Raw genomic sequence first — 57671 nt, 5'->3', positions numbered from 1 at the left:
ATTGAAAGCCCTGCTGTTTATATGCGTGGCGTATCTATTATGTTGGATGGGGTATGTTCAATGGCAGTCCACCATTGCGACCTATACTCAGGAAATCAATATTTCTTTAAAACAATACAGCTTATTGTGGACCATCAATGGAGCACTGATCGTTCTTGCCCAGCCGCTATTATCAAAGGCGATTAAGCGTTTTGAAAACAATTTAAAGCTTCAAATCATGATCGGAACCATTATCTTCATGATCTCGTTCGGCGTTGCGTCGATTTCAGATCAATTTCAATGGTTTGCGGTTGCCATGATCATTTTGACCATCGGTGAAATGCTCATCTGGCCGGCGGTTCCGACCATCGCGAACTCACTGGCTCCCAAGGGCAGAGAAGGGTTTTATCAGGGGATAGTCAACAGCACGGCAACGGGTGGAAGAATGATCGGACCGTTCATAGGAGGAGTGCTGGTGGATCTTTTCAGCATGCAGGTGCTGTTTATGACACTCATTGGGTTCTTCGTCGTATCATTATTGATCACCAGTCAATATGACAGACCTTTGAGAAAGAAAGGTGCTGTACCCGTTTCGGTTCAACAATAAAGAAACCCCCGGCGAGAAATCACCGGGGGTTTTCTCCATATAAAAAGGGCTCCCATTTCCTATGGAAGCCCACTTGCAAAAAATTGAGGCGGATAATCAGCAAACGCCACATCGTTTGTTGTCACAAGGACGTGATCACCGACTTACACAATTCAGCTCATCGCTTTAATAGAATAGCACAGGACTTAAAAGAAAACAAGCCAATTGTTATAAATAATCATTATCTTCATAATGAATGGTTTAAAAAAAGTAAGGATAGCTGTTTCTGAGAAGTATTGCTAAAGAGAAATAGGAATGAATTACCTTTCACTTAATAGGACGCAGAACAGGATTGAATCATTTCTTCAGCCAGTACTTCATCAACGGTCCACTATCTCCAAACACTGGATCTGAAGATGGAAGGGGAACGTTTTTGATTTCAATGAGCACGCTCGGCCGTTCGCGCATGGAACCTTTTTTCAAATTATAGTCATCTCCGTTGGGATAGGCGCCGGCTACTTTAAAGTCAGAGCTTGCACTCAATTTCTTATGTCCTGTTCCCGCTGGCAGGATCATCACATCGCCTTGATGGACCGTCACTTCTTCTCCAAGCTCCCCGCCTAATTGGACGGTTGCTTCACCCTGCATGACACCCAATGCTTCATGGGCGTTACTATGGTAATGATGATAATCATAAATGCCGTTCGTCCAGCTATTCAGCCATAGATTTCGATTAAATAACCTTTCAGCTTCACTTCCCTGATCCAGGGCGTTCCGATAGATGAGTACAGGCAGATCCGGATTATTCGGGATGATTCCATCGTCTTCGAAATAAAATAGTTTCAATTCTGCGATTTTCATCCTTTCATTCCTCCATTCATTGTTAAGAAGATTCCCTAATACTGCTGGCATTAAACCGATTATGAACTGGTAATTGAAATTATTGGGAGAAGTGATTTCTTTTCATAAAGGTATGGAATGAATGTGCTAATATGAAAGTATATGTTCTCTAGTAAACACGGGAGGCAATGCAAAATGAGCAGCTTATTGAAAAAAGTATCGGTAGAAATGATTGAAATCATTCTTGAGAACGCTTTCGAATGGTTAGTCGTTGTTGATAATGAAGGAATCATCATTTACATAAATGATAATTATTGTCGCTTCCTCGAGGTGGAACGGGATAAAGCGATAGGTAAACATGTGACAAACGTGATTGAAAACACAAGAATGCATCTGGTTGCAGGCAGTGGAAAAGAAGAAGTAGCCGATCTTCAATACATTAAGGGAAATTATATGATAGCGAATCGCATCCCCATTTCTGTCGATGGCAAGGTGATCGGGGCATTCGGGTCCGTCATTTTCCGGGACACAAGTGAATGGATGCAAATGAGTTCACATGTAAAGAATATGATGTCGAAGATTCAAAGTTACATACAGGATATCAATACCGGGGTGAAATACTCACTGAATGATATTATCGGAGAATCACCCGGAATGAATGAATTGAAAGACAAAGCCCAAATGATCGCTCCAAGTGACATTTCAATCCTCATTCGGGGCGAAAGTGGAACGGGAAAAGAACTGTTCGCTCACAGCATACACCAGCTGAGTGAAAGAAGCGGTCAGCCATTCATTAAAGTGAACTGCGCGGCGATTCCGGAACATCTTCTGGAATCAGAACTTTTTGGTTACGAAGAAGGTGCATTCACAGGGGCTAAAAAGGGTGGGAAAAAAGGGAAGTTCCAGCTTGCCCACAAAGGGACTCTGTTTCTTGATGAAATCGGGGACATGCCCCTCAATATGCAGGCTAAGCTGCTCAGAGTGTTGCAGGAAGGGGAAGTCGAGTCCGTCGGTTCAACACGCATCCAGCATGTGGATGTACGGATCATTGCCGCCACAAACCGTCCCCTTGAAAAAATGATGGAAGAAAAGCGATTTCGAAGTGATTTGTATTACCGTATTAACGTCGTCCCTTTTCAAATCCCTCCCCTCCGTGAACGGAAAGAAGATATAGAAACCCTGGCTTCTTTTTTTCTGGAGAAATCCACAAAATCTTCAGGAAAACGAATTCAAGGGTTTGAAAACGAAGTGATGCAGATTTTTCTTTCCTACAGTTGGCCGGGGAATTTACGTGAATTGGAGAATGTCATCAACGCATCGACGTATCTGTCCAACGGAAATGAGATTTCCCTCACATCGCTTCCTTCATATATGAAAGCTGGTAATGTATATGGTGTAGGCTCCAAAACGTTAAAGGAGATCCTCGAAGAAACAGAGAAATCGGTTTTGACTCAGAGTCTGCAGACCCATCAACACGATAAGAGAAAGGCAGCCGAGTCCCTGGGAATAAGTAAATCAAGCATCTATGAAAAGTTAAATAAATATGAGTTGCTGTAAGGTTATTTAACAGTCCGGAAATGTGGAAAGTAGTCCAGAATTCTGGACTGTTTTTCTTTGAGAGGAATTATGAACGTTTCGTGTCTAAAATCATCCGTCTGTCCAGAATCTCGGAATATCATGGTGAAAAAGGCTGACTGAGCAGTAATCTGAAAGTTGGCACAACTTTTGCATGTATGATGAATGAACGTAAAATTTTTGAAAGGGGAACAACCAGATAAAAATGTAAGCGTCATCATCTTCAGAGAACAAAGGGGGAATTATCATGTTAAGCATGATCGGTCTTATTGGAGGACTCATTTTATTGATCTTTTTAACGATGAGGGGCATGAACATCCTGATTGTTGGTCCCATATCGGCATTATTCGTCGCCGTTTTAAGCGGCATGCCTCTCTTCCCGCAATTAGCCGGTGAAGGGGAAGCGGATCTCGTCACGAACTATATGTCAGGATTCACAAGCTTTGTTGCTGCCTGGTATCTGATGTTCTTATTGGGTGCTGTATTCGGGAAGGTAATGGAAGACAGTGGTGCAGCAGATAGTGTATCCCGTTTTGTAGTTGAAAAACTAGGGATGAAATACGCTGTGTTCGCCATCGTGCTTGCTTGTGCGGTGTTGACATACGGGGGAGTCAGTCTCTTCGTAGTAGCATTCTCTGTATATCCAATGGCTGTCAGCTTATTTAAGCAAGCCGATTTGCCGCGTCGCTTTATCCCGGCGGCACTAGCTTTCGGGTCCGTCACGTTTACAATGACCTCGGCCGGTTCACCGGAGATCCAAAACTGGATACCGATTGAATACTTAGGAACAACACCTTATGCAGGCTGGGAAGTCAGCTTGATCGTAGCCGTGTTCATGGCTGTGTTCGGTTACTGGTGGTTAAAGCGAATGATCACCAAAGCGGTGAACAAAGGAGAAAAATTCCGTTCACGTGAAGAGGATCCGGTCATTGATGAAGGAAGACCGTTACCCAATCCATTCATGGGCTTGATTCCATTATTAGTTGTACTCATTCTGGCTTTTTCATTCCACGATTCTTTAAAGCAATCGGCTCTGATCATTGCCCTTTTAGGTGGAGTGATTTCAGCCTATGTGTTAAATCGTAAATATTTTAAAGGCTTCTGGGGTGCTGTTTCCGAAGGGACTGTCGGTGCCTTGATCGCCATCGGTAACACTGCGGCAGTTGTCGGATTCGGTGGAGTGGCGAAAGCAGTTCCAGCCTTTACGACAGCTGTTGACGTCATGACGAATATCCCGGGATCTCCATTAATAGGAGGTGCAATCGCCGTCAGTGTGATTGCCGGTATGACCGGTTCCGCATCGGGTGGTCAGGCAATTGCACTGCCGATTCTTGCCCCGCACTATGTGGATATGGGTGTGAATCCTGAAGCCCTTCACCGGGTAGTCGCGATTTCTTCCGGAGCGCTGGATTCACTGCCGCATAATGGATATGTGGTAACGACGATTCGTTCAATCTGTAATGAAACCCATGGTGAAGCGTATGGAGCTGTCGGTGCGTTGACCGTCATCGTACCGCTACTCGGATTGGCATTGGCAATTCTATTATTCACCTTGGGAGTAGGGATTTAAGAAAGGAGTCATCATGGTAGAAAAAAAAGTGGTGTTCATAACAGGGGCAGCTCAGGGAATCGGCTACCAAATCGGCAGGGAATTTGCCGCAGGAGGAGCAAAGGTCGTATTAACCGATCTGAAGGAAGATACCGTTCAAGAAGCAGCAGATGCCCTGAATGCAGAAGGATTTGAAGTTCTTGGTTTGCGATGTGACGTAACCTCCGAAACGGAACTAAAAAACAGTATCGCCAAAGCAGTGGATCACTACGGAAAGATAGACGTATTGATTAACAACGCCGGGCTCCAACATGTATCACATATTGAAGAATTTCCGACTGAAAAGTTTGAGCTGCTTGTAAAAGTCATGCTGACCGCTCCGTTTATTGCGATCAAACATGCTCTCCCGCATATGAAAGAACAAGGATGGGGACGGATCATCAATATGGCGTCCATCAATGGGTTAGTCGGCTTCTCCGGAAAAGCGGCCTATAATTCTGCGAAGCATGGAGTCATTGGACTGACGAAAGTGGCAGCACTGGAAGCGGCAGAGTATGGCATCACCGTCAATGCGGTGTGTCCGGGCTATGTGGATACGCCATTAGTACGGAATCAACTGGCGGATCTAGCCAAGACTCGAAATGTACCTTTTGAGAAAGTGATTGAAGAAGTCATCTATCCTCTCGTCCCGCAACGAAGATTGTTGGATGTGAAAGAGATTGCTGACTATACCATGTTCCTGTGCAGTGATGCAGCGAAAGGAATCACGGGTCAGGCAGTCGTACTGGACGGAGGGTATACGGTTCAATAGATTGGGGGGACGGCCTTTTAGGGGGCCGTTTCTTTTTTTTGTGTGTGGGATTGATATGATGTAGGGACCAGTGTGTATTTGGTATAAAATGTTAAATGGCTGGATTTTTGCCTGGAACGGCCGTATTATCTCCTAAATTGGCTGGATTTTTCGTCAGAACGGCTGGATTTTTATCGAAAACGGCTCGATTTTCGATAAAAACGGCTGGATTCTGTTCGAACAAAATCGGAAATCCCATCCATATGACAAGAATCTCTTTCAGAAACCAATAATTAGGCTTGCGCTTCTGTATATTTTTCACTAAAATAGTGAATACATATAATGTTTCCCTATATTAGAACGTTGATCGGGAGTAGTAATGAGTGTTTTCTGTCTTAGAGAGTTGACGGGTGGTGAAAGTCAATCAGAAGCATCATGAACTCGCCTGCTGAGTTGCAAGTGTGAACCAATTTAGTAAGACTTGCCGTTTTCCGCGTTAAGGATGAATGAAGCTGAGTGCGCGTACACTAATGTGGGTGGTACCGCGGGAGAATGTACATACAAACTCTCGTCCCAAATATTTATTTGGGATGAGAGTTTTTTTGTTTTTTATGAAAAGGTAAAGGAGGATCTCAATATGAGTTTTAATCATAAAAGTGTTGAGACAAAATGGCAGCAGTATTGGGAAGAAAACAAAACGTTCAAGGCAACGGAAGACGAAGGGAAATCCAATTTCTACGCGCTGGATATGTTCCCGTATCCATCAGGTGCAGGTCTTCACGTAGGACATCCGGAAGGGTTTACAGCGACTGACATCCTTTCCCGCATGAAGCGCATGCAGGGATACAATGTCCTTCATCCGATGGGCTGGGATGCATTCGGTTTACCGGCAGAGCAATATGCCCTTGATACAGGGAATGATCCGGCAGAATTCACTCAAAAAAATATCGATACGTTCCGTCGTCAAATCAAATCACTAGGATTTTCGTATGATTGGGACCGTGAAGTCAATACGACAGATCCAGGCTATTACAAATGGACGCAATGGATTTTCACGAAACTTTATGAAAAAGGATTAGCTTATGTGGATGAGGTTGCTGTGAACTGGTGTCCAGCCCTTGGAACCGTTCTTGCAAATGAAGAAGTCATCGACGGGAAGAGTGAACGCGGAGGTCATCCTGTAGAACGCCGTCCGATGAAACAGTGGATGCTTAAGATCACGGCTTATGCCGATCGCCTTGTGGAAGACCTTGAAGAAGTTGACTGGCCGGAAAGCATCAAAGATATGCAGCGTAACTGGATCGGCCGTTCTGAAGGGGCAGAAGTGAATTTTGCCATCGATGGTCATGACAAATCATTCGATGTGTTCACGACGCGTCCTGATACGATCTTCGGTGCGACATACGCAGTTCTTGCCCCTGAGCATCCGTTCGTTGCGGAAATCACGACAGACGAACAACGCTCGAAAGTGAATGAGTACATCGACAAGATCAAGTCAAAAAGCGATCTTGAGCGTACAGACCTTGCGAAAGAAAAAACGGGTGTTTTCACGGGAGCTTATGCGATCAATCCGGCTAACGGCGAGAAAATGCCGATCTGGATCGCCGATTACGTTCTAATGAGCTACGGTTCCGGTGCCATCATGGCTGTTCCTGCCCATGACGAACGTGATTACGAGTTTGCAAAAGAATTCAATCTTCCAATTCTAGAAGTCGTCGCTGGCGGCAATGTGGAGGAAGAAGCATACACAGGTGACGGAGATCATGTAAATTCCGGCTTCCTTGATGGACTTGGAAAGGAAGAAGCGATTGCCAAAGCTATTTCCTGGTTAGAGGAAAAGAATATCGGAACGAAGAAAGTGACATACCGCCTTCGCGACTGGCTATTCAGCCGTCAACGTTATTGGGGTGAGCCGATTCCAGTTATCCATTGGGAAGACGGTTCGACAACGACTGTTCCTGAAAGTGATCTTCCTCTTGTGCTTCCAAAGACGACGGAAATCAAACCGTCCGGAACAGGTGAATCTCCACTTGCGAACATCAGTGAATGGGTGAACGTCGAGGACCCTGAAACAGGTAAAAAAGGCCGTCGTGAAACGAACACGATGCCACAGTGGGCGGGAAGCTGCTGGTACTACATCCGTTATATCGACCCACATAATGAAGATGCCCTTGCCGATGCGAAGAAAATGCAGGAGTGGCTGCCGGTCGATACGTATATCGGAGGAGCCGAGCATGCGGTACTTCACTTGCTGTATGCGCGTTTCTGGCATAAGTTCCTTTATGATATCGGCGTAGTTCCGACGAAGGAGCCGTTCCAGAAGCTATTCAACCAAGGAATGATCCTTGGGGAAAACAACGAAAAAATGAGTAAATCTAAAGGGAATGTCGTGAACCCGGATGAAGTTGTTGAATCTCACGGTGCCGATACCCTTCGCCTATATGAAATGTTCATGGGGCCACTGGAAGCGTCCATTGCATGGAGCACAAACGGTCTTGATGGAGCACGTCGTTTCCTTGATCGTGTCTGGCGTCTTCTTGTTGAAGAGGATGGTTCATTATCCTCTAAAGTGACGGATGCACCGAACAGTGATCTTGATAAAACGTATAACCAAACCGTTAAGAAAGTGACGGAAGACTATGAAGGTCTTCGTTTCAATACAGGGATTTCCCAGCTGATGGTATTCATCAATGATGCCTACAAAGCGGAAACTCTACCGAAGGAATACGTAGAAGGATTCATCAAGCTTCTTGCGCCGATCGCTCCTCATATGACAGAGGAACTTTGGAGCAAGCTTGGTCACGAAGGAACGATTTCCTACGAAGCATGGCCGACATTCGACGAATCGAAGCTTGTGGACAACGAAGTCGAAATCGTCCTTCAAGTAAACGGTAAAGTGAAAGCCAAAGTCATGATCCCACGAGACATGACCAAAGATGACCTAGAAAAAACAGCGATGGAAAACGATGAAATCAAAACACAAATCGAAGGCAAAACCATCCGCAAAGTCATCGCCGTACCAGGCAAACTAGTCAACATCGTCGCCAACTAATAAATGGGAGGGACGGACCTCGAAATGGGCTTGATTTAAAGCGGAAATCGCTTTAAATCAGCATTTCGATGAGGTCCGTCCCTCTTTTTGAGTCTGATATTTTTGTTTGGGGGACAGGCTTTGGTATAATCGTGTTGAATAATGATTGAATGTGGAAAGGAAGTTGTGAAGGATGGATAGTATTAAAATGATTACGACGGATGAGCTGGAGCAAAAGTTGAAGAACGGTGAGGATCTGCTTTTGGTGGATGTCCGTGAAGATGAAGAAGTGGCAGAAGGTATGATTCCAGGAGCGAAGCATATCAAAATGGGTGAGATCCCTGAGTCATTGGATCAATTTGATAAGGACAAAGAATATATCTTCATCTGCCGTTCAGGCAACCGCAGTGGAAATGTTGCCCACTATATGCAAGAACAAGGGTATAAAGTGGTGAACATGGAAGGCGGCATGATGAACTGGGCTGGGGAGACTGCAGCGAAGAAATAATGGGTTTTTTAGTAGGGAAGCACATCCTTAATGAAGGGTGTGCTTTTTTATGTTTAATGGAAAACGGGTGGCGATTGACCCATCTTTTAAGCGGGATATGGATTTTGAAGGGGATTTATCAGCGAAATTTTTATTTTATCGGCCAAACACCAAAACACACCTACACCTCAACTCCTCCAATGAAAATAACCCACCCTTGTTTAAAAATCCAATATTCTGACAATACTACTACCAACTATTAATCCAGGAGGGGACACCATGATCCAGGTAAAAGTATTCGACTACGAGCATGAAAAAGATTTAGAGAAAGATATGAACCATTTTCTCAGTAAAATGGATGATAAGAAGATCGTCGATATTAAATATCACGTAGCGGCGATGTCGGAGGAAGTGGAGGATCAGATCTACTGTTTCTCGGCTATGGTGGTATACAGGAAATAAAAAAGGTTGATCACTCTCAAATGAGGATCAACCTTTCTTTTTGCCTATCAGACCTTCGCGGCATTGTATCCGGCAAGTCGTCCGGTGACGAGTGCAGAGGTAATATTGTATCCTCCCGTGTATCCGTGGATATCCAATACCTCACCGCAGAAGAACAAACCGTTCATTTTCTTGGAAGCCATCGTTTTCGGTTCGATTTCTTTGACGGAAACCCCGCCGCCGGTTACGAACGCCTTGTCGATGGATAATGTCCCGTTCACATTGAAGGTGAACTGCTTCAATAGTCTAGCAAAATCGCGGATCTTCTCGGATGAAATGTGATCGCCTTTTTCATCGTGATCGATTTCCGCACGGTCGAGTAAAAATAATAGATATCTTTCAGGTACAAGACCTTTAAAGATATTCTTCGCCGCTTTCTTACCCTCGTCCTTCACCTGTTTATGGAGGGACTGGAACAGCTGCTCCTCATTTTGATCAGGCATGGAGTCGATCTGCATGGCCACATGTGTCAGATTCCATTTTTTCATGGCCTTCACCACATATTGACTGCAGCGTAGAACAGCAGGTCCGGAAATGCCCAGATGAGTGAAAATCATATCCATCCGATGGGTGATGATCTTTTTCCCTTTCGGATTCAGTACGCTCAAATCGACACTCCTCAAAGAAAGGCCCTGCAGCTCTTTCTTCTTCACGAAAGGTTCGTCCGAAGTAAGAGGAACTTCTGTCGGAAACAGATCCGTGATCGTGTGCCCTGCATTCGTTGCCCACGGATACCCGTCTCCCGTCGATCCCGTGTGAGGGACGGACTTCCCGCCGACTGCAATCACCACAGCGTTAGCAAGAATGGTTTCTCCATCTTTTAAAAGAATTCCCACGGTTTCGCCGTTTTCGTATAAAACGTCTTCAACGCTTGTGCTTGTCCTTGTGTCGACATTCAATTCCTTCATTCGCCTCAATAGAGCTTCCACGACATCCATGGCCCTGTTCGAGACAGGGAACATCCGTCCGTGGTCTTCCTCTTTCAACTGGATGCCCAGGTTTTCAAAGAAAGAAATAATATCTTCATTATTAAACTCAGAAAAAGCGCTGTATAAAAAACGTCCGTTCCCAGGGATATGCTTGATGATTTCCTCTACAGGGAGACGGTTGGTCACGTTGCATCGGCCGCCTCCCGAGATGGCGAGCTTTCTGCCTAGTTTTGTACCTTTATCTACAAGGAGGACTTTCGCACCGTTTTCACCGGCTGCGATACTGGCCATTAAGCCCGATGGTCCTCCGCCTATGACGATGACGTCGTATTTTTTCACCATTTTCCCACCAACTTTTAATATTCGCTTCTCAAAAGAAGTTTCACCTTATTTTAAAGGGGATGGGATTTAAATACAACATTCGAAAAAAATTGTCATTCGATTCGTACAGTAGTAAACTACGTATAGTGTGTAAATTTCTTAGTTCATATTTATTTTGTTTGTTTATAGGGCAACAAGATATATAGAGAGGGATACTATGTCATCTAAATTAATAAGAGGAACGTTTATCTTAACGTTAGGGACCTTTATATCGAAGTTTTTGGGTCTTTTTTATGTTATACCGTTTGATGATTTATTGAAAGGTCATGAAGAGGGCGCATCCCTTTATCAATATGGGTATGTACCTTATACGATCTTTCTGACCGTAGCGACTGCGGGAGTGCCGCTGGCCGTTTCAAAATTCGTTTCAAAATATAATGCCATCGGGGAATATGCCGTAGGGCGGAAGTTATTTAAGTCGGGGCTCTTGCTGATGACGCTGACGGGGGTCGTGTCCTTCCTCATCATGTATGCATTCGCACCGATTTTCGCCGAGATGACGATCAAAAGTGATGAACAGGTCATTTCCGTCGCACAGGTGACAACTGTTATCAGGGCCGTGAGCTTTGCCTTGATTATCATACCATTCATGAGCTTGATCCGCGGATTCTTCCAGGGACACCAGTCTATGGGACCGACGGCGGTTTCACAGGTCATTGAACAAATCGTCCGGATCGTCTTCCTGCTTGGCGGGATTTATGTTGTATTGAACATACTGGACGGCACCGTGACGACGGCGATTTCCGTTGCGACATTCGCGGCGTTCGTAGGGGGACTTGCTAGTCTTGGAGCCCTGATCTGGTATTGGTATAAGCGGAAGCCTCATTTAGATGAGCTTCTTGAAGAGGATCGCGGCAACGAAGAAGTTTCGTTAAAAGCGATGTACAAAGAAATCATTGCTTATTCGATTCCGTTCATTTTCGTGGGTCTCGCCAATCCATTGTTCCAACTGGTGGATCAGATCACTTTCAATACCGCCATGGCGGATATCGGGAACGCGAAAATCTCGGATCATGCGTTTGCCGTATTGAATTTCTATACACATAAGCTTGTTATCATCCCAGTGTCATTGGCTACAGCCTTTTCCATGACGCTCATTCCGTTGATCACGACGTCGTACACAAGTGGCGACCGGAAAACGATGCGCAGGAACATTGATCAGACGTTTCAGATTTTATTGTTCCTGACCGTGCCGGCAGCACTCGGACTGGCCCTTCTAGCCGAGCCGATGTATACGCTGTTCTACCACAGTGACGCTCTCGGAACATCCATTTTACGTTCCTATGCACCGGTTGCGATCCTTTTTGCTTTATTTGCTGTTACAGCAGCAATCCTTCAAGGGATTGATGAGCAGAAGTTCACGATTTTCAGCCTTCTTGTCGGCCTGCTTCTGAAGCTTGTCCTGAATATTCCGCTCATCCGCCTGCTTGAAACCCAGGGAGCGGTACTGGCGACAACGATCGGATATGCTGTGGCGATCCTGATCAATCTGTATGTGATCAAGAAATATGCAAAATATCAATTCCGATTGATCATGAGGAGAACGATGTTTATCGGAGCGCTGAATGCCGTCATGGCCGGTGTCGTATTGGTTCTGTATGGCATCCTGGTTAAATTCCTCAGTCCGGAGACAGGCTTTCAGTCAATCATCCTTGTCGCCATCTGTGGCGGTGTGGGTGCTCTCGTATACTTCTACCTGAGTTTAAGAAGTAAGCTTGCAGACCGGCTGTTTGGTGATAAGATAACGAAAATCCGCAGTAAGCTGCGTATTGGATAGGAATAAAAAAGGGATGAATCATGTTGATCATCCCTTTTTTTATTGCGAAGGCACTAATTATTGTAATATCCCAGCTGTCTTTCGAGACGTTCTACTTTACGTTCCAGGCGGTCCACTTTGCGGTCGAGGCGTTCATACTGCCTTTCGAGCCGGTCTAATCGATCATTGATACCGCCACCATAACCTTGCCCTGGATAGCCTGGGTATTGCCCCTGTCCACCGCCGGGAAGTGGAATCGGGATCAAAATTCCTCCCGTACCTTGCTGCCGATAAGGATACATAGGTTCACCTCATTCGTATTGATCAAAGTTGCTTATCAATAGTAGCCTATGTTAAGAATAGAAAGATGAATGGGTAATAGCCCAGAAAGAGTCCGAACGATTGAAAAGTATCATAGAAAGAAAAACTGACGGAGTGTGAATGAAATGAGAATAGATAAAATGCTAGCGAATATGGGCTATGGAAGCCGTAAGGAAGTAAAGAAACTATTAAAGGATGGCGGTCTTCAAGTGAATGGGGAAGTCATCAAGGATGGGAAGGTCCATATCGATACGGAAAAGGATACGGTCATGCTTTACGGTGAACAGGTGGAGTACCGTGAATACATCTATCTTCTGATGAATAAGCCGCCAGGTGTCATCTCCGCCACTGAAGACGCACAGGATGAAACCGTGATTGACTTACTGCAGCTGGAGGACCAAATTTTCAATCCATTTCCTGTAGGGAGACTTGATAAGGATACTGAAGGTTTCCTCCTGATCACCAATGACGGCCAACTATCCCACCAGCTTCTTTCACCGAAGCGCCATGTGCCGAAAACGTATTTTGCCGTGATTGAAGGGGAAGTGACGGAAGCGGATGTGGAAGCATTCAAAAATGGTGTTACACTGGATGACGGGTATGAAACGAAGCCGGGAGATTTAACAATCTTAAAGTCGGGACAGACTTCAGACATCGAGCTGACCATCACAGAAGGGAAATTCCATCAGGTGAAGAGAATGTTTGAAAGTGTCGGGAAGCGTGTGATCTATCTGAAACGCCTGACAATGGGACCGCTCGAACTTGACGAAGATTTAGAGCTTGGTGAGTACCGTGAATTGACAGAAGAGGAAGTAACCCTTCTTAAAGAATATAAGCCGGAATAACAAACGGGGCGGCACCTTTATGATAAAGGTGCCGCCCTGTTTTATTGTGTTTTATTCATTTAAGTCTGTTATTCGTTCTTTTTCGTTTAGGCGGTAGCCGACGTTGTCTATTTAAGACGTCATCTTTACTTTCTTCTCCGTAGTTGTCCACTGACCCCGACTCGGGCTTTGTACCAAGTCATTATAGGCTAACACGTTGAGATCTCTTTGTATGGTTCGAGGAGTAATGCCAAATTCGTCTACAAGATCTTGAGTTGTTACAGTACCCTTCTGTTTGATGTACATGTATACAGCTTTGATTCTAGTGAGCATACGATTGGTTGAAGGTTTCAAAAAACCACTCCCTCATCATTTTTCCAAAGGCAAAAGACTGCAAGCGTCGTTTGTGCACCTCACGTGCTACCATATGTACTATGCGCTTTAGACAACCCCTTTTCTACATATAAAGTTATTCTAGATGTCAGACAATTACATTGTACCCCTAATCCGACAAAATTTCTAGAATATTGTCCAAATTTACAAACTATTTACGTAGTAACTTGGTACCTCTATTCCTAGAATATGAAGAAAATGCTAATATTATGTATTTTTTCTATAGTCACCATTTAGTCGTCCTGCAGGTGAGAGATTGTGTTCATCTTTGCGGGTGTCCCTGTTTGGATTTCCCTGCAAAACAGTATAAAATGGGAGGGGAAGAAAATACATATAAAGCAGGTGGAAGTGTATGAGTATCAATTGGACAAACGAAGTCGAGAAACGGAAAGATGAGTTGCTTAAAGACTTGCAGAAATTCCTTCAGATTAAAAGTGTACTGGATGAAGAGAATGCGACAGAAGATGCACCTCTCGGCAAAGGTGTGAAGGAAGCTCTTTCCTACCTGTTGGCCCTTGGGGAAAAGGACGGTTTCATTCCTAAGAACGTCGATCACCTTGCCGGTCATTTAGAATTCGGGGAAGGGACGGACCTCCTCGGTATCCTCTGCCACGTGGACGTCGTGCCTGAAGGGGACGGCTGGAGTGTCGATCCTTATGGCGGCGAGATCAAGGACGGAAAGATCTATGCACGTGGAGCAATCGATGATAAAGGGCCGACAATGGCTGCCTATTATGCCATGAAAATCGTAAAAGATCTTGACCCGACCTTCAACAAGCGGATCCGCATGATCATCGGGACCGATGAAGAAAGCGACTGGAGATGCGTGGACCATTACTTCAAGAACGAAGAAATGCCGACGATGGGATTTGCACCGGATGCCGACTTCCCGATCATTCATGCTGAAAAGGGAATAGCGGATTATGACCTCGTACAGGCAAAACACGAGGAGTCTGAGAAATCAGGGATTAAGGTCCTTTCCTTCGAGTCAGGTCGCCGCTACAACATGGTTCCCGACTATGCAAAAGCGATACTGGTGGTGGATGAGGATCATACGAAATGGGTGCAGAACTTTGAAATCTTCACAAAAGAAGAAGGTGTCAAAGGAAGCTATTATATTGAAAACGGCGAGCTTGTATTCCAGGTGGAAGGCGTGTCATCACACGGGATGGAGCCCGACAATGGGAAGAATGCCGGACTTTATTTAGCGGCTTTCCTTTCCATGCTGCCATTATCCTCTCAAGGGAAAGAATTCTTTGACTTTACGACAAAGAACTTCTTCAAGGATTCCCGGGGGATACAGCTCGGCGTCAGTTACACGGATGACATTACGGGGGATCTTACCATCAACGTCGGAAAGCTTCGTTATACAGAAGCGGACGGAGGACGCTTAGGTTTGAACATGCGTTATCCCGTGACGTTTGATATGGTAAAAGGAAAGAGCATCATTGAGAACATTGTGGGGTATTCCATTGAGAACTTCACAGACAGCAAGCCTCATCATGTGTCCAAGGATGATGAACTCGTACAGACCCTCAAGAAAGTATATGAAGATCAGACAGGTGAAAGAGGCGAGTTATTAAGCATCGGTGGAGGGACTTATGCAAGAAGTCTTGAAGCAGGAGTCGCCTTTGGGGCGTTGTTCCCGGGCCGTGAGGATATTGCCCATCAGAAAGATGAATATATGTATATCGAGGATCTCCTTAAAGCTACGGCCATTTACGCTCAGGCCATTTTTGAATTGGCATGTGAATCTTAAGGGATACAAGGGGGAGAGCAGAGGATGAACACAGTATTTGTAAACGGGGAACTGATCGATCGTGACAAGGCAAAGATCGACATTGAGGATCGGGGCTATCAATTCGGTGACGGTATCTATGAAGTGATCCGGGTATACAACGGAAAGACCTTCACCATGAAAGAACATATGGAAAGATTGTATCAAAGCGCTGAAAAGATGAAGCTTTCCATTCCGTATAATGAAGAGGAATTCACTGCAACACTTCTTCGCTTGATTGAAATGAACGGGGTGCAAGACGGAATCGTGTATTTACAGGTGACGCGCGGCGTCTCTGCACGTCAGCATCACTTCCCTTCACAGGATGTGGTGGGAAGTGTCGTTGCTTATACGAAGGATTTCCCCGTTCCCAAAGGACAAATGGAGGATGGCGTGACGGCCAAGCTCGTGGAAGATATCCGTTGGCTCCGCTGTGATATTAAGAGCCTGAATCTCCTGGGGAACCTTCTGGCAAAACAGGAGGCGGCATCAGAGGGACACTTTGAAGCGATCTTGCACCGTGGCGATACGGTTACGGAAGGCTCTTCTTCCAATGCCTTTATGGTGAAAGACGGAGTCATCTATACACATCCCGCTACAAATCTGATTCTTAATGGAATTACGAGAAGAGTCATTGAAGATCTGTCCAGGAAAAATGGTATCACGTTCCAGGAAAAGACATTCTCCGTTCCTGAGCTGTTGGCAGCGGATGAGGTATTCATTGCGAGTACCACTTCAGAAGTGATGCCTGTCACCGGGATCGATGGAAAGGTAATCGGCGAAGGAAGACCGGGTGCTGTCACGAAAAGGCTTCAGGCACTGTTCGGCGATAGAAAAGAAATCGAAGCCCGTTAATTTAGTTGGAGGCATTACATGTTGATTTGTTCACAACCATTCATGAAAACAGAACGAAGAATAGAAGACAACCAGCAATTCACGGTAGAGACGGAGGAGAATCTATACTTGTACAGTGACCGTATTGTCACTCCTACAAGAACCTTCATCATGAAAGAGGTGTTGGACATGACGAGTAAGCCTTTGTCCGCTTACTATACGTTTTTATACCTGCACACCATCGAAGGGGTCCGGACGTTTGTCGTAAAGTCTTCTCCCGAACGCTTCATCTCTCACTATCATCAGGTCAAGTGAACATAAGAAGAGGCTGCCCGTTTCTTGGGTCAGCCTCTTTTCCTTTGCCTATCATTAGAATCTGAACAAGTCACTTGATAAATAGCGTTCTCCTGTATCGCATGCTATGCATACCACTACATCCCCAGGTGATAATGTCTTCGCCACTTCAATGGCAGCGTAACAGGCAGCACCTGAAGAAGGTCCCACTAAGATACCTTCCTCGCTTGCCATTCTCCGGGCGATATCGTAAGCCTGCTCGTCTTCAATCTTATGGATTTCATCATACACACTTGTATTCAGTATGTCCGGCACAAAGCCGGGGCTCGTCCCCACAAGCTTGTGCTTGCCGGGTTTTCCTCCTGAAAGTACGGGAGAGCCCGCCGGCTCGACGACATGGACCGCCAGTTCGGGATAATTCTCTTTCAACACTTCACCCGTTCCAGTAATCGTTCCACCCGTTCCTGCGGTTGCCACAAATGCCGATAAAGGTTTTCCAAGTTCCTTCATGGCTTCAACGATCTCAAGGGCCGTTGTTTTCCGGTGGGCATTCGGGTTCGCATCGTTTTCAAATTGCATAGGCATGAAACTGTTGGGGATTTTCTCCGTCAGTTCCTTGGCTTTTTCGATGGCACCAGGCATTTTCTCGTCCCCTGGCGTCAATACTACTTCTGCTCCATACGCCTTGAGAAGATTGATACGCTCTTGCGTCATCGTATCAGGCATCACGAGGATGGCACGGTAACCCCTTGCCGCAGCATTCATGGCAAGTCCGATACCCGTGTTCCCGCTCGTTGGCTCGATGATGGTCGAACCTTCTTTCAATAAGCCTTCTTTTTCTGCTTCCACGATCATCTCATAGGCCGCTCTGTCTTTGACGCTTTTGCTCGGATTATAAAATTCCAGTTTCACATACACGTCCGCCCCGTCAGCAGGGTTCAATCGATTTAATTTTACGAGGGGGGTATCCCCGATCAGATCTGCGATATTCTGTACAACTTTCATGGTCAACTTCCTTTCAGAAAACATTCTCTTTCTATCGTACTAATTCAAATAAATCTTATCAAATAAATAAGCTTTGTATTTCATTTTTGTTGCAATTCTCACTAGTCATTCTTTCTGATGACACATTTTGCTAAAATAAAGTAATAATAGAAAGGAAAGGTGATATGTTGAACACTCACTATTTCTTTGCCCTTTCCCTGCCAATTGAAACAAAACGATATTTAGATGAATGCATGCAGCCGTTGAAGGCTCAAGGTGCATTTAAGAAGTGGGTACATCCAGAGGACTATCACTTGACCCTCGCCTTTTTAGGGAGTGCGGATGAACTCGGGCCGGTACTCGATAAAGTCGGCAGTCTGCAGTTCACGGCTTTTCCCCTGACACTGGACAGGTTCGGTACGTTTGGGAAGAGTGATTCTCCAAGAATCCTGTGGATGGGTGTAGACTATTCAGACATGCTGCACAAAGTCAGGAACCATGTGTATGGTGCATGTGAAGAGGCGGGATTTCTATTGGATAAAAGGCCATTTTCTCCTCATATCACAGTAGGGCGGAAATGGAATGAGCAATCTCCCTTTACCAGTGAGGTGCTGGACGGATTCCAACCTGCCGAGGGCCATACGTTCACAGCAACAGAAATGGTTTTGTATCAAACTCACATTGACTGGATGCCTAAGTATGAAGCCATATACACCATACCGTTTCAGGCAAATTGACCGTCACGAAAGGATCGATTCATATGGCACAGCTGATTAAACTTCAAGATTACGTTTCACGATACGAAACGGATTTATATAGATATCCTTCCCAATTTGTCCGATTAAAAAAGCAGCAATGGGAAAAAATGAAACAACATTGGGAAAACGGGGATCTGCCCCCGGCGCCTCCATCCGTAAAGGAGGAGGAAGAGAAGGATTCCGTGAAGGAAAAGCTCTTCTCCCTTTTCAAAAAGAAAGACGCTCAAGAAGAAGAACCTGTGCTTCAGCCCAGTGATGAAGAAATGGTTTTTGAGATGGAGAGAAATCAGGATATCCACTCAGAAGAAGAGTTGAAGGTTTCTTTTTTAAATCTATTATTTGATTTTCAACTGAAGTGGGCGAGCTCTACAATCATGGAGAAATCGTATGTGGATAACAGTTATCGGTATGATGAGCGATTACGCTATCTACTCCAACGCTTCCCTGATAATATATTCGTGATGTACAACCCTGTCCTGAAAATAAAAAATGCACCAGTTGAACTTGAAACCATCCTGATCACCCCGACAGGCATATGGTGTTTAACCTTTCTTGAATTCGAGGAGGGAACAGCCTATATAGGTTCAGGAGAACGATTCTGGGTAAAAAAATGGGGGGACATGGAATCAAAGGTGTTAAACCCTCTCATCGGTTTGAAAAGGATGGAGCGCATCATCCATCAAATCATCCGGTATGCGGGAGTGGAGCTTCCCATTTATCAAGCCGTCATCAGCAGGAACGGTTACATAGATTACCCTCAGTCGCCGGCAGGGATCCAGTTTTTAGATAAACGAATCCATAATGAGTGGTTCCAGCAGCAGAGGTCAAGCTCTTCCCCTATTAAAAGTGTGCAGTTGAAAGCAGCTCAGGCGATTATGGAGTATTGTCAAATCACTTCCTTCAAAAGGCTACAATGGGAAGAGGAACAAGAAGTAGCAGAAGGTGATCAAGCGTAACCGACTGTATCAGCTGGTTTTGGCCAGGGGGTTACAGGGTATAATCCCACCATGAATGGAACGTCTTTGGCCTAACCATCGTGAAACAAGCATATACCTTACTATAGAAGCGATAAATGAACTGTTTGTCAGTGGGGTAATGAAGGCTTCTTTCCCATAAATGGCGGACCAAATGGGCCTTCAATGAATAATATAAGAACAGGATTGCGGCTCCCTTCAAGCTTGTTGAAAACGGAGATTGGCTTAAATAGGGTCCTCCCGAGTCGGAAAATGTTAAACAGAAGTAGGTGGCAGAAGTGTTAGTCATTAGCAGGCAGTATGATGCATTTTTGGATACGTTCAATACAATCACCATGATCCTTCCATATCATTATCATGATGGGAATTCGAGCCACTTCACCCTGGTCAGGGGAGAGGAAAAGATCGCTCTTCACATTGAAGAAAAGATTCCCCTTCATGATGCCATGAAATATGTAACGACCGTTGTAAGCGAGAAGATCGTGTTAGGGGAGATCTATGAGATTATCGATGAACATGATACAAAGACGGATCTTCAGACAGGGGCTGTCATACGAACGGAAGAATTTGATCAACGATACTACTACGATGGCAATGACCTGGGTGTTACATACCAGGATGGGACTACAGTCTTTAAAGTATGGTCACCAACTGCAACCGAGATGCGTTTGAAGCTCAAGTCACCAGACGATGAAGAAATACAGTACCCGTTTATAAGAATGGAAAACGGAGTGTGGGAATGCCGGGTGAATACGGATGTTGAAGGGTATCTTTACACCATCCTTCCGTGTATCAATCTGGTGTGGGATGAGCTGATCGATCCTTATGCGAAAGCTGTCTCATTGAACAGTGAATGGGGATGTGTCATCAACCTTGGAAACACGGTTGGGAAGCCGCTACCTCCGCTTTCCTCTCCCACAGATGCAGTCATTTACGAATTGAATATCAGGGATTTCTCCGCCCAACAGGAAAGTGGAATGAAGTTCAGGGGGAAATACCGCGCCTTTACGGAAAAAGGAACCTATACACCGAAAGGATCCTCAACAGGGGTCCAGTATTTAAAGGAGCTGGGTGTCACCCATGTCGAACTGCTTCCTGTAAATGATTTTGATGGCGTGACGGATAGTCCTTCAGATACCAGTTATAATTGGGGGTACAATCCACTATTCTTCAATGCGCCTGAAGGGAGCTACAGCCTAAAGCCCGAAGATCCATATGAGCGGATACGGGAATTGAAAGCCGTGATACAGAGTCTGCATGATGAAAATATCAGGGTCATTCAAGATGTGGTGTACAACCACGTCTTCATCCGCGAGGATTCGTCGTTTGAAAAGCTCGTGCCGGGCTATTTCTTCCGTCATGATGAAAACGGCTTACCCTCAAACGGCACAGGAGTAGGGAATGATTTCGCCTCAGAACGCCTCATGGCAAGGAAATTCATCGTCGATTCGGTCCTTTACTGGTTGAATGAATACGGAGTTGACGGCTTCCGTTTCGATTTAATGGGAATCCTTGACGTCAAAACCATGACCATGATCCGTGAAGAAGTGGATAAAGTATTACCCGGGGCAATCTTGATTGGAGAAGGGTGGGATCTGAATACGCCGCTTCCTCCACATCAAAAAGCCAATCTGCGAAATGCACATCAGCTTCAGGGCATCGGCCAATTCAATGATTGGTTCAGGGACACAATTAAAGGCAGTACATTTAATTTATATGATAAAGGGTTCGCTCTCGGGCATGGCCATTTGGAACAGAAGGTGGAGCTTGTCCTTACTGGCAGCATAGGTGTAAAGAGTGGGGAACGGGGGCTATTTAAAGAGCCTTCCCAATCGGTCAATTATGTGGAGTCCCATGATAACCATACGCTTTGGGATAAAATGAAGGCGTGTTTGAATGAGGATGAGGAGACCCTGAAAGCCCGTCATAAATTGGCGACCACAATGGTCATCTTGTCTCAGGGAATTCCGTTCCTCCACGCCGGGCAGGAATTCTTCAGAACCAAAAAGGGGATCGAGAACAGCTATAACTCCCCAATTGAAATCAATCAAATGGACTGGATCAGAAGAGAACAGTACGATGATGTGGTTCAATACGTGAAAGCACTGATCCAGATCAGGAAAAGTCACGGGGCCTTACGGTTTCATACGAGTGAGCTGATCCGTGAGCATGTAAACGTGTCACACAGCCAGGCAAACCTGATACATGTTTCCTATCAGAATGTCCATCCATACGGGCCGTGGGATGAAATCCACCTGGTCTTTCATTCGGATACGCAAGCATGTGAGTACCGACTGCCTGAAGGGAAACAATGGAATTGTTTATCCAATGGCCATCAGGCAAGTGTAAGCGGCCTGTATGATGTAAAGGAGCCTTCGATCACCCTTGAACCGGTCTCTTCGTATGTATTTGTAAGGTGACAGTTCATTCCAGTGCTTGACGAAAACGCAAGATGACGATAAAATCGTAAACAGATGGCTATTGATTTGTATTGCCCAATAGCTGTCTTTTTTATTTTATTTGATCTTTTTACACATTGAAATAAATGATACACATGAAAATATAAACATGACAAAGGACCAATAGAAGGTGAATATATTGGAACACTTATTTGACCAAGATTGGGAAATCGTCCCCGCAGGCGGTGCAACCGGAGAAGCGTTCTTTGCTCAATACCAGGAGCAGAGATTATTTCTAAAGCGCAATTCTTCCCCTTTTGTAGCTGTATTATCAGCAGAGGGAATTGTACCCAAGCTTGTTTGGACCAAACGGATGGAAAACGGGGACGTCATCACTGCACAACACTGGTTAAATGGGAGAGAATTAAAGCCCGAAGAGATGAAGGATGAGCGGGTGGCGAGGCTGTTGAACAAGATTCATTCCTCGAAACCTCTTTCCACCATGCTTGAGAGATTGGGGAAAGAGCCGTTCCAACCGGAGCATATGCTGACGGAAGTGGAGACGGGACTCGAGTTCGATCTTCTTTCACTGCCTGTCATCCGTGAGGCGCTTTTGTTTCTTCAAAAAGAACTCATGGAAGTTCAGCAGGAAGAATATGTAGTATGTCACGGAGACGTCAACCATAACAACTGGCTGTTATCCGACTACAACCAGCTGTATTTAATTGACTGGGATGGAGCGATGATTGCAGACCCTGCATTCGATGTAGGATTACTGTTATACTGGTACATCCCTGAAGATCAGTGGGAAAGCTGGCTGACTCAATATGGAGCCGAGCTGACCGATAACTTGAAGCTGCGAATGAAATGGTATGTCGTGGCACAAACGATTTTATCCATCCAGTGGCATAAGGGGAAAGCCCGTTTTCACGAGATGAACCACTGGATTCAATACTTGCATAAGGTGATATGAATCAAGAGTAACTGTTCATATCTGTGACCCATTGGGACAGGTTATCCTTGTTCGTTGTAATATGGTTGGAAAGATCCGGCGATGAGATCCCGCTTTGGCTGTACTGATAAATCTCCTGTAAAACGGGTTTGACGTTTTCGTGGATATCAGCATTGACCATCAGCGACTTGACCAACCGTTCAACCTGCTCGCATTCTGAAACCGATCCACAGCAATCCGTTGAATGATTGCTTAATATATCAGATAATAACTGCATTTGATTCTGTGAATTTAAAGGCATGAAGTACACCCTTTCATTTTCGTAAGTTTAATGGAACCGCGTCGGACATCCCTCTAAATGACCAGACCTTAAAAAAAGGAATTCACTAATAGTGTGTGAATTCCTTTTTCATTTATGCGCCTTTTTTGAGGGACGGACCTCTCAAGTCGCATTTCACTATTTGGCTCTTGCATAGGACCGAGAGTCATGGTATGTTTTTTTCGATAATAAAAAATGAGGTGTCTACATGCGTTTACGTCATAAACCATGGGCTTCTGAGAAGATCAGTGATCATCCACAGTATGTTGTGGCAGAACCCCAGGAGAAAAAAGGTCATTGGAACAAAGAATTTGGCAACGATAACCCCCTCCATATCGAGGTCGGAACAGGAAAAGGTCAATTCGTCACGGAAATGGCAAGAGCCAATCCGGACGTTAATTATATTGGAATCGAGCTGTATGAAAGTGTCATCGTCACCGCTCTCGACCGTCTGATTGAAGCTGAGCTTCCGAATGTCAAGCTGTTGAACGTCGATGCAAGGAATCTGACGGAGTATTTCGATTCGGGGGAAGTGGACAGGGTATACCTGAACTTCTCGGATCCATGGCCAAAAAATCGTCATGAAAAACGCCGCCTGACATATAAGGACTTCTTGTCCATGTATGAACAGATCCTGGTTGAAAATGGGGAAATCCACTTCAAGACAGATAATCAGGGACTATTCGAATACTCATTACAGAGCTTCTCGTGGTACGGGCTGCATCTGAACTTCCTAAGCCTCGATCTCCATAACAGCGACTTCGAAGGCAACATCATGACCGAATACGAAGAAAAATTCTCTGCCAAAGGCCAGAGGATTTACCGTGTCGAAGCACAGTTTCAAAGTAAATAAAAAATGGACCTGACAGCCCTGATATTTGAAGGGCTGTTTTTTTACTGATCAGGCATTCACCTACAAGTTGTCCACCTATTCTGATAAAATGAAAGGGTATGAACAAAGGAGGAATAAAGATGGAAACGTTGAGAGTTGGAGATCTAACGATACACTGGCTGAATGGAGGCGTGACCCATATGGATGGGGGAGCGATGTTTGGGGTCGTTCCAAAGCCTCTTTGGTCAAAAAAATATGCCGTGAATGAACTGAACCAGATCGAATTACGGACCGATCCGATGTACTTTAAATGGCAAGGGAAAAATGTGTTAATCGAATCAGGTATCGGCAAAGGCAAGCTGAATGACAAGCAAAAGCGCAATTACGGAGTCCATGAAGAATCGGATGTCGAAGCTTCCCTTGCTGCCCTTGATATCTCACCAAACGATATCGATGTGATCCTGATGACTCACATGCATTTCGATCATGCGTGCGGATTGACAAAATATGAGGGGGATGAGCTCGTATCAGTCTTTCCCAATGCCACCATTTATACTTCACAGGTGGAATGGGATGAAATGAGGAATCCCAATGTTCGTTCCCGCAATACATACTGGAAAGAAAACTGGGAGAGCATCGGGTCCCAAGTGACAACCTATAAAGAAGAAATGGAAGTCCTCCCCGGAATCAAGATGGTGCACACCGGCGGGCATAGTGACGGACATTCGATCATTATCATGGAGCATAATGGAGAGAAGTTCATTCACATGGCAGACATCATGCCGACTCACGCCCATAAAAATCCACTCTGGGTACTTGCCTACGATGATTATCCGATGACGTCCATCGGAGCAAAAGAAAAATGGATCACTCAGGCAGTCGAAGGAGAGTATTGGTTCCTCTTTTATCATGACGCAGAGTATAGAGGGATCAAGTGGAATAGAGATGGAGAAATCATCGATAAAGTAATCAGGGAAAAATAAAAAGCAGGATGGTCCCGGAAATAGTGGGATCATCCTGCTTTTATTAAGTTAAAGGGTACACATCCACAACGGTTCCGGTATAAGCGTCGGCTATGAATTCATATTGCTCAAGTTCCCCGTCTTTTCGCCTTGATATGCCGCCTTTATATACCTTCGTGTTCATGGAGTGTTTCCGGTAGTCTTCAGGTTTCATACCGATCCATGATCCATCGATGTTTCCTTCTCTTTTGAAAGATAGTTTGACGTCTTTTAACACCTTCTCGGCAGATACTAGGCGTGAATCGTCCAGTTTCCCTTTAAGAAGGTAACCGCCGGCTGCTCCGACTCCCAGTCCAAATATGAATGATTTCCAGTTCATCTGTTATTCCCTCCAAAGGCCATTTTTGCATGCCGGCACTCAGGATCCGTTCATCCGGTCCTGACAAATTCCCGGCCATGGTCGATAATTTTTTATCCTTAGGTACATTCTATCAAAGAAAACATCAAAAAGAGAAATGCTTTTATCTCAATTGGTGGTAAGAGGTGCGAAAGTTCTGTAAAATAAGATTATACATACTCTAGATTTTATATAAAAGGGGCATAAGACATGAAACAAGATACGTTGGAATTATTTAAGACATTGACGGAATTGCCTGGAGCGCCAGGTAATGAACATGGTGTACGAAAGTTTATGAAAGAACAATTATCCCAATACTCTGATGAGATCGTACAGGATCGATTAGGCGGGATATTCGGATTGAGAAAAGGCAGTGAACAGGATCCAGTCGTCATGGTGGCCGGTCATATGGACGAAGTAGGCTTCATGGTTACATCGATTACGGATAATGGCATGATCCGCTTCCAGACCCTTGGAGGATGGTGGAGCCAGGTGCTCTTGGCCCAGCGGGTTCAAATCATCACAGACAACGGTCCGATAACCGGTGTGATCGGCAGTATCCCTCCTCACCTGCTTGGGGAAGAACAGCGCAGGAAACCGATGGATATTAAGAATATGCTCATTGATATCGGTGCCGATGACCGGGAAAATGCACGTGAGATCGGAATTAAACCGGGTCAGCAGATTGTACCGATCTGCCCGTTCACTCCTATGGCAAATGAGAAGAAGATCCTTGCCAAAGCCTGGGACAACCGTTATGGATGCGGATTATCCATTGAATTATTAAAAGAGCTTCAAGGTGTGAGCCTTCCGAATACCCTTTATTCCGGGGCGACGGTTCAGGAGGAAGTCGGGTTACGCGGTGCCCAGACGGCAGCCAACATGATTAATCCCGATATCTTCTTTGCATTGGATGCGAGTCCTGCCAATGATATGTCAGGTGATAAAAATGAATTTGGACAGCTTGGAAAAGGAGCACTTCTTCGGATCCTCGACCGTTCCATGGTGACTCACAGGGGCATTAGGGAATTCGTACTGGATACAGCTGAATCCAATGACATTCCTTATCAGTACTTTGTTTCGCAAGGCGGTACAGACGCCGGACGAGTGCATATGTCCAATGAAGGGGTTCCGAGTGCCGTAGTGGGTATTTGTTCGAGGTATATCCATACTCATGCGTCCATGATCCATGTAGACGATTATGCAGCTGCGAAAGAGCTGATCGTCAAGTTAGTGAAGCAATGTGACCGCACGACCATCGAAACGATCAAATCGAATAGCTGATGAAGAATAAATAGAGAAAAGCTGTCTCATTCAATTGCTGAGACAGCTTTTTTATAAAGAGATAAGGGGGCAAAAAGTGCTCCCGACGAGAAAAGAGGTATGATGTTGTTGAAAGTAGCAATCGGAACGACCAACCCCGCAAAAGTACAGGCCATAAAAAAAGCCTTTCAGGAGCAATACGTCGAGGTTCACTTCGAGTGCCTCAAAACCGAGTCGCATGTAAGTGAGCAGCCCATGTCCGACCAGGAAACGATAGAAGGAGCACTAAATCGCGCCAAAATTGTCCTGAAGTCCACGGGTAGTGATGTGGGAATAGGGCTTGAAGGTGGAGTGAGTGAGTCCCTCTATGGGATGTTCGTATGTAACTGGGGGGCACTTGTAGACCGGAATGGGACTGAAATCATCGGTGGTGGAGCGAGGATTTCCCTCCCGAATGAAATCAGCAATGAAATAAGAGCAGGGAAAGAACTCGGCCCCCTCATGGATGAGTATACTCAAAGAACGGGAATCCGAAAGAAAGAAGGCGCCATCGGTGTGTTTACAAACGGTCTCTTGACGAGAGAGGAAATGTTCCGTCACGTGGTCGGTCTTTTGATCGGTCAGTGGCAATTCAAAACAAAATAATCTTAAGATGATTTGCCCCGGGAGGGTACTTGGCCCATACCAATTATACCGGTCCTTCATAGGATGGAGTATATCAGACTTTCTTTTATCTGATAAATTCTTTCTAAGGAGGTTAGAATTTATGGGATGCAACTATTGTAACGACCGAGTTGGGGGGCGTCGCGATGATGATCGTCGTGATGATCGCCGTGACAACCGCTTCTGTTGCGACTGGGATAAATTCCTATTTGGGGACAGAAGAAGATGCAACTTATTTGGGGCAAATGATGATCGCAGAAGAAGTGGATGCGGTAGAGACAACGTCAGAGGTGCTGAAGACCGGAACAGAGGATGCAGAGGCAGAAGAGGCGATGAAGATAATCGCAGACGATGCGGATGCAAAAGACATAGACGCTGCGGATGTGGACTTTTCTGGTAAGAGTAATGGAACCCCGTGTTGAATGGGGTTCTTTTTTTAACTAAAAAATCCCCTGAATCATTTCAGGGGATTCGAACAATTATTTTACACCTTTCATCGCTCTTTGGATCATAGGTGAAATCAAGAATAGAATAACGGCTAATGCAATCGCCATTCCACCGATAGAACCAAAGTAAAGTGTTTCATTTTCTGGTGAATAGAAGCGGACAAGCTGCGCGTTAAGAGCTTGTGCACCGGCAGATGCCAAGAACCAAAGACTCATGGTTTGAGCAGAGAATGCTTCTGGTGCAAGCTTCGTTGTAGCTGAAAGACCGACTGGTGATAAGCATAGTTCACCAAGAACAACGATGAAGTAACTTAGCACGAGCCAAAGTGGATTAACAAGTGAATCTTCTCCTCCCATTTGGGCAGGTAACAGAATCACTAAGAAAGATAAACCGGCAAACAATAGACCGAATGAGAATTTCTTCGGAATGGATGGCTGACGGTCACCTAATTTCACCCACATCCAAGCAAATACAGGAGCTAATAGGATGATGAATAATGGATTCAGTGACTGGAACCATGCAGGAGAGATGGAAATCCCCATGAAATCAAGCTGTGTACGCTTGTCTGCATATGCGGCAAGAATAGTAGATCCTTGTTCCTGAATCGACCAGAACATAACGGCTGAAATAAATAATGGAATATAAGCAATGACCCTTGAACGTTCCGTTGCTGTCGTCTTTGGACTATAGTACATCACAATAAAGTAGATGGTTGGAACGACGATACCAAAGATTCCGACAATATTGATGAATACGTCCAGTGTAAATAAACCTGCTGGAATTGTAGTACCTAAGATGATAGCCAAAGCAACTGCGACTGCACCTACGATTAAACCGTATTTCTTCTTCTCACGTGCTGAAAGCGGGTTTGGTACATACGTACCTGCAAGACCCAGGTTGTTCTTCTTCGTTAGCATGAATACGACAAGACCTAAGAACATACCGATAGCGGCAGCTGCGAATCCCCAGTGGAAACCTTTCGATTCCATAAGACTACCGACGATCAGTGGCGCAATGAAAGCACCTAAGTTGATACCCATATAGAAGATACTGAATGCCGCATCACGGCGGGTATCATTTTCACTGTACATTTCACCTACAACTGTAGAAACATTCGGTTTTAATAAACCTGTTCCGACAACAATCAATACCATTGAAACAAAGAACAGAGATAAGCTCCCTGGAAATGATAAAGCAATGTGACCAAACATGATGAATATTCCACCGTAGAAAACGGCTTTCGAAGTACCGAATACCCTATCAGCTAACCAGCCCCCGATAACCCCTGACATATACACAAGTGAACCATAAATGGACATGATCGCTAAAGCTGTATTTTGCTCTAGACCCAGTCCACCTTTTGATACCTCATAGTACATGTAGAATACGAGGATGGCACGCATTCCGTAGTAGGAAAAGCGCTCCCAAAATTCTGTGAAGAATAAAGTGAATAATCCCTTTGGATGACCGAAGAATCCTTTTTGAGGGACACTATCCACAATTTTCTGTTTATTCATTGATGACATGTTACTACCTCCCTTATTCTTTTACTATAATATTTTAATATTTTCTTAAAGTCAAAAAAAGTTTGCAAATGGTTAATAATAACATAAAATGACTATACATTGCCAATATTATGTTATTTTTAAATAGTGAAAAATTTTAGGTCTTTTTAACTTATACGTTTTTTCGCATAAAGAAATCCTGCAGCATTGATGCTGCAGGATTTCTTTGGAATATCGTTATTCCTCTTCGAAAACATACGAAAGGGTCTTTAGTGCCTGATCAATCGACGAAACGGTGACATTCGCCTTATTTGAAAGCTCTTTCAATGGATGATGGAGTTTTTCCGGACGAATGAGGATCAGGGGCTTTTGTAATGCAAGGGCTGTGCTGGCATCCATTGCCGTGTTCCATTGCTTATATTCTTCGCCGAATAGAGCAACGACCACATCCGATTTTTTCAAGAGCAGTTCTGTGCGGAAGTTATTGATCTGTGAGGCAGCTTCATCACGGAAGATCTTATTTGGCTGCTCACCAAGGATTTCTTCCCCGATTGAATCCGAGCGGTCATGATTTTCCATGGGACCCACAAAATGTAGTGGAAGTCTCAGCGCTTTTGCTTTATCTTTCAGTTCGTTCCTCCAGGAGCTATGTATCTCTCCGGCTAAATACACGGTAAATTCCATTTTATTCACCTTCCTGTTTTTAGTCATCTTATCATAAATACCCTATGGATGATAATGTAACCACTTTTCCCATGAAAAAGGCATAATTTCTTATTGGAAGGGTTGTCAATCGGGACTTTGTGAGGGTATCATAAGCGTAGGTCCTAGGCATGAAGGGAGGAAATATGAGGATGAAGACGAAAGCATCGATCATTTTCTTTATTCTTATGCTTTTATTAGCAGGATGCAATACGACAATCGATCAAGAAAAAGAGGAGACTGCAAGTGCGGTGAAGGGTGCTTTGAATTCAAGTGAAGCAGCTGATGAACAGGCTGGAAATATCAGCTTCTATCTGCCGTTCGGTGCCGAAATAGAAAAAGAATCTCCTAATAATATCATTATTTCAAAAGATTCTGATACGTTTATACTTTTCACGAACCCTCAAGAGGATAAGGATAGTGAACTTCTATATAAAATGGCCATTAATGACAAAGAAAGTCTCGTGAAGAATGGGACGTTCAAAGAAGACGACCGCTTAGGATACTACGTCATTAAGGAATTACCTGATACAGAAGAATATGAACTTACCGTTGGAGTGGGTGGAACGAAAGTAACGACTCAATCACAAATGAAAGACTTGGCGGATAACGCCGAAATGATGATGAAAATGGCAGCATCAGTTAAACATAAATAGATCGTAGCAGACCGGATCTTTTCTGAATGGAGAATCGGTCTTTTTTTGGCTGTTTTCGTAAACATTGTTGCTTTTGGATGTAGCGAGTAGCGGTTGATTTCCGCTACAGGTGCTCGCTTTCCGCGGGGCTGGCGGTGAGCCTCCTCGGCTTCGCCTGCGGGGTCTCACCTGTCCAGCTACGGCGGCTAGCCCCTCGAGGTCATAAGCTAAATGGCCCAAGAAGGCAAAAGAACGCCTTCTTAGCCCATTCATCATATGCTTGTCGGGGCTAAACAAGCCGCCTCCGCTTTTCGTACTGTCCAGCGTTTCCTGCAGGAGTCGAGCACCTGCAACGAGAATCAACTGACAAAAATTTGACTATCACAGAGGGAATGTGGAGATACGTATGCCACTGTTTCTTCATTCTTAACAGTAATTGATTTTATTTAATAGTCCTTTACTCTTACTAAACGGCTGGTCACAAACCATTTTGCTCTGTCAACTACTGACTACTTTAGAGGGTGAAGGGAACTGCGTAGACTCCTACGGAAAACGGGCGTGCCGAGACCCCGGAAGCGGTTTTTGCTGAGGAGGCTCGGTCGAACGTCCGTGGAAAGCGGAGCAGTTCCCTTCACCCTCCTGCACCATAACTTAAATGACAGAGCATCGTATATCTTAGTTTGTATGCGAATAGCAAGACTCTTTGCGAAAACAGCCTTTTTTCTATGGATAGGAATAAACGGTCATGCATGCATGGAAAATAAATATACATATCCTCTTCAGAACAAAAATGATAGACAAAACAAACATGTGTCTTTACACTAGTAAAAGGAAATGTACACAGAGGAGTGAAGTGCATGAAAACATATTTAGAGAAGAAAGGCATTACGTTGTCTGCCAGAACGTATTTTATAGATGCATTAAGCTATATGGCACTGGGTTTGTTCAGTTCATTGATCATCGGATTGATTATCAAGACGATTGGGGAACAACTTCCCCTTCCCTCGGGGTTAAGTGAATTCTTCGTAGACATGGGTGGGCTTGCCATCAGCTTGATGGGCCCGGCCATTGGAGTAGCGATTGCCTTTGGTCTCGGTGCACCGCCGCTTGTTTTATTCGCTGCCGTGGTTACCGGTGCTGCGGGGGCAAGTCTTGGAGGACCTGCCGGAGCTTATGTAGCGGCAGTCCTTTCCACGGAGATTGGAAAACTTGTCAGCAAGACAACAAAAGTAGATATTATTGTTACACCATTTGTGACGATCCTTGCAGGGTTTACGACGGCCTATTTGATCGGACCGGGAATCGCTGATTTCATGAGCATGTTCGGAGGCTGGATCAGCTGGGCAACGGAACAGAGACCGATCATCATGGGGATCCTTGTTGCGGCCCTCATGGGTCTTGCGCTGACGGCACCGATTTCGAGCGCAGCCATCGCCCTCATGCTTGACTTGAGCGGAGTAGCTGCCGGGGCAGCGACAATCGGCTGTGCGGCGCAAATGGTAGGCTTCGCCGTCATCAGCTATCGCGAGAACAGGGTGGGCGGATTATTTGCCCAAGGTATCGGGACCTCCATGCTTCAAGTCCCGAATATAGTCCGTAACCCCCTTATCCTCATTCCGCCGACAGTGGCGGGGATGATCCTAGCTCCCATCGGCACGACCATCTGGCTGATGGAAAACAATGCAGCCGGAGCAGGGATGGGGACCAGCGGATTCGTCGGTCAAATCATGACATTCAAAACAATGGGGTTCAGCTGGGATGTCACAATGAAAATCCTACTGTTGCATTTTGTTGGACCTGCATTCATAAGCCTGTTACTATCTGAATATATGCGTAAACTAGGTTGGATCAAACCTAATCAAATGACGATAGAAACAGGGGGCAAATAATATGCGTAAACTGGAATCAGTAGAAGAATTCCATGAGTTGAAAGAAAGCGGAAAGCATGTATTCATGTTCTCGGCAGACTGGTGTCCTGATTGCCGGATCATTGAACCGATCCTGCCGGAAATCGAGAGTCAATATTCAGACTATACATTCCTATATGTAGATCGGGATCAATTCATCGACCTGTGCATTGAGCTCGATATCTTTGGAATCCCGAGCTTTATTGCATACGGAGACGGCCGTGAACTGGGGCGCTTCGTAAGCAAAGACCGGAAATCAAAAGAACAAATCGAGGAATTTATGAACACGCTGGCTTCATAACAAAGCAAAAGGGTTCCCTTCGTTAACGGGATCCCTTTTCTTTTTGCCCGAAATGAACAGGATCCTTTTGTAATCTCGCCGTTTTGATGTAAAATGTTATAAGTGAATGAATAGCGAAAAAATAGTATCAGTACTTTCTATATAAATGTATCACCAAAGGAGGATCAGATTTGGACATAAAAAAGCTAAAAGGCATACTCCAGGAACGATTAAACAAACCAAATCGTACGTTTACATATGACCGTGACAAAGATTCACTGAGGATTGAAAACGCGGAAACGAAAAAAGGCATCACTGTTGCCCTTCCCCCGATCGTATCCAAATGGAAGGAAAATAATAAATCCATCATCGATGAAGTGGTTTATTATGTAGAAGAAGCCTTGAACGTCATGGGGACCGATGCGGATCTTGGCAGCAAGCAGAAAAAGGTTTTTCCTGTCATCCGTTCCACCTCGTTTGCAACTGAATCCAATGAAGGGCTTGCCCTTGTGACAGATGACCATACAGCAGAAACGCGTATCTACTATGCCGTTGACTTAGGGAAAACCTATCGTCTATTGGATGAGAATATGTTAAAGGCCGAAGGATGGACACACGAGCAAATGAAGGAAACGGCCCTGTTCAATGTCAGAAGCCTGCCAACAGGAATGAAAAAGGATGAAGTAGCAGGGAACGTCTTCTATTTTCTGAACAATAATGATGGATATGATGCAAGTCGCATTTTGAATGACGCCTTCTTAAAACAAGTAAGCAAGGATATTCAAGGTGAGATGACCGTATCCGTTCCGCACCAGGATGTATTAATCATCGGAGATATCCGTAACGAAACAGGTTACGATGTACTCGCTCAGATGACGATGAGTTTCTTTACGACAGGAAATGTCCCGATTACGGCATTATCCTTTGTATATGAAGATGGGGAGCTTGAACCGATCTTCATTTTGGCAAAAAATCGCAAGAAGGAAAGGGAGAAGAAATAATGAACGTATTTTACAACTTGGAAGGCATTGGTGATACCCTGATCGTTACACTCGATCCAGGATTCGAGGGAGAAGTTCTTCACGAAAGAAAAGAAGACGCTGTGCGTTTATTCGATGAGAAAACAGGGAAAACACTTGGATATAACCTATTCCATGCATCAAAGTATATGAATGTAAGCGAAGTGGGACCTGTCGACATGAATGATGAAAAGCTTCAATCGATCAATGAAGCCATCAAGAAGAACGGTTTCGATGAAGTACTGGAAGCAGACTTCTCACCGAAATTCGTTGTCGGCTTTGTATCAGAAAAAGAAAAGCATCCAAATGCAGACAAATTGAACATTTGTACAGTTGATGTTGGGGATGAAACACTCCAAATCGTATGTGGTGCACCTAACGTTGACAAAGGACAAAAAGTCGTTGTCGCAAAAGTAGGAGCAGTCATGCCAAGCGGAATGGTCATCAAGGATGCAGAGCTTCGCGGAGTGGCATCATCAGGCATGATCTGCTCTGCCAAAGAACTGGCACTTCCGGATGCCCCGCAAGAAAAAGGGATCCTTGTCCTTGAAGATACATACCAAGTGGGTCAACCCTTCACAGCATAAAACGTATACCTGGGTCCGGAGTATGGACTCAGGTTTTTTTGTTTTTTTAATTTTAATGTTAGAGATGTTGGGATTGAGAATGATTGAAAACTTATCCGTAGGTTAGAATAAGTTTTTTGACGGGGTTTGTTATTTGATACGATAATTTATAAGTTGATTGAAGCGGAAAGCGAGCACCTGGAGCGGAATCAACCAGCACTCACCCATATGATAAACCAACGTATTACAATCTCTTTACACCTATGTTTATTTCGACACAATCCTTTAACAATTCTCTTAATCTATCGAAATGACTCGAATTTTTCTCTTTAACTGATAAAATAAATAGTAAGTATGAAAGAAAGAGTGATGTTTGTGAGCTGGATTAAAAAAATATTTGGTAAATTATCAGATAATGATGAACAATTTGAAGAGTACTATGACGAAAATGATCATGATGTTCAGCAAATCGATCCGCCAAAGTCTGAACGTAAACATATAGCAGGGCCCAATCATTCACGGGACATAGAAGCCAGGATGACATACCAATATCCAAAAGGAAATTTCCGATTTCCCCTAATATCCGATGGAGAGACGAGAGAACGTCCTCGCAGGGAACGGAGAAATCAGGAAAAAGAAGAGAAACCAAAGGAACAAAAGACGAAGAGTCAAAACCAATTGACCGGTAAACGAAAGTGGAAAGAAGAAAGCCCGACGCCTACCGTCAACACAAAGAAAACGTCAAAAGTGGAAAAAGGAAACAGCCGACCGTTTACACCGACGGAAATTCCGTCTCCCATTTATGGTTTTAAAAATAGACCGATCAAAAAAGCAGAAAATGTCGAATACGAGCTAAAGAAATTTTTACATAACGAAGAAGAGAAAAAAGAAGCAGTCACCGACCATAAAGCCTTTGAAATAGTGAAGGGATCCATTCCATTGGAGAAGGCAACAGCTACACCTGAGGAATCCGAAGTTCAAGGGATGCGAAAAGAACCACAAGTTACCCCTTCGATTCAGGATTCATCAGTGCAAAGCACCCATGTAAAGGAAACGAACAATGAGGATACAGTCCTGCAGGATAACGACATGAAGAAAACAGAATACCAGGAACCAGTTGTTCAGGAAAACAACGTGGGGGCAAGTGAATACCAGAATCCAGAGTTACTTGAAAACAGTATGGAAGAAATGGATGATCAGGACTCAGAATTATTTCAAGAAAATCACGATAAGGAAGATGAATATCTGGATCTCAAGATTCAAGAAACTCAACAATCAAAAGAGAAGGAACATCAGAATCTAGATGTGCAAGGAAATACCACGGAAGAAACGGAACAAGTCGATCACAATGTGAAAGCCGTAGGAAACATTCCACAAAACTCAAGTGAACGAATTTCCCTCATTACAGAAATGACGGAAGAAGAGCCTGATGTGGCTTTGGACCATGAGCAGGTACATGAGGTTGATTCATCGGTTGGGACAGGCACAGACTCGGAACCAACAGAGGGTGTTATCGAAGGTCCTGCCCCGGACAAGAAGAACGTTGTTGTAGAACCTCTCGTGGAAGAAAGCTCTCTAGAGACAGAGAAAGAAGTATCCGCACCTAAGGAACCAGCCAAGGAAGAACCGCAAAGACGTAAGAGATCACATCTTCCTTTTAATGTACTTATGCTGAAGCAAGATAAGCGGCAGATGGATACTCGTAAAGCACCAGCTTCCCGGTCGATGGAGAAGCAGGGAGCTGCTGTTGCTGAATCGGTACAGAAATCACCAGTTCAAGAAGCTCTCCGGGAAAACACCGTTGAGGCACCTCGTCAATCGGACGACAAACCGACTCAACCAAGTCAGGTCCAGGGAGAAGAAGCGGTCAAGAGCTATAGTGCATTGAGCTCCTCACCTAAGAAAACGAAAGACTATGTCTATCCGGCAATGGACTATCTGACGCCGCCCGTTTCTAAGGAAATGAGTGGAGAGTGGATGGATTCCCAAAGACTGTTACTGGATGAGACCCTTCATAACTTCAACGTCAGGGCCAAAGTGGTGAATGTCACGCAGGGGCCATCCGTCACGAGATTCGAAGTTCAACCGGAACCTGGGGTGAAGGTCAATAAAATTACGAATCTGACAGATGATATAAAGTTGAGCCTCGCTGCCAAGGACATCCGGATGGAGGCACCGATCCCTGGTAAGCATACGATCGGTATCGAGGTTCCGAATAGGGAGAGCCGTCCGGTATGCATCAGTGAAGTCATTGCAAGTCCCCAGTTCCAGGAGCCGTCTTCTCCTTTGACCGCCGCACTTGGACTGGATATCTCAGGCCAGCCCATCGTGACGGATCTGAGTAAGATGCCACATGGTCTCATTGCAGGGGCTACGGGATCTGGTAAAAGTGTGTGTATCAACTCGATTCTCGTCAGCCTTTTGTACAAGGCATCACCGGATGAGCTGAAGATGCTTCTCATCGATCCAAAGATGGTGGAGCTTGCACCGTATAATCGGATCCCTCACCTTGTAAGTCCCGTGATCACAGATGTGAAAGCGGCAACTGCCGCCCTGAAATGGGCCGTGGAGGAAATGGAAAGGCGATACGAACTGTTCGCCCATACAGGCGTGCGGGATATAAAGCGTTTCAATGAACTCGCTAAGCGTAATGGACAGTATAGCGATATGCTTCCTTATCTGGTGATTGTCATCGATGAGCTCGCTGATTTAATGATGATGTCTCCAGCTGACGTGGAAGAAGCCATCTGTCGGATCGCACAGAAGGCACGTGCCTGCGGGATACACTTGATCATTGCCACTCAGCGTCCGTCAGTCGATGTCATTACAGGCCTGATCAAGGCGAATGTTCCGACAAGGGTCGCATTCTCTGTCTCTTCAAGCGTCGATTCAAGAACGATCATCGATGGAAGCGGGGCAGAAAGGCTGCTTGGTAAAGGGGATATGCTCTTCCTTGAAAACGGCTCATCAAAGCCGGTCCGCCTGCAAGGTACCTTCGTATCCGATGATGAAATTGATGAAATCATCCGTCATGTAAGAGAGCAAAGAGAACCGGATTATCTATTCCAGCAGGATGAATTGATCAAGAAAGCCCAGGTCACAGAAGAAGAAGACGAACTATTTTTGGAAGCGTGCGAGTTTGTCGTCGATCAGGGAGGAGCATCGGCCTCAAGCCTGCAGCGCCGATTCAGAATCGGCTATAACCGGGCGGCAAGATTGATGGAAATGATGGAGAGTAATGGAATCATTTCTGAGTCAAGAGGCAGTAAACCAAGGGATGTCCTCATTTCCGAGAGTGAATTGGAGACATTGGCATAGACTAGTACAAACATTTAATACATGGTATTCTGTTTATATCTGTCCAACTCTGGACGCATAAACAGAATACCTATTATTTTTGTGTAGGAAGAGCCATAAGGAGCACTAGAGATGAAAGAAATAGAATTGAAACTTCAAGGAAAACTCAACAGGTTGACCAATCATACATTCAAGTTTGACGAAAGAATCAAGGATGGCTGGTTTTCAGCTGTTTATTTTTTGAAAACGAAGGAAATCGCCAAGAAGAAAAAGCCGGATGCTTATGTCACCATGCAATTCTTCCAAAAGACCCACGCCGTGATATGCGGGACCGATGAAGTCATCGCCCTTTTGCACACGTTCGCTGATAACCCGGAGAAGCTTGAAATCCATTCCTTAAAGGATGGAGATCAGATCGCCCCGTTTGAAACCGTGCTGACCATCAAGGGCCGTTATCAGGACTTTGGTTATTTAGAAGGCATCATCGACGGAATCCTGGCGAGAAGGACGTCTGTTGCGACGAGCGTTTACAATGTCATGAAAGCAGCCTCCCTGTCAGGGAAACAGAAGCCCGTCATCTTCATGGGGGATCGGGATGATCATTTCACCCAGCAGGCGGGAGACGGATATGCAGCCTTCATCGGGGGATCCACGGCCCAGGCGACCCATGCCATGAACGAGTGGTGGGGAAAGAAAGGGATGGGAACGATGCCCCATGCCCTCATCCAATTATTCAATGGCGATATCGTTGAGGCGACGAAAGCGTATAAGGAAACATTCCCCGAAGACGAGCTCATCGCCCTTGTGGACTACAATAATGACGTCATCACCGACTCCCTGAAGGTCGCAAGAGAGTTTGGCCAGGAATTAAAAGGGGTAAGGGTAGATACATCAAGAATGATGATCGATAAATATTTCCTCAGGAATCAACACGTACTTGGAACCTTTGATCCGCGCGGGGTTAACATGCAACTGATCAATGCATTGAGGGACGCTTTGGATGAAGAAGGCTACAATCACGTCAAGATTGTTGTATCCGGCGGATTTAACGAAGACCGCATCCGCCAGTTTGAGGAAAATCAGGTTCCCGTCGATATGTATGGGGTCGGAAGCAGCCTTCTTAAGATCCATGTCGGGTTTACAGGAGACAATGTCGTCATAGATGGTTCTCCTGAAGCAAAGGCAGGTCGAAAGCTTCGTCCCAATCCCCGTCTGGAAAAAGTAGAATTTGAATAGGTGAGAACATGCAAGAGCAGGAAAGAACACTGGATCTTGAACAGTTCAGGCAGAAAAAACAGAATATAGCAGAGGGACACATCGAAGATCTCTACCGGAAAGCGTTTGAATACGCGTTGAAGGAAACCAATATAAGAGAAAAAGTACGGGCAAAGATGATATTCACTAAACGCTTTCTTCACAACGATGAAGCAAGGATGAGCCCAGGAGTGGAAAAGTTGTTTCAAGAATGGTTTCTGTTCGATTATAAAACCATCACGGGACAAACCTTATTCTTTCAATTCCTTCAGAATCATCCGTTGCATGAATCGACTAAGTTCCTTGGTGCCGTCATGTTGACAGCTGCCTGGGAACCGATTCAAGTGGTGAAAAAAGGCGGGCGGATTCTAAATTGCCGAACGTTGATCCAAGGTGATGAGTCTTTGGTTAAAATGAACCACCTTTGTATGGAAATGGAAATAAAGGAAGAGCATGCGTATTTCGTGAGAAAAGTCCCACTGGTGACACACCAGTGGATCATAGGTCCTGTATTTTCCATGGAATCAATGAATGTGACAGAAAATCTGAAATCACGTTTTAGTCAAATGAATCAAAAAACTGGGGTATTATGGAGAACATTTCTAAAAGAAGAAGCCCCTCACTTTATTCTCCAAAGTCTTTCGTAGCTTGTGCATGGTCAGGGATTTTAAAAAATGATATAATGTTTCAAGTTGAAGAAAGTTCGCTTTCTTCTATACTCAAAATATCGAAAGCTAAAGACCGATGGCAAAATAAATATTCATTTCATATAATGCTTTTAGATAGACGATTGTTGGAGGTTCTATTATGACGATATATCATTTCGTAGGAATAAAGGGGTCGGGCATGAGTGCGTTAGCCCAAATACTCCACGATATGGACTACGAGGTCCAAGGATCTGACGTAGATAAATATTTCTTTACACAGAAAGCCCTGGATGATTCAAATATCAAAATACTCCCTTTCCAGAAAGAAAACATTGGAGGGGATATGCACGTGATTGCAGGGAATGCATTCCCTGATACACATGAAGAAATCCAAGAAGCAGTGGAACAGGGTCTCCCTGTAACCAGGTACCATAAATTCCTTGGTGACTTTATGCAAAAATTCACAAGCGTAGCGGTAACCGGTGCACACGGAAAAACGTCCACAACCGGATTACTGGCACATGTCATCAGCGGTGCAAAGCCAACTTCCTTCCTGATTGGGGATGGAACGGGTAAAGGTGAAGTCGATGCACAATATTTTGTATTCGAAGCATGCGAATACCGTCGTCACTTCCTGTCTTATTTCCCTGACTACGCCATCATGACGAACATCGATTTCGATCATCCAGACTATTTTGCCAATGTGGATGACGTCTTTTCTGCGTTCCAGGAGATGGCCATGCAGGTGAAAAAAGGAATCATCGCTTGCGGTGATGACGAGCAATTACAAAAAATCCAGGCTCAGGTTCCGGTCGTGTTCTACGGCTTTGCCGAGGAAAATGACTTCCAGGCACGTAACGTATCAAGGGACTCGACAGGTACTTCATTTGATGTGTTCGTGCGCAATGAATTTTATGCTGCATTCAAAATCCCGACGTTCGGTGACCATAACATCATGAATGCCTTGTCCGTCATTGCCATTTGTCACTACGAGGAACTCGATACAGCTGTTGTCCAGGATCGATTAAGCACCTTCAAAGGTGTCAAACGCCGCTTCTCCGAAAAAGAAGCGGGTTCACAGATCCTGATCGATGACTACGCGCATCACCCGACTGAAATCAAGGCTACCGTAGACTCGGCAAGACAGAAATATCCCGATAAGGAAATCATCGCTGTCTTCCAGCCGCACACATTTACACGTACGCAAACCTTCTTGACGGAATTCGCAGAAACATTGAGTCTCGCCGACAAAGTGTATCTTTGTGAAATCTTCGGTTCTGCACGTGAAAACCATGGCAAACTTTCCATCAACGATCTTGCAAGCAAAATCGAAGGATGCGAAATCATAGATGAACAAGACACATCTGCCTTACTCAAACATGAAAATGCAGTGCTCATTTTCATGGGGGCAGGAGACGTTCAAAAGTTCCAACAGGCATATGAAGAGACGCTTGGGGAGCAAGTGAAAGAAGAAAATTAAAGTGAAGGACCGGTTCTTTAGGGAACCGGTTTTTTTGTGTTTGGAGTAGGTTGGACTGGGGGATTGATGGGGGAATTTGGATTAAGCAGGAGAAAACAAGCGAAAAGTCAGCAGGTGAAAATAAGCCAGAATTCAGCAGGTGAACATAGCCCATCACCCCAAAAAAAAACCACCGTCCAAACCTGACGGTGGTTCAATATTTCTTACTTCAAATTCTCCGGATTCAACACTTCAAGCTCTTCAATCACAAACCTGCCATCTTTTCGAATCAAGACATCATCGAAATAGATTTCTCCACCACCGTATTCCGGGCGCTGGATCATCACCATATCCCAGTGGATGTTTGAGTGGTTTCCGTTATAGGCCTCTTCGTAACATTCTCCCGGTGTAAAGTGGAAGCTGCCGTCGATCTTTTCATCGAATAGAATATCCTGCATCGGATGCTGGATGAACGGATTCACACCGATGGCGAATTCCCCTACATATCTTGCTCCTTCATCCGTATCGAAGATTTTGTTGATTCGGTCTGTGTCGTTTGCCGTAGCTTCGACGATCTTACCTTCCTTGAATGTCAATTTCACATTTTCGAAGGTGAATCCATTGTATGGAGATGGTGTATTGTACGAAATCACACCATTCACTGAATCCTTCACTGGTGCGCTGTACACTTCACCATCAGGGATGTTCAGGCGGCCAGCACATTTCACGGCCGGGATATCCTTGATGGAGAAAGTAAGGTCCGTCCCTTCACCGACAAGGCGGACTTTGTCTGTGATGTTCATGAGTTCAACGAGGTTGTCCATGGCTTTGTCCATTTTGCTGTAGTCCAGGTTACAGACGTCAAAGTAGAAGTCTTCGAAGCCTTCTGTGCTCATGTTGGCAAGCTGTGCCATGGATGACGTCGGATAACGAAGGACGACCCACTTCTTCTTTGGAACGCGAATTTCTCTATGTACTTTCTTTCCAATTGTATTGCCGTGGATCTTCATCTTTTCGTCAGGGACATCGGATTGTTCGCTGATGTTGTCACCTGCACGCAAACCGATGTAGGCATCCATCTGTTCCATGACATTCGCTTCGAAGCTTGCGATCATATCATATTGTTCTTCCTGTGCCCCCATCAATAATGCACGATCGACTGCGTGATCTTTGATGGATACGAATGGATATCCTCCTGCTGCATATGCTTCCTTCACAAGTGCAGTCACGAGCTCCCGCTGCAAGCCGAAGTTTTCGATCAATACTTTTTCTCCAGGCTGTAATTGAACGGAATATTGAATTAAATTTTTTGCCAGTTTTTCAATGCGTGGATCTTTCATTGTTTCTCCCCCTTGTCTTTGGTCTATTTTATTGTACCCTAAAATGTAAACGGATGAGAGAATCATACAGACAAATGATAAAATAATAAATAAATTTTTTTATTTTTTCATGCAGGATTATTCCTGGCGAGGGAGAAATACTAGTATAATGTTTAATTGTTCATCAGAAGGGTAAAGAATTTTTATACATGGAGGTGTGGCATATGGAAATTATTCTTTATCTGAGCGTTGCTGTAATAGCCGTTGCATTTTTTATTTTAGTTTTGAGCGTCATGAAGACTTTGAAGTCCCTTGGTTCGACCCTGGACAGTGTATCGACTACATTGACAGGTCTTGAGAGCCAGCTTCAAGGAGTTACAAAGGAATCTACAGAACTACTACATAAAACAAATTTATTGGCTGAGGATATCCAGAAGAAATCCGAGGATCTTAACACTGTTGTTTATGCGGTTAGAGATGTAGGGCATTCCATCCAGAACCTTAATAACTCGGTGAAGAAGGTGAGCACGTCCATTTCAACTGAATTGGAGCGCAACCAGGGCAAGATTTCACAGGTGGTTCAATGGGGAAATGCATTTATTGAGTTAAAGGACAAATGGAAACAAAAACAGGAAAAACAGCCAACACAACCTGATGTTGCTGATGTAGCTGTTCCAAACCAAGCATCCAAGGAAGTTCGATCTCGAGAAAAATTAGTTAAAAGAGCAAGATCTTATAACAATTAGAGAGGGGAATTTTTACATGACTCAACAGTACAATCAAAACCAAAACCAGAACCAAAATCAGGCAAACGACAGCAATAACATCAATTCAAAGGATTTCATGATCGGGACACTGATCGGGGGAATCGTGGGTGCGGCAACGGCCCTGTTACTCGCTCCGAAATCCGGTAAAGATCTTCGCCATGATATCAATGAGCAGGCTGGCGTTATCAAGGAAAAAACAGGTCAGTGGAAAGACACGGCCGTTGAAAAGAGCAATGAGCTGGCAGCGGTGGCAAAAGAAAAGTCATCCGCCCTTACAAAATCAGTACAGGAGCAATCCAACAATGTGGTTGGTAAGCTGAAAACATACCGTTCCAATAATAAAGAGCTGCAGGAAACAAATGATGAACTGCAAGCTGTTTCAGTAGGGGAGACAACACCTGCAGTAGAAACAGAAAATGTGAATCAAAAGCTCGAAGAAACGAAAAAAGCGTTTGATGAGACTGAAAAAACATATAATCAATAATAATTGATTCCAGGGACGGTGAAGTGATATGATTACTTCACCGTTTTTTTGTTGAGAAAAAAGCCGGGTTTTTTCGGCTGAAAATATCAAACATCTTTAGGAAAGGTAGATGGATTGTATGAATAAGATTGACACCGTTCAAGAATTTGAACAGCTTTCTGAATCAAACCCACGGTTCTTCTTCATGAAGCACAGCTTGACTTGTCCCGTGAGCTCAAATGCTTTCAGTGAGTACCAGGCATTTTTAAGCAAACATGAAGAGGAAGACGGCTACTACTTAGCCGTGCAAGAGGCAAGGGAACTATCCCAGCATATCGCCGAAAAATACGGCATCAAGCATGAATCGCCCCAAGCCTTCCTATTTATCGACGGGAAGCCGGGCTGGAATGCTTCCCACTGGAAGATCACAGAAAGTGAATTGGATAAGCTGTAAGACATTGGACTCTGATTATGTCAGGGTCTTTTTTATGTTTGTTTCATCTGAGTACTATTCATCACAACCATTTGATAATTTCTGGTAATTCCCTTCTGCACGTTTATTCCTCCTCTCACCGGGAAGGTAATAGATAAGAATAAAAAACAAATTAATGGAGGAACGATTCATGACACAACCTGTACCTTATGAAACTGTGACGAGAAATAATACACAAGTGAAAGGGAAAAGAAATGGGAAATTGGTAAAAGGAATGGTAGTGGGAGCCGTCGTGGGTGGAGCCATCGCCATGCTGGATAAGACGACTCGAAAGAACGTGACATCCCGAACATCAAATATGAAGGATTCCACTATGGATATGGTAGCAAAGGTGAAAGAAGATCCATCAGGAGTTGTAAATGAAATGCAAGACCGCATCAAAACAGCGTCGGGGGTGTTAAAGGAAGCCATCAACGATGCACAGAGCCTGTATGAAAAGGTAAATGATGATGTCATTGATCAAGTCAATCAAATTAAAGATGATTCAACCGAAATGATTGCTACGACGAAAGAAGCGGCAGAGGAATTAAAGGATATTGGAGGCAAGGTGAAAGAGGCGGGAGAAGAAGTGACGGGAGAGTCCACTTCCACTCCAACACAGCAGACAAGTTCCGTATCCACAGAGGATCAACATATCCATCCAACCAACCGTACGAGCAGTATCCCCGGTCAAGTTGGATCATAATAAAAAAACTGGCGTAAATGCCAGTTTTTTTGCATTCTATTCAGCTGGTGGTTTGTGGCCAGACGATTTCCAGCTCGTCACCCTGTTGAATTTCTTCATAAAAGGTCGTTTCCATACCATTTTTCAAAAGGACGAAGTTTCCGTTTGAATGAGGTGGCATATTGATTTCCACTTCGTTGAATAAGTCTTGGAAAATAAACGAGCCCGCTTGAAGTTCTGCTATATCTATCGAGTCGCCATGGAATACTTGGTCGTCCATTTCGAGCTTGCTGCCGTTTCGTGTGATCCGGGAGCCTTCTTTCTTTAGAAAAACCTCTTCGCCGTTAAACGTGATGCGAATCCCGGCTTCCATATTGATCTGCTTTTTGATGAGAAGATCCTTTACGGTAGGAGTGACGGCGGACTTGAATGAAATGATATCCCCCTCCTGGATTTTCGCAGAGAGCTTAGCCTCGACTCCGTGTATGAATAACTTCCCACTATAAGCCGGGAAGAATGTATCTACACCATTAATGGAGATGCGGAATGGCTTCGTGCTCTCCAACCAATGTAGATAGCCCGTGTGGGTAAGAAGGTCCATCAGGGTATCAATCAATTGTATTCGGATCACATCCCGGTCCTGGATGAATTCGTCCACTGATCCGGTCTGATTGTTTCGGAAGACAAGGGGTGTGAGCAGATACGGGTTTCCGTCTATCACAATCTGTTTTGAAGAAGAAGTATCTACAAGTTCTCCAATCGTAACGTGAGGAGAAGAGCCGTCCTTCCCTTTCTGAACCGTAATTCTGTCATGATTCTGAATGGGTTGATCAAGTGCACCCGGCTGACCGTTCTTCTCAATGAGTGGCGGTTCGCCATGGCCACCGGGTAAGGTGATATCCTGTCCATTCACGTTGACAAAGTAACCTCGCCCCGGGGTACCATGCCATTTGGTTAACTTCAGGCCGGCAGCAAGGATGCAGTCACCGACAGTCAGGTCTTTTACTTCAAATAATCGGACAGGCTGATCATTCACATATGCTGTTACGTATTGAACAGGTGCCTGTTTCGCAGCGATGGCGATTCCAATCGGAGTGACAAGCTCTGGACCCTTCGTCACTTCATCGGATAAGGTCACATTCTGAATAGCATCAACGCCTCTTACAGCTACACGATTATGCGGAAGCTCCAGAGATGAAGCGAGTCTCTGGGGAAGTTCCGGCGTCAAGCTGCCTCCCCCTACGAGCATGACCGCCTGAGGGGGCTTCCCATTATTTAATCGAAGAATTTCCTTCGAGATCTCTCCGGACAATCGATCCACAGCAGGTGAGATTTTTTCGATTACTTCTTGTGTTGTGACACTCGTTTCAAATCCGAGAATATCGGTAACCGTCATCTCCCCAGAGGAATGGAGCTGTCTTTTGGCCTGCTCTGCCAATGGAAAGTCGAGGAGCAATTCATTGCTGATGCTTTCCGTTATTTCGTCTCCTGCTGTCGGGACCATCCCATAAGCGATGACGGTCCCCATGTTGGTAATGGCAATATCGGATGTTCCCGCTCCAATATCCACGAGAGCGACGTTCAGGCGCCGCATGGACTCAGGGATGAGCACATTGATTGCGGCAATCGGTTCCAGGGTCAGGGCTTCCATTTCCAGATCGGCACGGTTCAGTGCAGCAATCAGGGACTCCACGACAACACGGGGAAGGAATGTGGCGATGATTTCCACGCTCGCTTCATCGCCCTGCTGATCGATCAGACTGCCGATCTCCTCTCCATCCAACCGGTAAAAGAGGACGGAATAGCCTACACAATAGTAATGATAGCCTTTCGCATTCTCTTGATGTTCTGCTGCTAGTGCCTGTGCCTGTTGAACGGCGCTCAGCTCCAGATGCAGGATATCGTTCTTCCGAAGAAGGGGTTTTCCCTTTATAGTGGATGTGGATAGAGCCGTTTCTGTTTTAAGGGCCCGTCCGGCTGCAGCGACGCACACTTTGTGAAGGGGGCCGTGTTTCTTCTCCAACTGTCCCTTAATGGAGGAGATGACCTCTGCAACCGCAGGAACGTCATGAATCTGCCCATCCAGCATGGCTCTCTTCTTATGTTCTTCTATCAATATATCTGAAACTTGAAATATTCCGTCTATTTCTTCTAAAATAATACCCACAACGGATCGGGTACCGATGTCTAATGCAAAGATTTTTTGCTTTTTTTTCAATTCGTGTTCACCCACTTTAGCCTATTCTCATACTATACTAAATGCTTTAGCGCTTAAAAGCGTCTAATTAATAAAGAATTTTGTCGTGACATTTTAGATCTGTTCTATTATAATAAGTTTCAATATCAAAAATGTATCATACTTTCTTAAAACTATAACAGTTTTTACGTATGAACAGGATAAAAAAAGAAAGGGTGCTGTATTGTGAGTAATCAAGAGCTCGATCAATTACGAAAACAAGTCGACGAGATGAACTTAAAACTATTAGAGACCATCAATGAACGTGCTAAACTAGTTCAGGAAATCGGGCGTGTCAAGGAGACTCAAGGAGTATACCGCTATGATCCTGTTCGTGAAAGAGGTATGCTTGACTTGATCAAGGAAAATAATAACGGTCCATTCGAACATTCGACCATTGAACATATTTTCAAAGAGATCTTTAAAGCCGGTTTGGAGCTGCAAAAAGACGATCATCGTAAAGCATTGCTCGTTTCCCGTAAAAAGAAACCTGAGGATACAATTGTCAACATTAATGGAGAAGCCATTGGAGATGGAAAACCTCATTTCGTCTTCGGTCCTTGTGCCGTTGAATCCTATGAACAAGTAGCGGCAGTGGCGAAAGCAGTAAAAGCAAAAGGATTGAAATTGCTTCGAGGCGGAGCGTTCAAACCGAGAACATCACCTTATGACTTCCAGGGCCTTGGCATTGAAGGCTTAAAGATACTTAAAAAAGTGGCAGACGAATACGATTTGGCTGTCGTCAGTGAAATCGTGAATCCTGCAGACATCGAGCCGGCATTAGAATACATCGATGTCATTCAAATCGGTGCACGAAATATGCAAAACTTCGAGCTACTAAAAGCCGCGGGTTCCGTAAAGAAGCCTGTATTGCTTAAACGTGGTTTAGCGGCAACGATCGATGAATTCATCAATGCTGCCGAATATATCATTTCACAAGGTAATGGGGACATCATCCTTTGTGAACGAGGAATCCGAACGTATGAAAAAGCGACAAGAAACACCCTGGACATTTCAGCTGTCCCTATCCTGAAGCAGGAGACGCATCTGCCGGTATTCGTAGATGTCACTCACTCTACTGGACGCAGGGATTTACTCCTTCCAACGGCTAAAGCGGCAATTGCCATTGGCGCAGACGGAGTCATGGCAGAAGTCCATCCTGATCCTGCCGTAGCGTTATCCGACTCTGCTCAGCAAATGGATCTTGATCAATTCGATCATTTCTACCAGGAGCTGATGAAGGGCAGAACGATAGAGGTGTAATTTTAGAAGAGCTGGATCCTTTTATCGGGATCCGGCTCTTTTTGATTATTAGAATGAGATGCGGTCTTTGCGTTAAAAACGAATATCAGCGAAACACCATTGTCACCAATTTCCCCACACAAAAATAGATCCACCCAATTCCCCACCACTATGCTATAATAATCTTTTTGCACAAATAAAAGCACACGCATTGCAGGAATATAAAGACTATCGTATGATTATCTACATAATTGCAGATAAATAACCTATATAAACACTAATGTGAACATAAATATGTGCATTTTTTAACAAACTATTGTAATCGCTTTTTTCTTTAGGTTTAATTGGTGTAGAATAAGGTAAATGAGTAGAAGAGTAAAGGAGTGTAAGTAAGCTATGAACGTGACAATATATGATGTAGCAAGAGAAGCCAACGTATCGATGGCGACGGTTTCCCGTGTAGTGAACGGAAACCCGAATGTGAAGCCGGCAACTAGAAAGAAGGTATTAGAGGTCATTGATCGACTCGGATACCGCCCGAATGCTGTTGCAAGGGGTCTTGCCAGTAAGAAGACGACGACTGTCGGAGTTATCATCCCTGATATTTCGAACATTTTCTATGCAGAACTGGCACGTGGGATTGAAGATATCGCCACAATGTATAAATACAACATCATTCTAAGCAACTCGGATCAAAATGCAGAGAAGGAACTTCATCTGTTGAATACGATGCTCGGGAAACAAGTGGACGGCATCCTGTTCCTTGGGGGACATATTTCAGAAGAGCATGTTCAGGAGTTTGAACGTTCTCCTGTGCCGATCGTGTTAGCGGGTGCGGTGGAAGAAACGAACAAGATTCCTTCTGTCAATATCGATTACAAGGCAGCTTCCTTTGACGCAGTTTCTGAACTGCTTGAAAAAGGCCATAAGCGCATCGGGTTCGTCAGCGGTCCATTCCACGATACGATCAACATGAAGTTCAAGCTGGAAGGATATAGAGAGGCTCTTGCCAAGGCAGGCGTCGAGTACAGCGATGATCTGGTGGTAGAAGGCGAATACACATACGATTCTGGCCTTGAAGCATGGCAGAAGTTCTCTGAGCTCTCGGACAAGCCGACAGCCATCTTCGTCGGAAATGACGAGACGGCCCTTGGTGTCGTTCACGGTGCACAGGATCAAAACGTCTCCATCCCGGAAGAAGTAGAGGTTATCAGCTTCGATAATACACGATTAGCGCTTATGGTAAGACCTCAACTGACTTCAGTCGTACAGCCTTTATACGATATCGGGGCAGTTGCCATGAGGTTATTGACGAAATATATGAACAAAGAAACAGTGGATGAATCGACGGTTGTTCTTCCTCATCGAATTGAGCACCGCAACTCAACAAAATAAGAAGTTTGTCGATATAAAGGATAAAGACAAACAGAACTTATTTTTGTAGGGAGAGTCAAAATGAAAAAGCTTGATGTTCTTACACCAATCGGGGTTGTAGTAGGGTTTGTATTCGTTGCGTTCGCCATCATTTCGAATGCAGGTTTGACCGGCTTCAGTTCCTTCATCGATCTTCCGTCCATGCTGGTTGTCATCGGCGGACTGATTGCGGCCATGCTGGTCAGCTTTTCGATCAGGGAATTGAAACAGCTGGGTAAAGTGATGAGAGAATCCTTTCGTGATGTGGAATATGATCTTCACGATCTCATTCGTACGTTCGTCACATTATCTGAAAAAGCTAGACGTGAAGGTCTTCTTTCACTTGAGGCGGAAGTGGAAATGGTCGAGGATCCGTTTATCAGAAAAGGGGTCTTGCTCGCCGTCGATGGAATCGAGCAGGACGTCATCATCGATATTATGAATGCTGAAATCATTGCATTAGAAGAAAGACATCGCAAAAATAAGAGCTTACTCGATAAGGCTGGGGAATATGCACCTGCCTGGGGGATGATCGGTACGCTGATCGGTCTTGTGCTGATGTTGAAAAATCTGAACGATCCGTCGTCACTGGGTCCCAATATGGCGATTGCTCTCCTGACGACCCTGTATGGATCGTTACTTGCAAATCTTGTGTTCCTGCCGATGGCATCCAAGCTTGCAATGAAGACAGAGAAAGAAGTATTCATGAAGCAGATTGTAATAGAAGGCGTGATCGGGGTACAGTCCGGTCAAAATCCGAAAATACTGGAAGAAAAACTAAGGGTTTTCTTATCCCATGAAGAATTGCAGTTATATTCACAAAGTGGTAAAGAGAGGACATTACAAGATGAAGCGTAGGCGAAGACCGGCATCAGAGCCTAAAGGGGCTCCGAGATGGATGGTTACGTTTTCTGATCTTATCACATTGATTCTCGTATTCTTCATTCTATTATTCTCCATGTCTCAAATCGATATCGTGAAATTCAGGACCATTGCTGATTCCTTTCAGCAGCGTCAGATCCTTGAGTTTTATCCTTCTGTTATTCCTTTGGATGATCCGTCGGCAGAACCGGAAATGGAATCAGAGGACTCACAACCCCAGGGGAGTGAGGAGGATCAGGATTTAAACTCGCTGCTTTCCAATATTCAAAGCTATTTGAAAGAAAATAAATTGAGTGACGTCATTGTCGCGACCAGAACGGAGCGGGGTGTCGTACTTGTACTACAGGAGCAGGCGCTGTTTGACTCCGGTGAAGCGACGGTCCTCGAGGATGCTTATCCGTTCTTAAACAAAGTAGCTGATCTTTTAGCCGGGATCCCGAACTTTGTAAAGGTGGAAGGACATACGGATAATCGTCCGATTGATACATACCGGTTCCCTTCGAACTGGGAGCTCTCCTCCGCCAGGGCCAGCAGTGTGATCCGTTATTTAACCCGGACCGAGAATTTGGATCCCACTCGCTTCATTGCTGTGGGGTATGGAGATACACGCCCGATTGCACCGAATGATACAAGTGAAAATCTCCAAAAGAACAGGCGGGTTGAAGTGATCATCACCGACCCCCAATTTGAGGAACAATAAAAAGCAAGGACTTCCAGAGTGGAGGTCCTTGCTTTTTTACATTATTGATAGTTGACAACGGCAGGGCTAGGGTCCATTTTCAGCACCTCTTCAGGTGTTAGGACAGGCACATCTTTATCATAGAAAATCTTGAATGCGCCATATTGAGCCGGTTCATCACGGATGTATCTCCGGTAGAGGGCCAGCTTATCCGCAGCGGCTCCCCAGCCGTCAAAGTTAATGGCCACTTCCACATTTTCAGTCGGTTCTATCGCATCCTTATTGAACAGTACGGGACCTGTGAACTGGTGAACGAGGACCAATTTATCCGGCAGGTCGTTCTTTTCGGCAAGGTCAGAGATATATTCGACTGCCTCCTGTATGTCCCGGCCATCCACTTCACCAAGATCTTCTCCAGGTTTTTCCCCTTGGGCTACGTGGAATTCCGTATCGATCGCAAGGTGAACATTCGGGTGCTTGAGCCATTTCTCCACCATCTTCACCTGATTCATGACCGTATCCGTTCCAAGTTGAATATCAAGCAAGACGAGGGCATCATGCTTCTCGGCAAGCTTCACATACGTTTCGATATTCTCCTCGGACGTCATCTGCACATAATCGCCATCTTTCCCCGGTGCATTCTGGGCCATGGTGGTAATCAATTCAATCGTAGGTACTGCTGGACGTTCAGGATCAAGGTCGGAATAGACCTGAGCCTGTTCTTTCAGTTTTTTTATGTATTCTTCAGGTTCCAGCTGGCCAAGGATCCCCATGTGTTTTGACGCTGGTGTCCCGTAATAGGTTACCAGACGGTGATCCTTTAATGGTCCGTCGGATAAATCTTCCATATCGGTTGATAGAGTTTCACCAAAAGGCACTTTACGTTCCGGCTGTTTCTTTTGATTCTCTTGATCTGTCTGGGTCTGAGCCTCTTTCGCGAGGGTTTCCTTCAGCGAAACGGCACCTTCAGTAGGTTCAAGAGGCTTATAAGGCTGTTCAGGCTCCTGTTTCTTTTCAGGCTCTTGTTGTTTTTCTATTTCTTTTTCTACGCTTGGCTTCTGTTCAGAAGATGCTTCTTCTTTTTCCTTTTCCTTTGTCGCAGTAGGGGAGGAACAGGCTCCCAGCATGAGCGATACAGTTAACATTATCGGCAAATATTTTTTCATTGCCTCACACATCCTTTTTTCTTAGAAGATTATGGAGGAGTTTAACACATTTTCCTTTAAAAGAAAGCTATGTAAACAAATTGATAGATAGATTTAATCAGAAAGTAAATGCCAAGCCCTGGCACATTCTGGGGGGCTTGGCACTTATTCTATCATTCTTCCATTTTAACTGTACATGATGACGACTTGTTCTTCAAGTTAAGAAGTTGAATGAACCAAAAGATGGTCTATTGTTCTTATGCTTGTCTGGCATGATCAAGCCGCCTCCACTTTTCTTTTGGCTGTTTTTGTATACATTGTTGCTTTTGGATGTAGCGAGTGGCGGTTGATTTCCGCTACAGGTGCTCGCTTTCCGCGGGGCGTGAGTTGAGCCTCCTCGGGCTTTGCCCTGTGGGGTCTCAACTTTCACGCTTTTCCCGCAGGAGTCGAGCACCTTCCGCTCCAATCAACTGACGAAAAGTTTGACTATCACATAGGAAATGTGGAGACTTCTTATGCCACTGCTTTTTCATTCGTTTCAGACTGTATATGAATAGCAACAATCTTTGAGAAAACATCCTTTCTTTTTAACTACTAGGTTTTTGTCTCAATTGCTGGCGAATCGAATAGAGGGCTTTTTCCACGGTTTGTTTATTCTTTTCCGTGATTTCCTCTTTTCTTGGAATCGGTTTGTAGATGTCAAGGGCATCGGTCCATTCTGTCGGTAATGGGACGCCAGCTTTACTCTGCCACCTTTCAACCCATTTAGAGGGAAAGAAAGAGGAATGGTCCATCCGGCCGGTCATCTCCATCCAGATCAGACTCCAGGCTCTTGGCACGACTCTCCAGATGTCATATCCGCCGCCGCCGACCGCTATCCATTTCCCGTTGCAATACTCATGTGCAAGCTCATGGGCGATGCGGGGGATCTCCCTGTAGATTTCCATCGTGGCCGAGAGATGGGTGAGTGGATCGTAATAGTGTGCGTCCGCCCCGTTCTGGGTGAGGATGACGTCAGGCTTGAAAAATTCAATGACTTCACGGAAAGATGTTTTATAGGCATCGAGCCATGACTCGTTCTCGGTAAAGGCATCTAATGGGATATTGAATGAATATCCATAACCTTTCCCATGACCGCGCTCATTGATATTGCCCGTCCCTGGGAAGAGGTACCTCCCTGTTTCGTGGATCGACAGGGTACAAACATCCGGGTCATCATAGAAGGACCACTGCACACCATCCCCATGATGGGCATCGGTATCGACATAAAGAACCCTGGCCCCGTACTTTTCCTGTAAATAGCGAATGGCCACCGAGCTGTCGTTATAAATGCAGAAACCCGATGCCTTGCCTTTGAAGCCGTGGTGCAAGCCACCCCCGAGATGAAGGGCATGCTTCGCTTTACCGGTCATGACATAATCCACCGCCGTTAGCGTACCTCCCACTAAATAAGCACTGGCTTCATGCATTCCTTGAAACATAGGGGTATCCTCTGTACCGATTCCAAACCCTTCAGCCTGATCTTGGGAAAGCTCGCCTGCACTCGCTCGTTTGACAGCGTTTACATAATTCGGGTCATGATTAAGAAAGAGCTCGTCATCTGTAGCCATCCGGGGAGGGACGATATCCTCGGGATCAAGAGCATTCACTTCTTTCAGCAAATCCATCGTTAACGTGATCCGGGTTTGATTGAAGGGATGCTCATCAGAGAACCGGTACCCGAGGAGATCGTCTGAATAGATAAAGACTGCATCCTTGTTCATGATGAAATTCCCGGCATGTTTGGCCATAACACGTCATATCCTTCTTTTTTTAGATCGTTGATCACATTCATCGGATTCATCGTACGCACCCTGAATACGAGGATTTTAAATTCTTCATCTTTTTTATCCGGATAGACGAGGACGCTTTGGATATTGGAATTGTTCCGTCTGATGATTCCTGCCACCTCATAGAGGATGCCTGCTTTATGGGGGACCTTCACTTCGATTTGAGAGCCGGGCTGATGAGCGCCGGTCAATTGGATGAGCGTGTACAGCAGGTCCGTTTCCGTAATGATCCCGACGAGCTTATTTTCCTTCAGGATCGGAAGGCAGCTGATATGGTGTTCGTAAAAAAGGGCCGCGACCTCCTCGACGAAATCCAGAGGATGTCCCGTGATCACTTCCGTCTTCATGATGAATTTAAGAGGGTTTTGTAACTCGGAAGTACTTGGCCCATCATGAAAAATGGAAGGTGTTCCGTCTTTGACATCACGGTCGCTCACAATTCCGACGACTTCCATATCGTCATTTGTGATGGGGATATGTTTGATTTTTTTGTCCCTCATCAATTTGATGGCCGATTCGATCGTATCGTCTGCTTTCAATGTTTCGATTTTCGTTATCATTATCTCTTCTACAATCACGTTCTCCACCCCTTCTAGAAAACTGTTACATTAATACATGAAACGATTCATAAACCGCAGCTGGTCGAAGCGTTGAATGGAATCTGCATCCACCCTTTTCCCGATCCTTGCCATCAGGCAGTTTGCCGGATGTGAACTGATTTCAGGATCATCGGTCGCATAATACTCCAAACCGCCGGCGTTCATCATCTTTTCCATCACTTTCCGGTATTCCCATACGTTCAAACCGGTTCCTTTGAGGTCCCAGTGCCAGTAATATTCAGTCGTAATGACGATGAAGTCTTCCATATGATCATCCATCATGGATACCTTTAATAGATTCTTCCCGACGGCCGCCCCACGATATTTAGGAATGACTTCGATGGCACCAAGCTCGATCAGATTCTCCATTTTTCCCTGTGACCATCGTTCAAGGGGATCGGGATATAAATATGTAACATAGCCGACAATGGTATGGTTGTCGCGGGCAATCAGGATCCGCCCTTCTGGTAAACTGGCAATTTCTACAAGAGCCTTGTGCTGCTGGGCAGGAGGTCTGAAAGCGACGAGGCCCTCATGAAAATCAAGGCGGGATAATTCCTCTGCCGAGATCGGCCCTTCGATAACGATGTTTCCTTTTGACGTTTTTAATTCTGTTGCGTTATAGGTTTTTTTCAATTTCATCTGGACACCACCTAAAGATATTCCTCTATTTCATTATACATGAAATTAAAAAAGAGAGAGCGCTTTCACGAAAAATTCAGACGTTTTGAGAGTGAATATTATTGTGAAATATTTAAATGGAACGCCATTTTACCAGGGTTTTGAGCGGATACAATAGGATCACGCTACATGGCAGATTTTTTAAAAAATTGAGAAAATATTTGATTTATACTATAATGAGATTGTAATTTCTTACATAAGGGGGATGCGGTATATGAAAGTGGAAGCGTTACCAGTGACAAAGGGAAACTATAATCTTGAAAGCTATGAAAATACGTACCAATCATTTGATTGGAAAGACGTCGAGAAAGAATTTTCTTGGGCGGAGACAGGTCGCGTCAATCTGGCACATGAAGCGATCGACCGGCATGCAGTATCTTTCAGGAAGAATAAAGTCGCTCTTTATTACCGAGATGCAGAACGTGATGAAAAATATACGTATTCTGATATGAAGAAGATGTCGAACAAAGCAGGAAATGTATTAAAGCGTTTTGGTGATGTGGAAAAGGGTGACCGTGTGTTCATCTTCATGCCAAGGTCCCCTGAACTATATTTCTCCGTATTGGGAGCGATCAAACTGGGGGCCATCGTCGGACCGTTGTTTGAAGCTTTCATGGAAGGAGCCGTACGGGACCGCCTGGAGGATAGTGAAGCGAAGGTACTGATCACCACGCCTGAGCTCTTGAAAAGGGTACCTGTAAGTGAACTGCCGAATCTGAAGCATGTCTTCCTGGTTGGAGAAGATGTTGAGGAAGACGATGTTCATGTGGACTTTATGGCTAAATTTGCTGAAGCAAGCGATAAGCTTTCGGTGGAGTGGGTGGACCGGAACGATGGACTGATCCTTCACTATACGTCAGGCTCTACCGGGAAACCTAAAGGAGTCCTTCATGTTCATAATGCAATGATCCAGCATTACCAAACGTCCAAGTGGGTACTGGATCTCCAGGAAGAAGACGTGTATTGGTGCACAGCGGATCCGGGCTGGGTCACAGGGACTTCATATGGTATCTTCGGTCCGTGGCTGACTGGGGCTTCCAATGTCATCGTCGGGGGACGCTTTAAGCCGGAGAACTGGTATAAGACAATTGAGGATTACGGCGTGACCGTATGGTATAGTGCACCGACTGCCTTCAGAATGCTGATGGGTGCAGGGGATGAAGTCGTGAAGCAGTTCGACCTGAGCTCCCTTCGTCATATCCTGAGCGTAGGGGAACCGTTAAATCCGGAAGTCGTCCGCTGGGGGATGAAAGTCTTCAACCTCCGCATCCATGATACGTGGTGGATGACGGAAACAGGCGGACAGCTGATCTGTAACTATCCAAGCATGGAGATCAAACCTGGCTCCATGGGGAAACCATTCCCAGGGGTCAAAGCGGCGATCGTCGATGATCAAGGAAATGAAGTACCTCCGTACAGGATGGGGAACCTGGCCATCAAGAAAGGCTGGCCATCGATGATGAATCAGATCTGGAATAATCCACAAAAATATGATTCCTATTTCATGCCTGGAGACTGGTATGTATCCGGGGATTCTGCCTATATGGATGAAGACGGATACTTCTGGTTCCAGGGCCGTATTGATGATGTCATCATGACATCTGGAGAAAGGGTAGGGCCTTTCGAAGTAGAGAGTAAGCTTGTTGAACACCCGGCAGTTGCTGAAGCAGGTGTCATAGGGAAGCCTGATCCGGTCCGTGGGGAAGTGATTAAAGCATTCATCGCCCTTCGCGACGGATACGAAGTGACCGATGAATTGAAGGAAGAGATCCGTCAATTCGTGAAAAAAGGTCTGGCAGCCCATGCCGCACCGAGAGAAATCGAATTCCGCGACAAGCTTCCGAAGACACGAAGCGGAAAAATCATGCGCCGCGTATTGAAGGCTTGGGAGTTAGACCTGCCGACAGGTGATTTGAGTACAATGGAAGATTAATGGATGGATGGACCCCCGCTCTATATGAGTGGGGGTTACTTATGAGGTGCAAAACGGTTATTCGCAGACCGATTCAAATGGCAAATCACCTAACTTCCACAGTGTAAAGTCCTTAGAGATGCAAAGATCTCTAAGGATTTTTTCTATTTTTCTTTTGTTAAATGAAGGAGGCTAAAGCCAGTTTGAGAAATAAGCGATTAAGTCCATATAATTGTGTAAAAAGAAAGAGTCATTTTATTCCTTCTTGTCAACACTGTT

At 44.9% G+C, this 57671-nt stretch carries 55 protein-coding genes and 1 other annotated feature (1 of these 56 running past the window's edge); of the genes, 39 read left to right on the top strand and 16 right to left on the bottom strand.

The features are described from left to right. Positions 1 to 586, top strand: partial view of an MFS transporter gene (locus tag SLH55_RS17615; protein ID WP_320324138.1) — the 3' portion only. The gene continues 602 nt to the left of window position 1, outside the view; the window shows 586 of its 1188 coding nt (coding positions 603-1188); the start codon falls outside the window, past its left edge; its stop codon occupies positions 584 to 586. Between the two features lie 336 nt (positions 587 to 922). Here SLH55_RS17615 and SLH55_RS17610 read toward each other — a convergent pair whose 3' ends face one another. Next, complete coding sequence (locus SLH55_RS17610) at positions 923 to 1426, bottom strand: cupin domain-containing protein (RefSeq protein ID WP_219170517.1); 504 nt, start codon at positions 1424 to 1426, stop codon at positions 923 to 925. 174 nt (positions 1427 to 1600) lie between these two features. Here SLH55_RS17610 and SLH55_RS17605 point away from each other — a divergent pair, with 174 nt between their 5' ends. The 3 genes from SLH55_RS17605 (at position 1601) to SLH55_RS17595 (ending at position 5340) form a co-directional block, all read left to right on the top strand. After that, positions 1601 to 2962 carry a sigma-54 interaction domain-containing protein gene (locus SLH55_RS17605; protein ID WP_320324137.1) on the top strand — a complete coding sequence of 454 codons (1362 nt, stop codon included), beginning with the start codon at positions 1601 to 1603 and terminating at the stop codon, positions 2960 to 2962. Between the two features lie 265 nt (positions 2963 to 3227). Beyond that, complete coding sequence (locus tag SLH55_RS17600) at positions 3228 to 4550, top strand: GntP family permease (protein ID WP_219170514.1); 1323 nt, start codon at positions 3228 to 3230, stop codon at positions 4548 to 4550. Positions 4551 to 4563: 13 nt separating this feature from the next. After that, positions 4564 to 5340: a 3-hydroxybutyrate dehydrogenase gene (locus SLH55_RS17595; protein ID WP_320324136.1), complete on the top strand. Its 777-nt coding sequence runs from the start codon at positions 4564 to 4566 to the stop codon at positions 5338 to 5340. 91 nt (positions 5341 to 5431) lie between these two features. Here SLH55_RS17595 and SLH55_RS17590 read toward each other — a convergent pair whose 3' ends face one another. Continuing rightward, positions 5432 to 5563, bottom strand: coding sequence for a hypothetical protein (locus SLH55_RS17590; protein WP_320324135.1), 132 nt, complete (start codon positions 5561 to 5563; stop codon positions 5432 to 5434). A gap of 110 nt (positions 5564 to 5673) precedes the next feature. Continuing rightward, positions 5674 to 5898 (top strand) — a binding site (T-box leader). A gap of 58 nt (positions 5899 to 5956) precedes the next feature. Between SLH55_RS17590 and leuS the strand changes: the two genes are divergently transcribed. The 3 genes from leuS (at position 5957) to SLH55_RS17575 (ending at position 9299) form a co-directional block, all read left to right on the top strand. Next, positions 5957 to 8371 (top strand): leucine--tRNA ligase, encoded by a 2415-nt coding sequence (leuS, locus tag SLH55_RS17585; protein ID WP_320324134.1) that lies wholly within the window; start codon positions 5957 to 5959, stop codon positions 8369 to 8371. A gap of 172 nt (positions 8372 to 8543) precedes the next feature. Next, on the top strand, positions 8544 to 8858 hold the full coding sequence (locus SLH55_RS17580; protein WP_320324133.1) for a rhodanese-like domain-containing protein: 315 nt from the start codon (positions 8544 to 8546) through the stop codon (positions 8856 to 8858). 258 nt (positions 8859 to 9116) lie between these two features. Then, a complete protein-coding gene (locus tag SLH55_RS17575) occupies positions 9117 to 9299 on the top strand; it encodes a sporulation protein Cse60 (RefSeq protein WP_034765594.1) in 183 nt (60 codons plus the stop codon). Positions 9300 to 9346: 47 nt separating this feature from the next. Here the strand turns inward: SLH55_RS17575 and SLH55_RS17570 are convergent, their stop codons facing one another. After that, complete coding sequence (locus tag SLH55_RS17570) at positions 9347 to 10609, bottom strand: NAD(P)/FAD-dependent oxidoreductase (RefSeq protein ID WP_219170505.1); 1263 nt, start codon at positions 10607 to 10609, stop codon at positions 9347 to 9349. A gap of 196 nt (positions 10610 to 10805) precedes the next feature. Between SLH55_RS17570 and SLH55_RS17565 the strand changes: the two genes are divergently transcribed. Further along, positions 10806 to 12425, top strand: a complete 1620-nt coding sequence (locus tag SLH55_RS17565; RefSeq protein WP_219170503.1) for a polysaccharide biosynthesis protein — start codon at positions 10806 to 10808, stop codon at positions 12423 to 12425. Positions 12426 to 12478: 53 nt separating this feature from the next. Here the strand turns inward: SLH55_RS17565 and SLH55_RS17560 are convergent, their stop codons facing one another. Continuing rightward, positions 12479 to 12706: a hypothetical protein gene (locus tag SLH55_RS17560; protein WP_257475213.1), complete on the bottom strand. Its 228-nt coding sequence runs from the start codon at positions 12704 to 12706 to the stop codon at positions 12479 to 12481. Positions 12707 to 12850: 144 nt separating this feature from the next. Here SLH55_RS17560 and SLH55_RS17555 point away from each other — a divergent pair, with 144 nt between their 5' ends. Continuing rightward, positions 12851 to 13570 carry a pseudouridine synthase gene (locus SLH55_RS17555; RefSeq protein ID WP_219170501.1) on the top strand — a complete coding sequence of 240 codons (720 nt, stop codon included), beginning with the start codon at positions 12851 to 12853 and terminating at the stop codon, positions 13568 to 13570. 111 nt (positions 13571 to 13681) lie between these two features. On the opposite strand, the gene SLH55_RS17550 is transcribed toward SLH55_RS17555, so the two are convergent. After that, positions 13682 to 13903: a DeoR family transcriptional regulator gene (locus SLH55_RS17550; protein ID WP_044340309.1), complete on the bottom strand. Its 222-nt coding sequence runs from the start codon at positions 13901 to 13903 to the stop codon at positions 13682 to 13684. Between the two features lie 391 nt (positions 13904 to 14294). On the opposite strand from SLH55_RS17550, the gene pepV reads away from it, so the two are divergent. Genes pepV through SLH55_RS17535 form a run of 3 tightly spaced genes read left to right on the top strand, consistent with a single transcriptional unit; the run spans position 14295 to position 16868 of the window. Then, positions 14295 to 15701 (top strand): dipeptidase PepV, encoded by a 1407-nt coding sequence (gene pepV, locus SLH55_RS17545; RefSeq protein WP_320324132.1) that lies wholly within the window; start codon positions 14295 to 14297, stop codon positions 15699 to 15701. Positions 15702 to 15725: 24 nt separating this feature from the next. Continuing rightward, a complete protein-coding gene (dat, locus tag SLH55_RS17540; protein ID WP_320324131.1) occupies positions 15726 to 16574 on the top strand; it encodes a D-amino-acid transaminase in 849 nt (282 codons plus the stop codon). A gap of 18 nt (positions 16575 to 16592) precedes the next feature. Further along, on the top strand, positions 16593 to 16868 hold the full coding sequence (locus SLH55_RS17535; RefSeq protein ID WP_219170497.1) for a hypothetical protein: 276 nt from the start codon (positions 16593 to 16595) through the stop codon (positions 16866 to 16868). A 54-nt stretch (positions 16869 to 16922) separates the two neighbouring features. Here SLH55_RS17535 and cysK read toward each other — a convergent pair whose 3' ends face one another. After that, on the bottom strand, positions 16923 to 17852 hold the full coding sequence (cysK, locus tag SLH55_RS17530) for a cysteine synthase A (protein WP_320324130.1): 930 nt from the start codon (positions 17850 to 17852) through the stop codon (positions 16923 to 16925). 164 nt (positions 17853 to 18016) lie between these two features. Between cysK and thpR the strand changes: the two genes are divergently transcribed. The 4 genes from thpR to SLH55_RS17510 all read left to right on the top strand — a co-directional run bounded on the left by thpR (position 18017) and on the right by SLH55_RS17510 (position 22935). Further along, entirely contained in the window at positions 18017 to 18568 is a 552-nt protein-coding gene (gene thpR / locus SLH55_RS17525) for an RNA 2',3'-cyclic phosphodiesterase (protein ID WP_320324129.1), read from the top strand. A 23-nt stretch (positions 18569 to 18591) separates the two neighbouring features. Beyond that, entirely contained in the window at positions 18592 to 19545 is a 954-nt protein-coding gene (locus tag SLH55_RS17520; protein WP_219170493.1) for a nuclease-related domain-containing protein, read from the top strand. A 296-nt stretch (positions 19546 to 19841) separates the two neighbouring features. Beyond that, a complete protein-coding gene (gene pulA / locus SLH55_RS17515) occupies positions 19842 to 21983 on the top strand; it encodes a type I pullulanase (protein WP_320324128.1) in 2142 nt (713 codons plus the stop codon). Between the two features lie 178 nt (positions 21984 to 22161). Next, the gene (locus SLH55_RS17510; protein WP_219170490.1) at positions 22162 to 22935 is read left to right on the top strand and encodes a phosphotransferase family protein; all 774 of its coding nucleotides are present in this window, start codon (positions 22162 to 22164) and stop codon (positions 22933 to 22935) included. A 1-nt stretch (position 22936) separates the two neighbouring features. On the opposite strand, the gene SLH55_RS17505 is transcribed toward SLH55_RS17510, so the two are convergent. Then, a complete protein-coding gene (locus tag SLH55_RS17505; protein WP_219170489.1) occupies positions 22937 to 23215 on the bottom strand; it encodes a YtzH-like family protein in 279 nt (92 codons plus the stop codon). 226 nt (positions 23216 to 23441) lie between these two features. Here SLH55_RS17505 and trmB point away from each other — a divergent pair, with 226 nt between their 5' ends. Continuing rightward, the gene (trmB, locus tag SLH55_RS17500) at positions 23442 to 24086 is read left to right on the top strand and encodes a tRNA (guanosine(46)-N7)-methyltransferase TrmB (protein ID WP_226673607.1); all 645 of its coding nucleotides are present in this window, start codon (positions 23442 to 23444) and stop codon (positions 24084 to 24086) included. Between the two features lie 119 nt (positions 24087 to 24205). Beyond that, positions 24206 to 25048, top strand: coding sequence for a YtnP family quorum-quenching lactonase (locus tag SLH55_RS17495; protein WP_219170486.1), 843 nt, complete (start codon positions 24206 to 24208; stop codon positions 25046 to 25048). Between the two features lie 43 nt (positions 25049 to 25091). Here the strand turns inward: SLH55_RS17495 and SLH55_RS17490 are convergent, their stop codons facing one another. Then, positions 25092 to 25406, bottom strand: coding sequence for a PepSY domain-containing protein (locus SLH55_RS17490; protein ID WP_219170484.1), 315 nt, complete (start codon positions 25404 to 25406; stop codon positions 25092 to 25094). A 228-nt stretch (positions 25407 to 25634) separates the two neighbouring features. Between SLH55_RS17490 and SLH55_RS17485 the strand changes: the two genes are divergently transcribed. The 3 genes from SLH55_RS17485 (at position 25635) to SLH55_RS17475 (ending at position 27772) form a co-directional block, all read left to right on the top strand. Beyond that, positions 25635 to 26708, top strand: a complete 1074-nt coding sequence (locus SLH55_RS17485) for a M42 family metallopeptidase (RefSeq protein WP_219170483.1) — start codon at positions 25635 to 25637, stop codon at positions 26706 to 26708. Positions 26709 to 26810: 102 nt separating this feature from the next. Next, positions 26811 to 27332 (top strand): DUF84 family protein, encoded by a 522-nt coding sequence (locus SLH55_RS17480; protein ID WP_413787113.1) that lies wholly within the window; start codon positions 26811 to 26813, stop codon positions 27330 to 27332. A 164-nt stretch (positions 27333 to 27496) separates the two neighbouring features. Continuing rightward, positions 27497 to 27772 (top strand): hypothetical protein, encoded by a 276-nt coding sequence (locus tag SLH55_RS17475; protein WP_219170481.1) that lies wholly within the window; start codon positions 27497 to 27499, stop codon positions 27770 to 27772. Positions 27773 to 27829: 57 nt separating this feature from the next. Here the strand turns inward: SLH55_RS17475 and SLH55_RS17470 are convergent, their stop codons facing one another. Next, the gene (locus tag SLH55_RS17470; RefSeq protein ID WP_219170480.1) at positions 27830 to 29323 is read right to left on the bottom strand and encodes a peptide MFS transporter; all 1494 of its coding nucleotides are present in this window, start codon (positions 29321 to 29323) and stop codon (positions 27830 to 27832) included. Between the two features lie 216 nt (positions 29324 to 29539). Next, a complete protein-coding gene (locus tag SLH55_RS17465) occupies positions 29540 to 29986 on the bottom strand; it encodes a YtoQ family protein (RefSeq protein ID WP_219170479.1) in 447 nt (148 codons plus the stop codon). Positions 29987 to 30156: 170 nt separating this feature from the next. Between SLH55_RS17465 and SLH55_RS17460 the strand changes: the two genes are divergently transcribed. The 9 genes from SLH55_RS17460 (at position 30157) to murC (ending at position 41089) form a co-directional block, all read left to right on the top strand. Continuing rightward, entirely contained in the window at positions 30157 to 30660 is a 504-nt protein-coding gene (locus SLH55_RS17460; protein ID WP_219170477.1) for a hypothetical protein, read from the top strand. Positions 30661 to 31496: 836 nt separating this feature from the next. Further along, positions 31497 to 32528, top strand: a complete 1032-nt coding sequence (locus SLH55_RS17455; protein ID WP_219170476.1) for a PTS transporter subunit IIC — start codon at positions 31497 to 31499, stop codon at positions 32526 to 32528. 1 nt (position 32529) lies between these two features. Further along, positions 32530 to 32847, top strand: a complete 318-nt coding sequence (locus SLH55_RS17450; RefSeq protein WP_219170474.1) for a thioredoxin family protein — start codon at positions 32530 to 32532, stop codon at positions 32845 to 32847. A gap of 170 nt (positions 32848 to 33017) precedes the next feature. Further along, a complete protein-coding gene (locus SLH55_RS17445) occupies positions 33018 to 33827 on the top strand; it encodes a DUF1444 domain-containing protein (protein ID WP_320324126.1) in 810 nt (269 codons plus the stop codon). Then, on the top strand, positions 33827 to 34432 hold the full coding sequence (ytpR, locus tag SLH55_RS17440; protein WP_219170470.1) for a YtpR family tRNA-binding protein: 606 nt from the start codon (positions 33827 to 33829) through the stop codon (positions 34430 to 34432). The genes SLH55_RS17445 and ytpR overlap by 1 nt, the downstream gene beginning before the upstream one ends. A 354-nt stretch (positions 34433 to 34786) precedes the next feature. Continuing rightward, on the top strand, positions 34787 to 37729 hold the full coding sequence (locus tag SLH55_RS17435; RefSeq protein ID WP_413787112.1) for a DNA translocase FtsK: 2943 nt from the start codon (positions 34787 to 34789) through the stop codon (positions 37727 to 37729). Positions 37730 to 37840: 111 nt separating this feature from the next. Continuing rightward, the gene (locus tag SLH55_RS17430; protein WP_219170466.1) at positions 37841 to 38944 is read left to right on the top strand and encodes a nicotinate phosphoribosyltransferase; all 1104 of its coding nucleotides are present in this window, start codon (positions 37841 to 37843) and stop codon (positions 38942 to 38944) included. A gap of 8 nt (positions 38945 to 38952) precedes the next feature. Further along, a complete protein-coding gene (locus tag SLH55_RS17425) occupies positions 38953 to 39609 on the top strand; it encodes a hypothetical protein (RefSeq protein WP_320324124.1) in 657 nt (218 codons plus the stop codon). A 160-nt stretch (positions 39610 to 39769) separates the two neighbouring features. Further along, positions 39770 to 41089 carry a UDP-N-acetylmuramate--L-alanine ligase gene (gene murC / locus SLH55_RS17420; RefSeq protein WP_320324123.1) on the top strand — a complete coding sequence of 440 codons (1320 nt, stop codon included), beginning with the start codon at positions 39770 to 39772 and terminating at the stop codon, positions 41087 to 41089. A 203-nt stretch (positions 41090 to 41292) separates the two neighbouring features. Here the strand turns inward: murC and SLH55_RS17415 are convergent, their stop codons facing one another. Next, positions 41293 to 42408 carry an aminopeptidase gene (locus SLH55_RS17415; RefSeq protein WP_320324122.1) on the bottom strand — a complete coding sequence of 372 codons (1116 nt, stop codon included), beginning with the start codon at positions 42406 to 42408 and terminating at the stop codon, positions 41293 to 41295. 203 nt (positions 42409 to 42611) lie between these two features. Here SLH55_RS17415 and SLH55_RS17410 point away from each other — a divergent pair, with 203 nt between their 5' ends. The 4 genes from SLH55_RS17410 to SLH55_RS17395 all read left to right on the top strand — a co-directional run bounded on the left by SLH55_RS17410 (position 42612) and on the right by SLH55_RS17395 (position 44795). Further along, positions 42612 to 43133, top strand: coding sequence for a DUF948 domain-containing protein (locus SLH55_RS17410; protein WP_219170458.1), 522 nt, complete (start codon positions 42612 to 42614; stop codon positions 43131 to 43133). 16 nt (positions 43134 to 43149) lie between these two features. Further along, the gene (locus SLH55_RS17405; RefSeq protein WP_219170456.1) at positions 43150 to 43638 is read left to right on the top strand and encodes a YtxH domain-containing protein; all 489 of its coding nucleotides are present in this window, start codon (positions 43150 to 43152) and stop codon (positions 43636 to 43638) included. 118 nt (positions 43639 to 43756) lie between these two features. Next, complete coding sequence (gene ytxJ, locus SLH55_RS17400) at positions 43757 to 44071, top strand: bacillithiol system redox-active protein YtxJ (RefSeq protein ID WP_320324121.1); 315 nt, start codon at positions 43757 to 43759, stop codon at positions 44069 to 44071. Positions 44072 to 44240: 169 nt separating this feature from the next. After that, positions 44241 to 44795, top strand: coding sequence for a YtxH domain-containing protein (locus SLH55_RS17395; protein ID WP_219170452.1), 555 nt, complete (start codon positions 44241 to 44243; stop codon positions 44793 to 44795). A gap of 40 nt (positions 44796 to 44835) precedes the next feature. Here SLH55_RS17395 and SLH55_RS17390 read toward each other — a convergent pair whose 3' ends face one another. Then, on the bottom strand, positions 44836 to 46992 hold the full coding sequence (locus SLH55_RS17390; protein ID WP_320324120.1) for a cell division FtsA domain-containing protein: 2157 nt from the start codon (positions 46990 to 46992) through the stop codon (positions 44836 to 44838). Between the two features lie 204 nt (positions 46993 to 47196). Between SLH55_RS17390 and SLH55_RS17385 the strand changes: the two genes are divergently transcribed. The 4 genes from SLH55_RS17385 to motS all read left to right on the top strand — a co-directional run bounded on the left by SLH55_RS17385 (position 47197) and on the right by motS (position 51247). Beyond that, positions 47197 to 48273 carry a bifunctional 3-deoxy-7-phosphoheptulonate synthase/chorismate mutase gene (locus tag SLH55_RS17385; RefSeq protein ID WP_219170448.1) on the top strand — a complete coding sequence of 359 codons (1077 nt, stop codon included), beginning with the start codon at positions 47197 to 47199 and terminating at the stop codon, positions 48271 to 48273. A gap of 375 nt (positions 48274 to 48648) precedes the next feature. Continuing rightward, positions 48649 to 49647 (top strand): catabolite control protein A, encoded by a 999-nt coding sequence (gene ccpA, locus SLH55_RS17380; RefSeq protein ID WP_219170446.1) that lies wholly within the window; start codon positions 48649 to 48651, stop codon positions 49645 to 49647. A 60-nt stretch (positions 49648 to 49707) separates the two neighbouring features. Further along, a complete protein-coding gene (gene motP, locus SLH55_RS17375; RefSeq protein ID WP_320324119.1) occupies positions 49708 to 50523 on the top strand; it encodes a flagellar motor protein MotP in 816 nt (271 codons plus the stop codon). Continuing rightward, the gene (gene motS, locus SLH55_RS17370; RefSeq protein ID WP_320324118.1) at positions 50513 to 51247 is read left to right on the top strand and encodes a flagellar motor protein MotS; all 735 of its coding nucleotides are present in this window, start codon (positions 50513 to 50515) and stop codon (positions 51245 to 51247) included. The genes motP and motS overlap by 11 nt, the downstream gene beginning before the upstream one ends. Before the next feature lie 41 nt (positions 51248 to 51288). On the opposite strand, the gene SLH55_RS17365 is transcribed toward motS, so the two are convergent. From SLH55_RS17365 to SLH55_RS17350, 4 genes are all read right to left on the bottom strand, one after another. Next, on the bottom strand, positions 51289 to 52392 hold the full coding sequence (locus tag SLH55_RS17365) for a hypothetical protein (RefSeq protein WP_320324117.1): 1104 nt from the start codon (positions 52390 to 52392) through the stop codon (positions 51289 to 51291). 566 nt (positions 52393 to 52958) lie between these two features. Next, the gene (locus SLH55_RS17360) at positions 52959 to 54134 is read right to left on the bottom strand and encodes an acetoin utilization protein AcuC (protein WP_320324155.1); all 1176 of its coding nucleotides are present in this window, start codon (positions 54132 to 54134) and stop codon (positions 52959 to 52961) included. Next, on the bottom strand, positions 54131 to 54778 hold the full coding sequence (locus SLH55_RS17355) for an acetoin utilization AcuB family protein (RefSeq protein WP_219166468.1): 648 nt from the start codon (positions 54776 to 54778) through the stop codon (positions 54131 to 54133). The genes SLH55_RS17360 and SLH55_RS17355 overlap by 4 nt, the downstream gene beginning before the upstream one ends. Before the next feature lie 30 nt (positions 54779 to 54808). Next, positions 54809 to 55441, bottom strand: coding sequence for a GNAT family N-acetyltransferase (locus tag SLH55_RS17350; RefSeq protein ID WP_219166469.1), 633 nt, complete (start codon positions 55439 to 55441; stop codon positions 54809 to 54811). A 253-nt stretch (positions 55442 to 55694) separates the two neighbouring features. On the opposite strand from SLH55_RS17350, the gene acsA reads away from it, so the two are divergent. Beyond that, positions 55695 to 57413 (top strand): acetate--CoA ligase, encoded by a 1719-nt coding sequence (gene acsA, locus SLH55_RS17345; RefSeq protein ID WP_219166470.1) that lies wholly within the window; start codon positions 55695 to 55697, stop codon positions 57411 to 57413. Positions 57414 to 57671: the final 258 nt, after the last annotated feature.

It is taken from the genome of Rossellomorea sp. YZS02 (assembly GCF_033963925.1).
Classification (GTDB): Bacteria; Bacillota; Bacilli; order Bacillales; family Bacillaceae_B; genus Rossellomorea.
This window is presented reverse-complemented; position numbering and strand designations above follow the sequence as displayed.

Bases quoted from the DNA above. Each gene is read 5' to 3' on its own strand.
- SLH55_RS17580 (WP_320324133.1), top strand. From the start codon at position 8,544: ATGGATAGTATTAAAATGATTACGACGGATGAGCTGGAGCAAAAGTTG.
- SLH55_RS17460 (WP_219170477.1), top strand. From the start codon at position 30,157: ATGAAGACGAAAGCATCGATCATTTTCTTTATTCTTATGCTTTTATTA.
- SLH55_RS17395 (WP_219170452.1), top strand. From the start codon at position 44,241: ATGACACAACCTGTACCTTATGAAACTGTGACGAGAAATAATACACAA.
- SLH55_RS17475 (WP_219170481.1), top strand. From the start codon at position 27,497: ATGATGATCGTCGTGATGATCGCCGTGACAACCGCTTCTGTTGCGACT.
- dat (WP_320324131.1), top strand. From the start codon at position 15,726: ATGAACACAGTATTTGTAAACGGGGAACTGATCGATCGTGACAAGGCA.
- SLH55_RS17405 (WP_219170456.1), top strand. From the start codon at position 43,150: ATGACTCAACAGTACAATCAAAACCAAAACCAGAACCAAAATCAGGCA.
- SLH55_RS17495 (WP_219170486.1), top strand. From the start codon at position 24,206: ATGGAAACGTTGAGAGTTGGAGATCTAACGATACACTGGCTGAATGGA.
- SLH55_RS17535 (WP_219170497.1), top strand. From the start codon at position 16,593: ATGTTGATTTGTTCACAACCATTCATGAAAACAGAACGAAGAATAGAA.
- SLH55_RS17605 (WP_320324137.1), top strand. From the start codon at position 1,601: ATGAGCAGCTTATTGAAAAAAGTATCGGTAGAAATGATTGAAATCATT.
- SLH55_RS17555 (WP_219170501.1), top strand. From the start codon at position 12,851: ATGAGAATAGATAAAATGCTAGCGAATATGGGCTATGGAAGCCGTAAG.
- trmB (WP_226673607.1), top strand. From the start codon at position 23,442: ATGCGTTTACGTCATAAACCATGGGCTTCTGAGAAGATCAGTGATCAT.
- SLH55_RS17485 (WP_219170483.1), top strand. From the start codon at position 25,635: ATGAAACAAGATACGTTGGAATTATTTAAGACATTGACGGAATTGCCT.
- SLH55_RS17560 (WP_257475213.1), bottom strand. From the start codon at position 12,706: ATGTATCCTTATCGGCAGCAAGGTACGGGAGGAATTTTGATCCCGATT.
- ytxJ (WP_320324121.1), top strand. From the start codon at position 43,757: ATGAATAAGATTGACACCGTTCAAGAATTTGAACAGCTTTCTGAATCA.
- SLH55_RS17455 (WP_219170476.1), top strand. From the start codon at position 31,497: ATGAAAACATATTTAGAGAAGAAAGGCATTACGTTGTCTGCCAGAACG.
- SLH55_RS17480 (WP_413787113.1), top strand. From the start codon at position 26,811: ATGTTGTTGAAAGTAGCAATCGGAACGACCAACCCCGCAAAAGTACAG.
- motS (WP_320324118.1), top strand. From the start codon at position 50,513: ATGAAGCGTAGGCGAAGACCGGCATCAGAGCCTAAAGGGGCTCCGAGA.
- SLH55_RS17430 (WP_219170466.1), top strand. From the start codon at position 37,841: ATGAAAGAAATAGAATTGAAACTTCAAGGAAAACTCAACAGGTTGACC.
- SLH55_RS17595 (WP_320324136.1), top strand. From the start codon at position 4,564: ATGGTAGAAAAAAAAGTGGTGTTCATAACAGGGGCAGCTCAGGGAATC.
- SLH55_RS17465 (WP_219170479.1), bottom strand. From the start codon at position 29,986: ATGGAATTTACCGTGTATTTAGCCGGAGAGATACATAGCTCCTGGAGG.
- SLH55_RS17350 (WP_219166469.1), bottom strand. From the start codon at position 55,441: ATGAAATTGAAAAAAACCTATAACGCAACAGAATTAAAAACGTCAAAA.
- SLH55_RS17505 (WP_219170489.1), bottom strand. From the start codon at position 23,215: ATGCCTTTAAATTCACAGAATCAAATGCAGTTATTATCTGATATATTA.
- ytpR (WP_219170470.1), top strand. From the start codon at position 33,827: ATGAACGTATTTTACAACTTGGAAGGCATTGGTGATACCCTGATCGTT.
- SLH55_RS17610 (WP_219170517.1), bottom strand. From the start codon at position 1,426: ATGAAAATCGCAGAATTGAAACTATTTTATTTCGAAGACGATGGAATC.
- acsA (WP_219166470.1), top strand. From the start codon at position 55,695: ATGAAAGTGGAAGCGTTACCAGTGACAAAGGGAAACTATAATCTTGAA.
- cysK (WP_320324130.1), bottom strand. From the start codon at position 17,852: ATGAAAGTTGTACAGAATATCGCAGATCTGATCGGGGATACCCCCCTC.
- SLH55_RS17490 (WP_219170484.1), bottom strand. From the start codon at position 25,406: ATGAACTGGAAATCATTCATATTTGGACTGGGAGTCGGAGCAGCCGGC.
- SLH55_RS17570 (WP_219170505.1), bottom strand. From the start codon at position 10,609: ATGGTGAAAAAATACGACGTCATCGTCATAGGCGGAGGACCATCGGGC.
- SLH55_RS17365 (WP_320324117.1), bottom strand. From the start codon at position 52,392: ATGAAAAAATATTTGCCGATAATGTTAACTGTATCGCTCATGCTGGGA.
- SLH55_RS17360 (WP_320324155.1), bottom strand. From the start codon at position 54,134: ATGAACAAGGATGCAGTCTTTATCTATTCAGACGATCTCCTCGGGTAC.
- SLH55_RS17520 (WP_219170493.1), top strand. From the start codon at position 18,592: ATGGCACAGCTGATTAAACTTCAAGATTACGTTTCACGATACGAAACG.
- leuS (WP_320324134.1), top strand. From the start codon at position 5,957: ATGAGTTTTAATCATAAAAGTGTTGAGACAAAATGGCAGCAGTATTGG.
- SLH55_RS17450 (WP_219170474.1), top strand. From the start codon at position 32,530: ATGCGTAAACTGGAATCAGTAGAAGAATTCCATGAGTTGAAAGAAAGC.
- SLH55_RS17565 (WP_219170503.1), top strand. From the start codon at position 10,806: ATGTCATCTAAATTAATAAGAGGAACGTTTATCTTAACGTTAGGGACC.
- SLH55_RS17470 (WP_219170480.1), bottom strand. From the start codon at position 29,323: ATGTCATCAATGAATAAACAGAAAATTGTGGATAGTGTCCCTCAAAAA.
- SLH55_RS17575 (WP_034765594.1), top strand. From the start codon at position 9,117: ATGATCCAGGTAAAAGTATTCGACTACGAGCATGAAAAAGATTTAGAG.
- murC (WP_320324123.1), top strand. From the start codon at position 39,770: ATGACGATATATCATTTCGTAGGAATAAAGGGGTCGGGCATGAGTGCG.
- pepV (WP_320324132.1), top strand. From the start codon at position 14,295: ATGAGTATCAATTGGACAAACGAAGTCGAGAAACGGAAAGATGAGTTG.
- SLH55_RS17415 (WP_320324122.1), bottom strand. From the start codon at position 42,408: ATGAAAGATCCACGCATTGAAAAACTGGCAAAAAATTTAATTCAATAT.
- ccpA (WP_219170446.1), top strand. From the start codon at position 48,649: ATGAACGTGACAATATATGATGTAGCAAGAGAAGCCAACGTATCGATG.
- thpR (WP_320324129.1), top strand. From the start codon at position 18,017: ATGTTGAACACTCACTATTTCTTTGCCCTTTCCCTGCCAATTGAAACA.
- SLH55_RS17600 (WP_219170514.1), top strand. From the start codon at position 3,228: ATGTTAAGCATGATCGGTCTTATTGGAGGACTCATTTTATTGATCTTT.
- motP (WP_320324119.1), top strand. From the start codon at position 49,708: ATGAAAAAGCTTGATGTTCTTACACCAATCGGGGTTGTAGTAGGGTTT.
- SLH55_RS17410 (WP_219170458.1), top strand. From the start codon at position 42,612: ATGGAAATTATTCTTTATCTGAGCGTTGCTGTAATAGCCGTTGCATTT.
- SLH55_RS17425 (WP_320324124.1), top strand. From the start codon at position 38,953: ATGCAAGAGCAGGAAAGAACACTGGATCTTGAACAGTTCAGGCAGAAA.